We start from the raw sequence: 57,671 nt of genomic DNA, 5'->3' as shown, positions 1-57,671 counted from the left end.
AGTTCCTGCTGCGCCTGTCGCATGAACGGCTCGAACAGGACGTGCTCGCGCGCCCGGCCACGCTGCGCGATTCGCTCGCCCGCCTGCGCACGCTCGCGCTCAACGACGAGGACGACGGCCCGCTCATCGGCGCGGCGCGCTTTCTGAAGACGGCCGCGCAGGCGTGTCAGCTGGAAACCGCGAGCCTCTTCGTGTGGAACGGCAACACGGTGCAGACGACGCCGGTCGCGAGCGTCGGCGAACCGTTCACGCTCGATCTCGCCGATCCGCTCGTCGCCGAGGCGCGCGAAACGCTCGCGCTCACGCATCCGGAGTCGCGCGGGATATCGGGTGCCGCGGGCGCGGAAGCGAACACGCGCTACCGCGCCGTCGCGCCGCTCCTCGATGCAGGCGGCCGGCATGTCGCGCTGCTCGTCGTCGAGCGCATGCCGTTCCTCGCGATGACCCGCGACAACCTTCAGTTCCTGCTCGTGCTCGGCGGCTATTACGCGGACAGCGTGCGCCACGCCGAGATCAGCCGTTCGGTGTTGCAGGCGTTCCCGCGCTGTCCGTACGACTTCGCGCTGGACTACGCGCGCCTCGTGCGCCTCTTGCGCGATACGGGCGTGGAGTCGTCGCTCGTCGCGCTCGTCTTCGACGCGAGCGAGCTCGGCGTCTCGCTGCACGAACACGTGCTGCGGCTGCGGCGCTCGCTGGATGCGCAATGGCCCATCTTCACGGCGACACAGCGCGTCGTGCTTACGCTGATGCCGCTCTCCGGCGAAAGCGCGGTCGCGGGTTATCTGCTGCGCATCGAAGAAAACCTGCGCGCGCAGTTCGGCACGGACTTCGAATCGGCCGGCGTCGCGACGCATTCGATGCGTCTTTCCGCCGATTCGCCGATCGACGCGCTGCATCAGTTCCTGAGGCTGTGTCATGCCGACGCGTGAACGCCCGGTCCATCGCGTGACGGCGTGGCTCGCGTGGCTCGCCGCGCTGTTCGGCGTCGCCGTGCAAATCGGCATGTTCGTGCTGGCCTCGCGCGCCGGGCCGCCGACGCGCGTACTGCTCACCTGTCTTGCCGCGCAGGCCGTAGCGGCCACGCTCCTCGCGTTCGCGTGCTGGCGGACGCTGCCCGCGCGCTATCGCTCGAAGGGCACGTGGTGCTATCTGTGGCTCTTCGTGTTCGCGGTGCCGGTGGGCGGCGCGCTGGTCTCGGTCGGCGCGATGGTGCTCGCACTAGCGTTGCCGCGCCGCGTGGCCGCGAAGGGCATCGCGTACGTCGAGGAGCCGGAGTTCGCGACGCATCTGATTCCGCATGTGTCGTACGGACGCGGCGCGCGCCTCAAGGCCGAGTTGCAAAACGCGGAAGCGGCGACGTCCCTGCGCATGACGGCGCTGCTCGCCATGCAGTCGATGCCCGCGCACACCATCAGTCCGCTGTTGCGCGGCATGCTCGCCGATCCGCTCGACGATATTCGCCTGCTCGCCTACGGCATGCTCGACAGCCAGGAGAAGCGCCTCACGCAGCGCATCCTCGCCCAACGCCCTCGCCTGGCCGAGCCGCTCACGCCGCGCGAGCGTTACGAAGTGAACAAGACGCTCGCCGAACTGTACGGCGAACTGATCTACGCGCATCTCGTGCAGGGCGACGTGTATCGCAACGCGGCGGAGCAGGCCGATGCCTACGCCGCCGCCGCGCTCGATATCGAACCGGCGGACGCGGCGCTGTGGCGCATGCGCGGGCGGCTCGCGCTCGATCGCGGCGATCTCGACGCCGCCGACATGCTGCTCGAACGCGCGATTCAACACGGCTTCGCGCGCGACCGCATGCTGCCTTATCTGGCCGAAGCCGCGTATCTGCGCGGCGACTTCGCCCGCGTCAAGACGCTTCTCGGACAGATGAGCCCGTCCGCGGTCCTGCCCGTCATGAAGCCCGTACTCGACTACTGGCGCGGCTCGCTCGCCACGCTGCGCAAAGGCGCCTCATGAACGCAAACATCGCCGATATTCCGCCAACATCGTGGCCCGCGTTGACGACGACGCTGCCAAAGGCCCCGCGCGCCGACGTCGTGCTGCTGCTCGAAGGCACGTTCCCGTATGTGAGCGGTGGGGTGTCGAGCTGGGTCAATCAGATGATCCGCGCGTTTCCGGACCTGAGCTTTGCGCTGTGCTTTCTCGGCAGCCGTCCGCAGGATTATCCGAAGGCTTCGTATGCGCTGCCGGAGAACGTCGTGCATCAGGAGAATCACTTTCTCTATGACTTCGCCGCCAACCCCGAAGTGGCGAAGCGCCGCGGCGATCGGGCGGCCTTCGCGCAATCGGCGGAACTGCACGAAGCCATGCGCAATCCCGCGATGCGCGCCGCGGCCGGCTCCATGCTGCGCGACATGCTCAAAGACCTCGCGCCGGACGGCCGTCTCTCCGAGAGCGAGTTCCTCTACTCACGCGAGGCGTGGAACTACGTGACGGAGCAGTATCGCGAGCGATGCACCGACCCTTCGTTCGTCGATTATTTCTGGACCGTGCGCGTGATGCACAAGCCGCTCTGGCTGCTCGCGCGCATCGCCGACGGTCTGCCGGATGCCGGCGTCTATCACACCGTATCCACCGGCTATGCGGGCTTCCTCGGCGCGCTCGCGCACTATCGCACGGGCCGGCCGTTGCTCGTGTCGGAGCACGGCATCTATACGAAGGAACGCAAGATCGACCTGTTCCAGAGCCAGTGGATACGCGACAACCGCAGCATCTTCGAGCGCGACGTGTCGCAAGTCGGCTACTTCCGCGATCTGTGGGTGCGCTTCTTCGAAACGCTCGGGCGCGTGTGCTACGACGCGGCCGACGACATCATCGCGCTCTACGAAGGCAATCGCCAGCGGCAAGTGGCCGACGGCGCGCCCGCGCAACGGACGGCGAGCATTCCGAACGGCGTCAACCTGCCGCGACTCGCGCCGCTGCGCGAAAAGCGCGCGCCGGGCGTGCCGAAGACGCTGTGCCTGATCGGGCGCGTGGTGCCGATCAAGGACATCAAGACCTTCATTCGCGCGATGCTGACCGTGGTGCGCAAGGAACCGCTCGCGGAGGCGTGGATCGCCGGACCTGAAGACGAAGACGTCGAATACGCGAAGGAATGCCGCAGTCTCGTCGAAAGTCTCGGGCTCGAAGGCAAGGTGAAGTTTCTCGGCTTCCAGAAAATCGAAGAACTGCTCCCGAAATGCGGCGTGCTGGTGCTCAGTTCCATCTCCGAAGCGCTGCCGCTCGTGGTGCTCGAAGGCTTCGCGGCGGGCGTGCCTTCGGTGACGACCGATGTCGGCTCCTGCCGACAACTGATCTACGGCCTGCCCGGCGAAGACGCGGCGCTCGGCGCGGCGGGCCGCGTCGTGCAGATTGCCGATCCGCGCGCGCTCGCCGACGCCGCGCTCGATCTGCTCGACGAGAACAACTGGCGCGCGGCGCAGGCGGCAGGCATCGCGCGAGTGGAACGCTTCTACACGCAGGAGCGGATGGTCGGCGCGTATCGCGTGCTGTACGAGCGGCTCATCGGCGACGAAACGCGCGCGAAACAATAAAGGATACCTAAACGTCATGGCGGGAATCGGCTTCGAACTGCGCAAGATGCTTCGGCGCGACACGCTCGTCGGGCTGATGCAGGCGTATGCCTACGCGGGCCTCATCAGCGCGGGACCGTGGATTCTGTCGATCATCGGCATGCTGCTGATCGGCATTCTGAGCCTGCCGTTCGTGCTGCCGACCGGACTCATCACGCAGTTCCAGGTCTCGGTGACGTACCTCATTTCGCTGTCGCTCGTGCTGACCGGGCCGCTGCAACTCGGCTTCACGCGCTTCACCTCCGACCGCCTCTTCGAGAAGCGCGCCGACATGGTGTTGCCGAACTATCACGGCGCGGCGCTCGTTTCGACCGTCGCCGCGACGCTGCTCGGCGGCATCGCGGTCGTCTTCCTGTTTCGCGATCAGTCAGCGGCGTACCGTCTGCTGATGCTCGCCGGCTTCGTCGTGATGAGCAACATCTGGCTCGCGACCATCTTTCTGTCCGGCATGAAGCAGTACATGTCGATTCTGTGGGTGTTTTTCATCGGCTATACGCTGACGGCGGGCGCGGCGATCACGCTGAACGTGTTCGGCCTGACAGGGCTGCTCGGCGGCTTCGTGTTCGGGCAGACGGTGCTGCTCGCGGGCTTGCTCACGCTCATTTATCGCGATTACACGAGCGACCGCTTCATCGCGTATGACTTCTTCTCGCGGCGTTACCGCTATCCGACGCTGATGGCGACGGGCTTTCTCTACAACCTCGGCATCTGGGTCGACAAGTACATGTTCTGGTACGCGCCGGGCACGGGCCAGACGGTCATCGGGCCGTTGCGCGCGTCGATCATCTACGACATTCCCGTGTTCCTCGCCTACCTCGCGATCATTCCCGGCATGGCCGTGTTTCTGATGCGCATCGAGACGGACTTCGTCGAGTACTACGACGCGTTCTATGGCGCGGTGCGCGAAGGCGCGTCGTTGCAACACATCGAGCGCATGCGCAATGCAATGGTCGAGGCGCTGCGCAATGGGCTCTACGAGATTGTCAAGGTGCAGGCGACGGCCGCCCTGCTGCTTTTCGCGATCAGCGCGACGCTGCTCAGCTGGCTGCGCATTTCGACGCTCTATTCGCCGCTGCTTTATGTCGATGTGATCGCCGCGAGCCTGCAAGTGCTCTTCATGGGCGTCATCAACGTGTTCTTCTATCTGGACAAGCGGCGCGTGGTGCTGGCGCTCGTCGCACTGTTCGTCGCGTCGAACGTGGTGCTGACGGGACTGACGCTCATGGCGAATCCCGGCTGGTACGGCTTCGGATTCGCGGGATCGCTGCTCGTCGTGGTGCTCGCGAGTCTCGTCTGGCTGGATCGAAAGCTCGATTCGCTTGAATACGAGACCTTCATGATCCAGTGAGCGCGGCTAGCGCGAGTCGAGGCGCGCGTTGATCCGCCCGGAGCGGAAAGCGTCCACCACGAAATCGACAAACACGCGCGTTTTCGGCGGCAAGAGCTTCTTGCTCGGATAGTACAGACTGATCGCGCCGAGCTCGGCGAACCAGCCCGGCAACAGGCGCATGAGGCTGCCTTGCTGGAGCCAGCGCGCGGCGTGCGGCATGGGAATCAGCGCGATGCCGAGCCCTTGCATGGCGGCGGCGGCCATCGCTTCGGGGTCGTCGAAGATCAGGCGCGTGCGATGCCGGACGAGACACTGCTCGCCCACGGCGTTGCGCAGCTTCCACGCGAAGACGCGCCCCGACGACACCGAACGGCGCGCGATGCCGTCGAACGCTTCGAGCTCGGACGGATGCGCGGGCATCGGCTTGTCCGCCATGTACGCGGGCGACGCCACCACGATCACATGCGCCGGCGCGAGCTCGCGCGCCACGACGCCTTCGTTCAGTTCGATGCCGCCGCCGATCGCCGCGTCGTAGCCCTCGCCGATGAGATCGACAGGCCGGTTGTCGAAATGCACGTCCGGGACGATGGCCGGGTAACGGTCCAGAAATTCGCCGAGGATCGGCACCAGATACTCGCGCCCGAAACCGACGCCGACGCTCACTTTCAGCGTGCCGGACGGCGCGCCGTTTTGCTCCGCCGCGTGCGAGACGGCATCGCGCAGCGCGTCGAACGGCGCGCGCACTTCCTGATAGAAGCTCTCGCCGCTGTCCGTCAGCGTCAGGCTGCGCGTGCTTCGATGAAAGAGCCGCAGCCCGAGTTGCTGCTCCAGCCGCGCGACGTTCTTGCTGACGCCGGCCGGCGTCATCCCGAGCCTGCGGGCCGCCGCCGAGAAACTGCCGGTCTGCGCCGTGACGACGAACGACTCCAGAAAGTTGAACGATTCCACGGCGCCCTCGCCTGATACTGCCGGTTGAAACTGCTTGCCCGCATTATGCGCTACCGGGCGATGAATCCGACGGCCATACTGGCTTCACTTTCAACCAACCAGCAGGAGCAGATCATGGCAAACAGTCTCAGCGGCAAGATTGCTTTCGTCACGGGCGGCGCGCGCGGCATCGGCGCGGCGGTCGTCAGCCGGCTCGCGGCCGAAGGCGCGGCAGTCGCGTTCACCTATCGCGGATCGACGGCGCAAGCTTCGGCGCTCGCCGCGAAGATCGAGGAAACCGGTGGCCGCGTGCTCGCGATCCAGTCCGACGCCGCCGACGCCGACGCGCTGACTCGCGCGATCGATCAGGCCGCGCGCCACTTCGGCAAGATCGACGTTCTGGTCAACAACGCAGGCGTGCTGTATCTCGGCCCGGTCGATGCCTTCTCGCTCGACGACTTCGACAAGACCGTGGCCGTGAACGTGCGCGCCGTGTTCGTCGCGACGAAAGCGGTGCTGCCGTACATGCCGGCTGGCGGACGAATCGTGAATATCGGCAGCACGAACGCGGATCGCATGCCGTTCCCGGGCGGCGCGGCCTACGCGATGAGCAAAGCGGCGCTGCAAGGTCTCGTCAAGGGTCTCGCGCGCGATCTCGGCCCGAAAGGCATCACGGTGAACAACGTGCAGCCCGGCCCGGTCGACACCGACATGAACCCGGAGCAAGGCGAGTTCGGCTCCGCGCTGCACGCGCTGATGGCCGTGCAACGGCACGCCAAGGCCGACGAAATCGCCGCAATGGTGGCGTACGTCGCGGGTCCGGAAGCGTCGTTCGTGACGGGCGCGAGTTTGATGATCGACGGAGGCTTCAGCGCGTGACGGTGAGCTTCGCTGGCATCGAAACGTAAGGGCTGCGTAGCTAATCGTCGGCGTTGCGTCGGCGTTGCGTCGGGCGGACGGAATCTTCGCGTAAGCCTCGCGCGAAGCGGTGGTTGGACGGAACGGGAATGGCAGCTTACGGGCACGCGTCATGCGTCGCGGCATGGCGCTTCTCGCCCGTTCCGTTCAACCACGAAGAGGCTCGTTCATGAAACCGATTCGCCCGCGCTACCGCTCGCGCCTGGCCACGGCGCTTTTCGAGTGGCTCAATCCGATTCCATATGGTCTCTTCGTCGGCACGCTGATCTTCGACATCATCTATGCGATCAACGCCGTCATCTTCTGGGCGAAGGGCGCGGCGTGGCTCGTTACGGTGGGCCTGCTCTTCGCGATCATTCCGCGGTTCATCAATCTCGGTCACGTCTGGTTCGGCGGGCGAGGCACGGTCACGAGCCTCGAACGCACCGACTTCTGGCTGAATCTGCTCGGCATCATCGCGGCGGTGGTGAACGCGTTCGTTCACTCGCGCGACGCCTACGCGATGGTCCCGCTCAGCGTCATCCTCTCGGTCGTCACGGTCGTCCTGCTGAGCGCCGGGCAAGTGATGCTGGCCTTCGACAAGTTCAACCGCTTCAATCTGCCGGAGGCCGTCCGTGAATAACATCATGCGCACAAGCCTCGTTTCGATGGCCGTTGCGACCTGCCTCGCCGGATGCGACGAGCACGCGTCCTACGAATCGCAGCAGCAGGCCGGCGCGAATCCGCCGCTGCCGAACGCGCGCAACTTCCTCGCCCCGCCGATGCAGGTGCCGAAGCACGTCGGCTGGAAAAGCGGCGAGACGCCCAAGGTTGCGGACGGGCTGAAGATAGAAGGCATCGCGTCGGGGCTGGAGCATCCGCGTCAGGTGTACGCGCTGCCGAACGGCGATATCCTCGTGGCGGAATCCAGCAGTCCTGACGAAGAGCCGGTCACGACGCCCAAGCAGCTCATCGCGGGCATGGTGCAGACGCGCTCGGGCAAGGAAGCGAAAGGCGGCAACCGCATCACGCTGTTGCGCAAGCCCGCAAACGGCAGCGGCGAATGGGAGAAGCACGTCTTCATCGACCATCTGCATTCGCCGTTCGGCATGCAATTGGTCGGCAATACGCTTTTCGTCGCCGATACCGACGCGATTCTCGCGTTCCCGTATCAGACCGGCGCGACGCATATCGACGGCACGGGCGTCGAGCTTACCGATCTGCCGAGCACCATCAACCATCACTGGACGAAGGCGCTGCTCGCGAGCCCCGATGGCAAGAAGCTGTACGTGGGCGTCGGCTCGAACAGCAACGTCGGCGAGAACGGGCTCGAAGTGGAATACCGCCGCGCGGCCGTGCTGGAAGTCGACATTGCGACGGGCGGCAGCCGCGTGTACGCCTCCGGCATCCGCAATCCGACCTCGCTCCAATGGGAGCCGAAGACGGGCAAACTCTGGGCGGTGGCGAACGAACGCGACGAGATCGGCGCGGATCTCGTTCCTGACTATCTGACTTCGGTGAAGGAGCACGCTTTCTACGGCTGGCCCTATAGCTACTATGGACAGCACGTCGATGAGCGCGTGCATCAGCAAAGACCTGATCTCGTGCAGAAAGCCATCAAGCCGGACTACGCCATCGGCTCGCACGTCGCGCCGCTCGGGCTGCTGTTCTATACCGGCAACAACCTTCCCGAGCAGTATCGCGGCGGCGCGTTTATCGGCGAGCACGGCAGCTGGGACCGTTCGCCGCTCGCGGGCTATGCGGTCGCGTATGTCGCGTTCCAGGACGGCCAGCCGGTCGGCGCGCCGAAGCCCGTCGTCACCGGTTTCGTGTCGGCCGACGAGAAGCAGTTGCGCGGCGCGCCGGTCGGACTGGCCGAGGACAAGGACGGCGCGCTCCTCGTCGCCGACGACGCCGGGAACGCGGTCTGGCGCGTGAGCAAGGCAGGCGGCTAGCGCGTCCTTCGTGCGGAAACGAACACGGCGGGCCTTCGTTTCGAGGGCCCGCTGTCTTTTTTGCGGTCGTTGTCGCCGGTTATTGCGTCAGGTTCTGTTCGGGTACGCGATATCGCGATCACGCGACACCGCGCCCGGATGCTCTCGATCGCGACCAGCGGCCATGCGGTGTTGAAGCCAGTCGCGCGCGAGCACGATGCGCAAGGTACTCATTGCGACCAGCCAGATGAAGCCCGATGCGAGCGCATCGAACAGGCGTATCAGCGTCGTCCTTTTCATTCACGATCCCCGAGAAACGTGCGGTCTTTCGCATCTTTGCCGGCGTGCTTCGTTTTTGTATGGCATGTATCGCGCGGCTGTGCGTTTGCGCTGACGAGTCTAGCCCGGTTGTGGTGTTCGCCGTTATCTCTTTGTCAAGTTGTGAGCGGTCGCGAACGATTCGGCGCCGGGCGCGGGACGGCGGCGCATCTGTATGGCGAATGCGGGTTTCTCCTCACGGCGCATGGGCGCCAAGTGACGCGCGTCGCTTCGCCGTCTATCGGCAGCTCCGACTTCGCCTTCAACAGCGGCCGCTTCTCGTTCCTCCCCATTCTCTCGATCTGCGTTGCATGTACCGTCTTCGCCGCATCTTTCGGACGACGAACCTTAAATATGCGACGCCGATGCGAAATCTCCTACTCCGCTCCGAATTCACGTTAAGATAAATCCGACATTTCTTGTCGAGCTAACGCTTGCTTTTGAGCAGCTTTATCGATCACAAGATCGACACTTCGGATTGCTTGCTAGCCAGCAGTAACGGCGTTCGACTCGCAACCACGCTCGGATATTCAATAGCTCGTTGCTGTTGCGATCGCAAGGAGACCTTGCAGCACGACTTCACAGATGCATAAGAAAACGAGGGGAAGAATGAACAATAAAACCGCATCCGCCACGGCCTATTCCAGATTGATCCGCCCGCTGCGAACCTGCGCCCACGCGATCGTTTGTTGCAGCCTCCTGCCCGGATGCAGCGGGAGCAGTAGCAGCAGCTATGCGACCGTTCCCGCAACGACGGCAGCGCCCGTTGCATCGTCCGCGCCTGCTTCACAGGCCACCGCCGCTGCCACCGGCTACTTGCCGATTTCGATCGAAAGCCTCAGCTATCCGATCAACTTCCTGCAAGCCTTCGGCCCGACGACGCAAGCGGCGCAACAGCGTCTCGTCGGCCGGGTCGGCGCGATGTGGTCGTCGGGTTACAGCGCGCAACCCGGCATTTACTCGATGTCCTACGCCCCCGCGTACCGCCTTTATTTCATGCCCGCCGGATGGACGGGGGCCGGCGCCGACTATCCCGCGACGCAACTCGGCTGGCTGTACTACCACCACCCGGACTGGATCGAATACGGCTCGGATGGCAACGTGCTGTACGAATTCGGCGACACGCGCTATCCGGTCGTGGACATCGCGAATCCCGCCGTCCGGCAGCACCTGTTTCAGTCGATGGCGGATAACGCGAGCGGTTATCAGGCGCTTTCTCTCGACAACGTTAGTGCTGCTAACGTCAGGAACGGAGCCGTGTATCAAGCCGGGCACTATAGCGACACCGTTTCCCCGTGTCCGGCTTCGTTGCGTCCTGCATGTGGCGGAACGTTCGTCACGCAGTACGCATCCGCCGACGATGCAACCTGGAGCGCGGCCAACCTCGACTACATCAAGTATCTCAGCGCGCAAGCGAAAACAGTGGGCCTCGCGACCGTGGCCAACGTGAGCTATCAAGGCGGCGTCATGTGGACGCAGATCGCCGATGCAGTGAGCGGCGTGATCGAAGAAAACGTTCCGCAGCATCAAGGCACGACCTTGGCGAACCGGTGGTACAACGGCTTTATGATCGACGATCTCTTCGCCGCGCATCTCTACAACGCCGAACGCGCGAACCAGAAGTTTTATGGCGCGATCAGTTACCTCGACGGGCACGACACCGGCGGCATGACGCGCGCCGAAGAGACGTGGGCGACCGCATGGCTGCTGCTCATCACGCAGAGCGCGCAGAACTACCTTTCTGCCGGGCAAATCTCTTCGCGCGCGGCGCAAACGTATCCACCGTCGATGGGCGGCTATGTCGACCTTGCGCTGACCGGGACATTGACGCGCGGCAGCGCGACTGTCACGGGCCTCGCCAGCACGCGCGCCCTCGCGGCGGGACTTCACGTGAACGGTGCGGGCATCGCGCCGGGTGCGACCATCGCGACCGTGGACTCATCGACGAGCGTCACGCTAGACACCGCCGCAACCGCAAGCGCAGCGAGCGCAAGCCTCGCGTTCAGCGGTTTCCCGCCGCTGCCGGTCGGCCGGCCGGTTGCGCCGCCGCCGTCGGTCGATCCGTACGCGTCGCCGCCTGCGGGCGCATGCGGCTGGGTGAACGGCGCCAATGCCGGCGTCTGCGCGCGGCAATATGCGAACGGATGGGTCTACATGAATCCGGTCTGCCAATACGACGGCAGCGCGTGCGCGGTTGCATCGACTGCAATCACGATACCGCCTGCCACATCGGGAAGCCGCTGGTACGACCCATACTGCAACGTGGTGGCTGACGGACATTACATGCTCGCGGCGGCAACGGCGCTTGTGATCGCGCGAGGTTCCATAAGCGTGTGTCCCTGGCCGCAATGACGCGTGCGCGACGCATCGCACTACCGTATTCGTATGCCAAAAGACGTCTTATTGTCTGATCAGGCCGCCCGCCAAAACTAAGCCGTTTCGCGCCACGATGCCTTTCCTTAAGGGTTTCGTCAGTTACGACCGGTAGGCTCTATCGCTCAATAAGGTCAAACAAACAAAGCTCAACCCGAGCGGAACCACCATGCCCGCACCCTACGTCGAAAGCCTCGTCAAAATCTCGTGGAAGAACCTATCGCAGCATCGCTTTCATCGGAAGCATGCGCGGGAAGCGCGCGAGGTGCTGCGTAGCATCGAGAGCAGACAGGGCAAAACGAATGCCGGACAACTGCGGCTCGCGGATGCGTACGCGCGCGACGTGCTCGGCGACGCGTGCTATGCACCGTGGCTGCACGTCTACACCGCATTGAACGGCACGTTCAAGGAAGGCTGGATTCCGGACAACTATTACGGCTGGATCGTGGTTCCGAAGATGAAGGGCCTATACGGACAGATGTCGCACTTGAAGCCCGTGTCGCGGCTGCTCTTTCAGGACGACGCGTTCCCCGATCTCGGCTACTACGTGAACGGCATCTTCTACACGGCCGATCACACCGCCATTCACAAGTCGCAAGTCGCGAACTTCGTTTTCAGCACGACGGACAGGATCGCGTTCAAGCTCGATCACTCGATGCAGGGCAAGGGCGTCTTTCTGATGGACCGCAAGGACTTCGATGCCGAGCGCATCAGCCAGCTCGGCAACGGCGTGCTGCAACGCTTCATCGTCCAGCACGCGACATTCGACCAGTTCGCGTCGAAGGCGGTCGCGACGGTGCGCCTGACCACCGTCGTCGACGATGCGGGCCATATCTCGCTGCGCGCCTGTTTTCTCCGCCTCGGCCGGTCCGCGGACACGTACATCCGCCCCGACAGCGAAGTGTGCGTGCCGGTGCATCTGGAGAGCGGGCGGCTCTTCAGCACGGGCTATCTGAGCGACTGGACCCGCGTCGACGCGCACCCCGATTCGAAAATCCGCTTCGACGGCGTGACCTTGCCCGCGTTTTCCAAGTGCGTCGAAAAAGTCATCGCGCTGCATGCAAAGGCGCCGTTCGCGCGCTGCGTCGGCTGGGATCTGACCGTCGATATCGACGAAAACGTGCTCGTGATGGAGTGGAATGCCGAGCACAACGACGTGAAGTTCAGCGAGGCCACGCAAGGGCCATGCTTTACCGATCTGAAGTGGGAAACGTTGCGGCCGATGGCGTAAGCGTCTTTGCGTTATGGGCTGAGCGAATACGTGGTTCATAGTGCATTGCGTCACCGCTTTCGCACCGATCGCCCGTACAATCGTCGCAACGGAGGTCGCACATGCACACATCCACCCGGCATCCCGTCCTGGGATGCATCGCCGACGACTTCACCGGCGCCACCGATCTCGCGAGCATGCTCGTGCGCGGCGGCATGCGCACGGTTCAGACCATCGGCGTGCCCGCCTCGGACACGCGCCTCGACGCGGACGCCGTGGTCGTCGCGCTCAAATCGCGCACGATCGAAGCGGCCGATGCTGTCGCCCAATCGCTCGCGGCGCTCGACTGGCTGCGCGCGCAGGGTTGCCGCCAGTTCTTCTTCAAATACTGTTCGACGTTCGATTCCACCGATGCGGGCAACATCGGCCCGGTCGCCGAGGCGCTGCTCGATGCGCTCGCCGGGCAAAGCGGCGCGGACTTCACGATAGCCTGCCCTGCGTTCCCCGAGAACAAGCGCACGGTCTATCGCGGGCACCTTTTCGTCGGTGACGCGCTGCTCAGCGAATCGGGCATGGAGCACCATCCGCTCACGCCGATGCGCGACCCCAACCTCGTTCGCGTGCTGCAACGGCAAAGCAAATCGAAAGTCGGTCTGATCGCGAGCGATACGGTCGCCGCGGGCGCCGATGCCGTGCGCGGCGCGATTGCCGCCCTGCGGGCCGACGGCGTGCGCCTCGCCATTGCCGACGCGCTGACCGATGCCGACCTGCGCACGCTCGGCGCGGCCTGCGCCGATCTAGCGCTCATCACGGGCGGCTCGGGCGTCGCCATCGGCTTGCCGGAGAACTTCCGGCGCGCCGGACTGATCGAGCCGAACGACAAGGCAGCGGACCTGCCCGCCGTGGAAGGCGCGGCGCTTGTCTTGGCGGGCAGCGCATCGAAGGCGACGAACGCGCAAGTAGCCGAGTGGATCGCGACGCGGCCGGCGTTTCGCGTCGATCCGCGCGCGCTCGCACGACGCGAGCCCGTCGTCGACGAGGCGCTCGCCTTCATCGACGCACACGCGCCGCAGCCGGTGCTGGTGTACGCCACGGCTTCACCCGACGAAGTCAAAGCGGTGCAGCAGGAACTCGGCAGCGCGGCGGCGGGCCAGCTCGTCGAAGATGCGCTCGCCGCCGTCGCCCGCGAAGCCCGCGCGCGCGGCGTGCGCAAGTTCGTGGTCGCGGGCGGCGAGACATCGGGCGCGGTGGTGCAGGCGCTCGGCGTGCAGATGTTGCAGATCGGGCCGCCCATCGATCCGGGCGTGCCCGTGACCGTCAGTGTCGGCGACACACCGCTGGCGCTCGCGTTGAAATCCGGCAACTTCGGCGCGCGTGATTTCTTCGACAAGGCGTTGCGTTACATCGAGGGAGAGCGCGCGTGAGCGACACCGTCATCGCAGCGGCCAGCGACGCGAAGCTGCGCGAGGAAATCTGCACCGTCGGCGCAAGTCTCTACGCGCGCGGCTACACCGTGGGCACGGCGGGCAACATCAGCGCGCGCTGCGAGGACGGCTGGCTCATCACGCCGACGGATGCCTGTCTCGGCCGGCTCGATCCCGCGCAGATCGCGAAAGTGGATGCGCAGGGACGGCACGTTTCCGGCGCGCGGCCTTCGAAGACGCTGGAGTTGCATCGGCGCATCTACGAGAGCAACGTGGACACGCGCGGCATCGTGCATACGCATTCGACGTCGCTGGTTGCGCTGACGCTCGCGGGCGTCTGGAGCGACGAGGACGTGCTGCCGCCGATCACGCCTTACTACGTGATGAAGGTCGGCCACGTACCGCTCGTGCGCTACCGCCGCCCCGGCGACCCGCAGGCGGCGGCCGAGATCGCGGCGCGCGCGGCCGACGTACGCGCCGTGCTGCTGGAGCGGCTCGGGCCCGTGGTGTGGGAGCGCAGCGTCTCGCATGCGTCGTATGCGCTCGAGGAACTCGAAGAAACCGCGCGCCTCTGGCTGATGACCACGCCGCGGCCCGCGCCGCTCGACGATGCCGCCATCGACGAACTGCGGCAGACCTTCGGCGCGCGCTGGTAGCGCTGGTCCTGGAAAGCGCCTATTCCAGGCGCTTGCCGGCGGCGCGCCCGTCCGACGCCGCATCGGAAAACTGCGCGAGCACCGCATTCAGGCTCGCGAGCGTATAAGGCTTCGCCAACACCGTGCCGATGCTGTCGGCGCCCGCTTCGATCGCCTCGCCATAGCCTGTCGCATAGATGACGCGCAGGCCGGGCTGCTCTGCCTTGAGCCTTCGCGACAGCGCGACGCCGTCCATGCCGGGCAACCCGACATCGGTGAAGAGAATGTCGAAGTCGTCCTTGGCGAACGACGCGAGCGCTTCCTCCGCGCTGGCGGCCGCCGTCACCCGATGCCCCAGCGCCCGAATGAGTTCGACCGCCATCTCGCGCAACTCGGGGTGATCCTCGACGACGAGCACGCCCGAGCGCTGCGGCAACGGCGCGGCCGCAGCCACCGTCTCCTTTGCCGGCTGCGAACGCGCGAGCGCGACCTGCTTCCGGTTCGACAGCATGTGCCGGATCTTGCGCGCAAGCTGTTCGCGCCGATAAGGCTTCGTCAGCAGTTGCACGCCGGCGTCGAGCCGTCCGCCGTGCACGATCGCGTTTTGCGTGTACCCGGAGGTGAACAGCACTTCGATGTTCGGCAAGAGCGCCTTCGCGCCTCTCGCGAGCTCGGGACTGCGCAGCTTGCCCGGCATCACGACATCGGTGAACAACAGGTCGATGGCCAAGCCGCTCTGCAAGATGCCAAGCGCGCTCTCGGCGTTGTCGGCCTTGAGCACCTGATACCCGAGCTCGCGCAGCATCTCGACGACGGTGGTCTGCACGGCCCGATCGTCCTCCACGACGAGAATCGTCTCCGTGCCGCCGACGACCGGCGCCGCCGCGAGCGACGTGGTCTGCACCACCGCTTCATGCGAGCGCGGAAGATAGATTTTGATCGTGGTGCCGTGCCCTATCTCGCTGTAGATCTTGAAGTGCCCGCCGCTTTGCTTGACGAAACCATACGCCATCGAGAGGCCGAGCCCGGTGCCGACGCCTTCCGGCTTCGTCGTGAAGAACGGATCGCATGCGCGTTCCATCACTTCGCGCGTCATGCCGGTGCCGGTATCGGAGATGGCGAGCATCACGTACTGGCCCGGTTCGAGATCGGCGTCCGATGCGACGTAGTCGTCGTCCAGCATCGAATTGCTCAGTTCGATGGTGAGCTTGCCGCCGTCGGGCATGGCGTCGCGGGCGTTGATCGCGAGATTCAGCACGACGTTTTCGAGCTGATGCGGGTCGACCTGCACGTTCCATAGCCCGCCCGCCAGGACCGTCTCCATGACGACCGACTCGCCCAGCGCGCGCCGGAGCATGTCGTCCATGCCCGCGACCACGGGCGCGAGGTTCGTGACGACCGGCTGCAACGGCTGACGCCGCGCGAACGCCAGCAGTTGCGAAGACAGTTTCGCGCCGCGCTCCACGGCGCTCGCCGCGGTGTCCACGCGCTTGATCGCCGTCTCGTTGCCGGCAACGGAAGCGGACAGCAGTTGCAGATTGCCGCCGATCACTTGCAGGATGTTGTTGAAGTCATGCGCGATGCCGCCGGTGAGCTTGCCGATCGCCTCCAGCTTCTGCGAACGCTGCAATGCGGCTTGCGTCTGTTCGAGTTCTCGCGTGCGCTCTTCGACCAGCACTTCGAGGCTCGTCTGATATCGCTCGACTTCGTCCTGCGCGAGCTTTTGCACCGTGACGTCCTGGCCCTGAACGAAGATACCGACCACTTCGCCGTCGTTGCCTGCAATGGGCTGATACACGAAGTCGAGAAAGCGCGTTTCGAGCGGCGCGCCGTCGCGCGGGCGGATCATGACCGGCACGGCCTTGCCGACGTAAGGCTCGCCCGTGTCGAAGACGCCCGACAGCACTTCGATGAAGCCTTGTTCGACCACTTCGGGCAACGCATCCCGCACGCGCTTTCCGACGAGATCGCGATCGCCCGTCAGGCTGCGATACGCCGCGTTCGCCAGTTCGAATATGTGCTCGCGCGTGCGCAACACGCAGACGAAACCCGGCGCCTGCTCGAAAAGCCGCAGAAGGCGCGCGTTATCGACGTGCAGTTCCTTCGCCAGTTCCAGCGCCCGGCTCGTGCTTTCCAGTGCCTCGGTGCGCTCGACGATGACCTGTTCCAGTTCGCCTTGCTTGCGCCTGAGCGCCTCTTGCGCCGCGACCTGATCGGTGACGTCGTTGCCCTGCGAGAAGATACCGACGACCACGCCCGCGTCATCAACGATAGGCTGGTACACGAAGTCGATGAAGCGCACTTCGCTCTCGCCGCCCGCGAGGGGGTCGACACGCAACGGCACAGCGCGGCCGACGTACGGGCAGCCTGTTTGATACACCTCGTCGAGCAACTCGAAGAAACCTTGCCCCGCGAGCTCGGGCAACGCCTCTCTTACAGGCTTGCCGATGATCGGCCTGAATCCCGCGAGCCGATGGTGTGCGCCGTTCTGGAGTTGATACACATGGTTCGGACCCCGAAAGAAACACACGAAGCCCGGCGCCTGCTCGAAGAGCCGCAACAACTCTTGATATTCGCGCGTGCGCGCATCGAGCGCCAGGGCTTTCTGACGCTCGGCGATCTGCCTCGCTTCGTGCTGCACGGTAATGTCGCGCGTGATCTTGGCGTAGCCGACATGGTCCCCTGAATCATCAAACAGAGAATCGAGCACCACGTGCGCCCAGAAACGGGAACCGTCCTTGCGCACGCGCCAGCCTTCCGATTCGAACTTGCCTTCGCGAACCGCCGTGTCGAGCGCGCGCGAAGGTAAGCCGGTCGCGCGGTCCTCTTCGGTGTAGAACCGTGAGAAGTGCTGACCAATGATTTCCTCGGGTGCATAGCCTTTGATGCGCTCCGCACCGACGTTCCAGCTCGTGACCAGACCGGTCGGAGAAAGAAGATAGATCGCGTAGTCCCTGACCCCCGCGATCATGCGCTCGAAGTGTCCGCTGCCCGAACCGGCAGAACCGACGAGACCTTGATCCTTAACATCCATTTGGCGATACCCTGGCACTTCGGCGTTTTTCGAGTGCTGCATTTTACTGCGCCTGGGGAGCGATCGCGCATGGCTGACGGCGTTGCGCGAGACGATGGCGTTCTCGCATTGCGGGTCGAGTAGTTCTTACGTCGCCGATGGAGCAAAGGGGACGGTTTTGCCACTCGCGTGCGTGATCACCGCTGAAAAGCGCGGCTCTCAGCAAGGATCATCGCATTCGGTCACACTGGCGCATCGATCAATCCACCAGCAAGGCTGCAATGAACAGACAAGCCCTCATCATCGGCGCCACCGGCGTCATCGGACGCAATCTGGCCGAACACCTTCAAACGCGTGGCGACTGGTCCATCACCGGCGTGTCGCGCGGCCGCACGCCTGCGCCCGCCGGCGTCGAATCGATCGTCGCGGATCTCACGTCGGCTTCGTCGGTCGCGCAGGCATTGAGCGGACGCGACTTCACTCACGTCTTCTTTACCGCATGGTCGCGGCAAGCAACCGAAGCCGAAAACATCCGCGTCAACGGCTCAATGGTCGCCAATGTCCTCGCGGCATTGGGGCCGTCGGGCGCGCTCGAACATGCGGCGCTCGTCACGGGCCTCAAGCACTATCTCGGGCCTTTCGAGGCCTACGCCAAAGGCGAGATTCCGGCCACGCCGTTCCTCGAGGAACAAGGCCGGCAGCCCGTCGACAACTTCTACTACGAGCAGGAAGACCGCTTGTTCGATGCAGCGCGCCAGTTCGGCTTCGGATGGAGCGTGCATCGGCCGCATAGCATCATCGGGTTCGCCATCGGCAACGCAATGAACATGGGCGTCACGCTCGCCGTCTATGCCAACTTGTGCAAGGCGACCGGCGAACCGTTCGTGTTTCCCGGTTCTGCCGCGCAATGGAACGGCCTGACCGACATGACGGACGCGCGTCTTCTCGCGCGCCATCTGGAATGGGCCGCGACGTGGCCTGAAGCGCGCAACGAAGACTTCAACGTCGTGAATGGCGACGTGTTCCGCTGGAAGTGGATGTGGGAACGCATCGCCAATTACTTCGGTATCGAACCCGCGCCTTTCGACGGCGAAACGAGACCGCTGGAAGGCCGCATGCAGCATGCCGGCAAGACGTGGGCCGAGATTGCGGCACGGCACTCACTGGCAGAGCCGAACGTAGACAAACTCGTCTCCTGGTGGCATACGGATGCGGACCTCGGACGTCCGATGGAAGTCCTCACGGACATGACGAAGAGCCGCAAGGCCGGCTTCCTCGATTATCAGAGCACGCCGGATGCGTTCTTCGCGCTGTTCGACCGTCTGAAGCGCGAGCGCATCATCCCCGAGTGAGTTCGTCACGCTGGCTTCTCAGCGACGCCTTCTTAGTCGATCACATCGCGCATGGTGCGCGTTTTCTTCCGAGGAAAGCACATGGCCAAGCATTCAATCGCGGACTATCTGGCAAAGACACTCGCCGCAGCAGGCGTCGAGCGCATCTGGGGCGTGACGGGCGATAGCCTCAACGGTCTTGCGCACAGCCTCGACGAGTTGGGCAGTATCCGCTGGATGCATACGCGGCATGAGGAAGCGGCTGCGTTCGCGGCAGGCGCGGATGCCGCGACCACGGGTCGGCTTGCCGTGTGCGCGGGCAGTTGCGGACCCGGCAATCTGCATCTCATCAACGGGCTTTACGACTGTCATCGCAATCGTCAGCCGGTGCTTGCCATCGCGGCGCATATTCCGTCGACAGAGATCGGGCTCGGGTACTTTCAGGAAACGCACCCGCAGACCTACTTCAGCGAATGCAGTCACTTCGTCGAGCTGGTATCGAACGCTTCGCAGTTTCCGCGCGTGCTGGAGCGCGCCATGCGTACCGCGCTGGAAGAGCGCGGGGTCGCAGTGATAGTGCTGCCGGGCGATGTCGCCTTGTCCGAGGGCCCCGACGCGCCCGCGCATTGGACACCGACCGCGCCGCATACCATCGTGCCCGCCGACTCAGAACTCGACAAACTCGCGCACATGTTGAACGGCTGCGATGCGGTGACCATCATGTGCGGCAGCGGCGTTGCGGGCGCGCATGACGAGGTGGTCGCGCTCGCGGATACGCTCGGCGCGCCGATTGTTCACGCGTTGCGCGGCAAACCGTTCATCGAATACGACAATCCTTTCGATGTCGGCATGACAGGTCTCATCGGCTTCAGCTCGGGCTATCACGCGATGATGTCGTGCGACACGCTGCTGCTGCTCGGCTGTGACTTCCCCTATCGTCCGTTTTATCCGCCGAACGCGCAGGTCGTGCAGGTCGACAACCGCGGTTCGCAACTGGGCCGGCGCGCGCCGCTCGCGCTTGGCCTCATCGGCACGGTGAAGGAAACCGTCACGGCGCTCATGCCGCGGCTGCAACGCAAGACGGAGCGGCGCTTTCTGGAAAACGCGCTGAAACACTATGCCGATGCGCGCAAGGAGCTCGACCATCTCGCCACGCCGTCCGCGCCTGATCGCCCCATCCATCCGCAATATTTGACCAAGCTCGTCGACGAGGCCGCAACGGACGACGCCATCTTCACCGTCGATGTCGGCACGCCCACGCTATGGGCCGCGCGATATCTGTCGATGAACGGCAAGCGTCAGTTGCACGGATCGTTCAATCACGGCTCGATGGCGAACGCCATGCCGCAGGCGCTCGGCGCGCAGGCGGCGAATCCGGGGCGGCAGGTGGTGTCGCTCTCAGGGGACGGCGGCCTGTCCATGCTGCTCGGCGATCTGCTCACGGCCGTGCAGCATGAGTTGCCGATCAAGGTCATCGTCTACAACAACAGCCTGCTCGGTTTCGTCTCGATGGAGTTGAAGGCTGCGGGGTATCTCGACACCAACGTCGATCTATCCAAGACGGACTTCTCACAGATCGCGAAGGGCGCGGGCATCTGGTCGGTGCGCGTGGAGCAATCGGAACAACTGGAAGGCGCGCTCAACGATGCGTTCGCGCATCCGGGTCCCGCAGTCGTGGACGTGGTGACCGCCAAGCACGAACTCGCGATTCCGCCGTCCATCAACTTCGCGCAGATGAAAGGCTTCAGCCTGTACATGTTGCGCGCGGTGTTCAGCGGTCGCGGTGACGAACTGATCGAACTAGCGCGGACTAATCTGCGCTGAAACGCCGAGGGATGCATCGCAACGCGGCGAGCGGTTCGCCGCGTTGCGATCGTCTCCGACTACGGCGCATCCGTGCCGAGTTCAATGCGCGCCTCGTTGATCGAGACGGCCATGCCCTTCGGCGAGTTCGCCCCGCTTACACGCACGAATGAAAGCACCACATCGCTCACATTGGAAATGCCGAGACGCGCGAGCACGTCAGTGACGTCATAGTCGATCTCGCTCATTCCGTGGTGCGCAGCAGTGGCAACCTGAAACGCGCCTAAGGTGCCGATGAAGTGCTGCGACTTCACCGCGTCGACGTCGCCGCTCGCAGGAAGATTCAGATAGACGTTATAGAAGAAGCCGCCTTTTCGGGCCGCCGCGGGCATCTTGACCCCATCGAGCACGACCTTCACGTATTGGAACCCGCTAGTTGCCTGCGGCGCGGCCTGCGCTGCATCCGAGGATTGACTCAGTCCGACAGCCGGCGAATTCGCCAGCACATCCTTCAATGCGGTGGCGTTTGCGGCCTGAAGCGGGATGCTGGCGCTGATAGAGAACTCGTTCAATTCGACGCCTTTCACGCCTCCCAGGGAACGGCGAGTCGATGACACTGTGCGCCCGGGACTCGCCGTGAATGCGCCGGTCTTCGGCCGCGCCTGAATGGCGCCGATCTGTGCTTGCACGCGAATAATCCTCCCTTGCTGCGCCTGGGGCGGCAGCACAGCGGGCATGGTGTCGTTGGCGTAGTCATAACTCATCCCCGTGGTGGTGCGCGTTTTCGACTTCGAGATCGTCAGGCCTCGCGCATACGTGAAGCTGCCGTTCCAGTAGCTGCTCGTGGCCGACGGCACGCGGCTCGTCGAGCGCATCGACCATGCGTTCCAGAGACGGTCGATATTGCAGTGATGCAGGTAGAAGATCGGATCGATGGGCGCCGTGGCGATATCGGCCATGTTGTTGCCGATGATGTCATGAACCGGATTGTGCGGCGCGTTCTCGAGCTTGGGCTCGAATGCGTTGTTGGTGCCGCGCTGGAAGTTGTACACGCCCGACCCGAAAGGACCGAGATCGAGCGCCTGATAGACATTGGTATTGATTCGCGAGACGTAGAGCGGGTTGCCACGCGCGGTATCCGTGAACTCGGATGGAATGACCGGGTACGAGTAATAGTCCCAGTACGGCAACGTGAACGTTGCATCGCCGGATACGGTGCGCAACTGTTGCTCGAAGTAGTAAAGGTAGCCGCGATGCCAGGTCAGAAAGTAGGCCGCGCTGTGCGGGCAATAGTTGTTGTGAACATCGACCCAATACTGCCACGATGCGGGGCTCGTTCTATCGGTGGTGGCTTTCATCGTGCGCACAGCGTTCAAATACGACGCGTAGTGCGGCGTGGTTTTGAACACCTGCCATTCGAGCCTGATGAATGGAACAGTGGCGGCAATGCCCCACCGAGGAAGCGATGCAACAGCGAGTGCGGACGCCGTTCCTTTCAGAAACGCGCGTCGCTTAGTGGAATTGGAGACCATACACCCCCCAGGGAGCGCATAAAGAGGACCTGCAAAGCGGCCCGAAGCGGGTGCGTTGCAGCAGAACGGACGGCCGGTTTCTACGCTGCCCCGGCGCTTAGAGTATGGACCACTAGAAGCAACGTTCAATGCGTTATTTGCATTCCGAACTATGAAGTGTGCGGTAGGCCACAGAACCGCCTACGCATGTGTGCACGCGCTCCACGATTGAAGCGCACGGCGCTCGAACGCGATCGTTCGAAGCTGCGCCCGCCTTTGCTTGTAGCATTTAAGTAGCTTGCGCGGTTTCGCCTCATGACGAGAACGGCCGGCTGACTTTGCGCAAGCACTGAGGCTGCGGCCCGCCTCGGGGCTCTAATTTCTTAGGACGCATTTCGTTGTACGAACGATGTGCCGTCGCCTCGCTCGTCGATGCGCCGATGGTTCGGACGCTCACTCCGACGCGCTGCCTGTCGCGGTCTCGAACATATGAATCCGGAGCAGCGCCGTGGTATCGACGGACCGGTTGCTGAACTCCGCCCCGACAAGCACGGCGCCCGCCGCTTGCCGCAGATTGCGCACGATGCAGTTGAACACTACCGCATGAACCTTGCCGTCTGCGCGCAGGCGCAACGCGAGTTTGAAGTGCTCGCCGACATTGACGAGCGCGTCCGCCAGACGCAAGGCCACACCGCCAAGGCTGACGTTGACCACTGCGACGTCGAAGCCCGCCGCGACACAATCGTTTCTGATGAGACGGCCTGCCAGTTCGGTCGAGACTCGAACGTCTTTGCGCACGACATGCGTCTGCACGGCCTGCGGATACGCGAGATAGACGACTTTCACAGGCGACTCACTCCGTCCGATCACCGTGCTTGCGAAGCGGTAGATCTTTCGCCCGAGAAGCCCCTTGCATTCGACGGACACGCCCGCGTCTAACAACTCGTGCATGCTCCCTGCGGTGACGACCAGCGCGCTGCCCGCCACGGAACCGACGAATTCGGCTTGCACCGGCGGGTGATCGCAGCCGACCAACGTCAGCTGCATGCTTTCCAGCGTTTTCGGCAAGGTGCCGGTGACGGCGGCCACACGATCGACCTTGGGACGGTGGATAGGCGCATCATGCTTCGCGGTCGATATCAACAGTTCGCCCGGCATGACGCCTTCCCCATGCGGCCGCTCGGTCGGCGCGTCTTCGTCGCGGAACCCGCCCGCTGCGAGAATCCGGTCGCGCTGGCCTTCCGATCTCACGCAGTAACCTCTCGTCAGGAGAAGTTTGCCGCTTGCTGAGTAGACGGCGAACGGAAGGGGCGTGCCGACTTGCAGTTCCTGTGCGCTTAGTTTGACCAATACCATGTTCGTATCTCGATGTGGCAGATGCCATCCCTCTACGCGGGGATGATTCGTATCTCCACGCGTACGTTAGCGCGCGGGCCACAGCGCTTAAGTACGGTAACGCGCATTCATCAGACTATATGCAGCACGACATGCCGCTTCGCTGTGACAGACAAAACAATCCTTTGTCCCGGCGCTCGGTCGGCTCCAGAGCAAACGTTCAACTTTCCGGGAAAACAGCCGATATCAACCCTGTCGGCAAAAATTTCACGTTGAACGCAAGGGCGAGACAAATGCAGAGAATGAGTTTGAAGGCAACACTGTGGAGCACCGTGGGATTCGTGTGGCTGAGTTTGATCGTGCTCTCGCTGTTGAGCGCGACCATGACGCGCACGTTGATGATGCAGGACCGGCAGCAGTCGCTGGCCGAGCAGGTCCAGTCCGCGGTAAGCGTGGTGAACTTCTACGTGCAGCAAGCGCAAAGCGGCGCGATGCCAGTTGACGAGGCCAAGCGCGCGGCCATCGCGCATCTGCGGCCGGTGCGCTATGGGCAAAGCGGCTATCTGCTCGTCGTCGACTCGACGATGCTGCAATTGCTCAACCCGATTCGTCCCGAGACCGAGAACAAGATCAACGATCTGGTCGACAAGACGGGGAAGCACTTTACGGCGGCGATCGTCAAGCACGGGCTCGACGGCACGCACGTGACCGATTATCTCTATCCGAAGCCGGGACAAACGGAGGCGCTGCCGAAGATCGCTTACGGCGAGTATGTTCGCGCGTGGGACTGGCACGTCTATACCGGCGCTTACGTCGACGACATCAATCGTGAATTCGGCCGGCGTCTCATCGCGATGCTTGCGATCGTCTGCATGGTCGGTCTTGCGTTGACCGTGGCGATGGGCTGGATCATCCGCAATGTACTGCGCAAGCTCGGCGGCGATCCTAAGGACGTCGCCGACGCATGCAAACGCATCGCTGCGGGCGATCTTACGCAGGCTGTGCCTGTCGCGGCGGGCGACGATGCGAGTCTGATGGCATCGGTGCGGGCCATGCAGGACCGGCTGCTGCAAACGATGGGTGCTGTGACTTCGTCTGCCAACGCCATTGCGGGCGCGACGAAGGAAATCGCGGCCGGCAACACGGATCTTTCGTCGCGCACGGAGGAACAGGCGGCGTCGCTACAGGAGACTGCGGCGAGCATGGAAGAACTGACCTCGACGGTCAAGCAGAACGCCGACAACGCGCGTCAGGCCAGCGATCTCGCCGAGAACGCGAGCGCCGTCGCCAACGAAGGCACGGCGATCGTCGGACAGGTCGTGGAAACGATGGCGGGCATCGAAGAAAGCTCGGGGAAGATCGCGGAGATCATCGGCATGATCGAAGGCATCGCGTTCCAGACGAACATTCTCGCGCTCAATGCCGCAGTCGAAGCGGCGCGCGCAGGCGAACAAGGCCGTGGCTTCGCGGTGGTGGCAGGCGAAGTGCGCAGCCTCGCGCAGCGTTCGTCGAGCGCGGCGAGGGAAATCAAGGCGCTGATCGAGACGTCGGGCAGCCGCGTCGGGGCGGGCACGGAGCTCGTCGCGAAAGCAGGGGAAACCATGCGCAGCGTGCAGTCCGCGATTCAGCGCGTGACGGACATCATGGGCGAGATCGCGTCCGCATCGCACGAGCAGAGCCGCGGCATCGAGCAGGTTAATCAGGCCATCTCGCAGATGGACGAAGTCACGCAGCAGAACGCCGCGCTCGTCGAAGAAGCGGCTGCAGCGGCCGGCTCGCTCGAAGACCAGGCCGAAGCGCTTCGCAAAGCCGTCGGCGTCTTCCGTACGAGCCCGAGCGCAGCCGTGGTCCACGCCCTCGCGGCGAAGCCTCTGCCGGGAGAAAGCCGCCCGCGCCCGGCAACGGCTGCGACAGTGCAACGCCCTGCCGCGCAGGCATTGCCGCGAACGAAGCCGACGCCGACGGCAAAGCGCGTCGAACCCACGGTGCCTAAGTCCATGGCGACTTCGACGGATAGCGGCGACTGGGAGACCTTCTAACGTTCTCGTTAGTCATCCTATTGAGCTGGACGGATCACGCACTTGTGATCCGGACCCGATACCACGCGCGCCTGCGTCGTTGAGCCACGACGGAGAGTTGGCTTGCCGCTTGCTACCACTCTGACGTGTCTAATTGACCGAATCGGAGGATACGATGACGACGCATGCCGGACGATCGCAGGAAGACCGCATTCAGGCAGAAACAGGGGAAAAACTGCCCGCACAGGAGCAGGCAGGCGGAAAGATGGCCGTGGAAGGCACCGAAGCGGGCAAGGACTCGAGCAGCGGCAAGCTCTCGGAGGCAGGAAAGGACGTCTGGCGTCAGGGCAGCACGATCGACCAGGAAGGGCCTTTGCCGCCGGACGAAAAGTCCGGCGCTTGAGACGCAAACTCAGTGCAAGACCGACACGGGGGAACCGATGTACATCGTCTGTCACATGATGTCTTCACTGGATGGCCGAAGCCTGACGGACGGCTGGCATCTCGACTTCGCCAGCCCTTGTTATGAGGAGACGGCCGCCAGCTTCAACGCGAATGCCTGGGTCTGCGGCCGCGTCACGATGCAGGAGATATCGCACGCAAAAGACCGGGAGTATCCACGCGGTCTCGCCAAGAGCGCGTTGCCACGCACCGATCATTTCGCCAAGCGCGACGCGAGCCAATACGCCGTGTCGATCGACCCCAAGGGCCGCGTCGGCTGGAAAACCAACACCGCGCTCGACTCGCATATCGTCGAAGTTCTGGCGGAGAGCGTGGAAGACGACTATCTCGCGTACCTTCAGTCGATCGGCGCGTCGTTTCTTTTCGGCGGCAAGGACGACATCGATCTTCACCGCGTCGTCGAGACGCTCGGCCGCGAACTGAAGATCGAGAAGCTGATCGTCGAGGGAGGCGGTCACGTGTCCGGGGCATTCGTCAACGCGCAACTGGCAGATGAAGTCAGCGTGTTACTGATGCCGCTCGTCGATGGACGTGAAGCGCATCCATCGTCTTTCGAAGTGGCAATGGATAAGTGGCAGAAGCCGGCTTATCTGAAGCTGGAGTCAGTCGAGAAGCTGGACAACGATGTCGTTTGGGTCCGGTACAAGCGCAAGGCTTGAGACTCGCTTATCGCGCGATAAGTGCCTTTCAAGAGGCGCGCTCCGACGCGCGCCGCTTGACTTCTTCCAACGGCGCTTCCGCAAGCCAGTGGCAATAGCCGCCGATTTTGCGGATATCGATATCTTCCAGCGCCATATGCGCGTACTCGCCGTTGCGAAAACGATGCTTCGACCAATACGTGTCCGTATGCCATGCATGGATGTGCAAGACGTCGTTGCCTAGCGCGCGATCCGCAAAGGAGAAGTGGTCCAGCAATCCGAGGGAACAGGCTTGCGGATAAGTTAATCGCAACGCAAGCTCGCCCGCATACATGGTCAGGACCTGCTTGCACCAGCCGGGCCACGCGCCTTCGAAATCGCGGAATTCTTCATCGAGCAGCCGGTTGCACGCTTCGCTCTGCGCGGCCAGATAGTTTCGCAGCCATTCTGAAGGCCCGAGCAGCGAAGCCCCGACGTTGTGAAGTCCGGTGTGCGGATAACCCCAACGTGCGGAGATTTCCGAAAGGCGTGCGCGAACCGAAGCATCGTAGGCATACGCGCCGAATCCTGCGCAAAGACCGGACGGGCGAAAGTCTTTCAGCGCCGGCGTAACGAACGTATCGCAGTCCGTCTTCAGAATGTAGTCAAAGCGGGCGCATGCCTCGCTCACCGCAGAGTCCGCGAGATTAGCGACGGAGTTGATGTAGCCGTATCCGTGCCACTGCGGATTGCGCTGCGCATAAGGTACGCTAGGTATGACTTCGATGCGAGCGTCCTCGGGCAACCGGTCTGCAAGCGCCGGGTGAGACACCGCAACGATTCCCCCAATTTCGAGTACGCCCGAATAGACGAGGCTCTTATAAAGCCAGCCGAATTCCTCGAGCATCTGCTCGCTGTTGTCGATATAGACGAGTATTCCAAGTTGCATCATGTTCTTCTCTCGGGCTTGCCGCGCCGTCACCGAAGCGGAGAGTCGAGAAAGCGGAGCGGCGACAGCAGCACGCAATGCTTTAGAAAAACGTTGAATTGCTGCCGCCGTAGCGCATAAAAGCACAACTATGCCGGCTTTTATAGCGCAAGAACGTTCACGGCAACGTCGACATGATGCGATCCGCCGCCGAGTATCATGCCGCGCAACAAGGACACGTCGCTGTAATCGCGGCCCGTCGCAAGCGTCACGTGATCGAGATCGGCGAGCACGTCGTTGGTCGGATCGAGGTCGATCCACCCGCTTTGCGGGCAATGCACCGACACCCACGCGTGCGACGCATCGGCGCCGATCAGTCTCGGTTGACCGGGCGGCGGGTCGTTGCGCAGATAGCCGCTCACATAACGCGCCGGCAAGCCTAACGTGCGCAGACAGCCGATCATCACTTGCGCGAAATCCTGACAGACGCCGTGGCGCAATTCGAAAGCGCGCGTGGCGGGCGTATCGAATGCGGTGGATGAAGGCCGGTATGTGAAGTCGGCATGAATGCGGTGCATGAGATCGATTGCGCCCGCGATCAGCGCCGTGCCCCGCTTGAAGCTCGGAAACGCGTATCTACGCAACGCCTGAGTCAACTCGATGTTGGGCGACGCGTAACAGTATTCCGATTCACGGACGAACGCCGCGCCGGCTCTATAGCGCAGCCGTTGCGCGACATCTTCCCAGGGCGGCGTCGCGTGCGGATCCAGCTTCGTCCAGCGTGGGCTGAGACGCACCGTGGTTTCGCTCGTCATCGAAAGACGCTCATGCGGCGCGTCCAGCGAGAAATAGAGCAAATCATTGCCGAATGCATCGACGCGGCTATGCACGTATGACGGCGCCGGTTCGATGCGTTCCGTATGAGCGATGACCTGCTGCCACGGAGTATGCAGGGGACGAATGGTGGCAAGGTGCTGCGCAATCTCGACCGGCGTGGAATAGCGATACGTCGTGCGATGCGTGACTGCGAGCGTCGTCGAGCTTGTCGCCTTTCCGGTCGTTGCGATCATTAGGACACCTGCGCAGCGATGGAATTCGCGTGACTGAAATAATGGGCGCTGACTTCATTCGATGCCGCGCTCACCGACGCAAGCAGCCGATCGCACAACAGGACGAGCGCGCCGAACCGCCCGTTCTCGTCTGCCTCGCACAAGGCATCGAGGGGTGGCAAGGTATCGATATCGAGCGAAATGCCCGTGAAATGCGCGCGACGGGCTGCGCCCGCGGTCTTCACCATCTCATCCAGCTTCGCGCGCAAGCGGGCCAGCACGCCATACAGTCCGCGCGGATTCGTCGGGTCCACGACGATCAGGTCGATCAACGCGGCCGCTTCGAGCCGTCCCGGATAAAGTGAGCGATAGGTGAGCGTGGTGTCGAAGAGTTGCAGGAGCAGATCGAAGCCAGCTGGGTGCGTCAACGTGCCTTGCGCCGCGAACACGCGCAGAAACGTCGCCATCGTCGACACGCGCTCGATCATCCTGCCGATGAAAATCATGCGCCACGCTTCATCGCGTGTCATGCGATCGCCTTGCGCGCCGCTAATCGCGAGCAGTTGAGTCGCGAGATGTTCCAGCGCGCCGCTCAGCATTACGCGGTCATAGTCTCGCGGCATGTCGGGCGTGATGAGGCCGATGCGCGCCAGTGCATCGCGAAAGTCATTGCGCGCCGCGAGAATCGTGCGCCAGTGATCGGTGGAAAGCCGGTCGCGAATCTCGCCGCATGCATGCGCCTGATTCGCGAGATTGCCGCCGACGCTCGTGGCCGATGCCGCTTCCGCCAGTCCAGCGACGAGCACGCGCTCGAATGCGTGTGGCGAGCTTCGCGCAAGCGTATCGATGGACGGAATGAGGCCGCATTGCGCGGCCAGTTCGACGAGCGTGGGGAACATCTCATCGGCATCACTGACTTCGAGCGTGCCGAGCAACAGACGGCAAAGACGCACGTTGTTCTCGGCGCGTTCGCCATAACGTCCGGCCCAGAACAGATTCTCGGCCGCGCGGCTCGACACCACGCGATGCTTGCGCAACTCACCGGGCGGCACGGGCGATGGACGCAGCGGCACCGCAGGACCCGGATGGCTGCACATCACCCATGTATCCACGCTGCTGCCGCCGAATTGCATAGATACTGTGGCTCGCTTGTCCGCTGCGAGGCGCGTGAAGCCGCCGGGCATCACGCTAAAGCTTCCGTCGGGACGCGCTATCGCATAGGCGCGCAGGACACACGAGCGCGAGCCGAGCGCGCCATCGTGGAAGCGCGGCGCGCTGGAAAACGGCAGATCCTCCTGCACGGTGAACATGTCGGGCGCGCGCTCGATGCGCTCACGCCATCCAGCAAGCGCCTGCGATCCTGCTTCGATGCCAGGTGCGCCATCCTCGTGCGAGCCGCCCCAGGTGGGCACCACGAAAGCGCGATCGAGCTTTTCGAAGGCTTCTTGTCGCGCGGCGTCTTCGCCGCACCACCACGTCGGCACGGTCGGCAGATGCAAATCCTCGTTCAGCAGCGCACGCGCAATGCCTGGCAGAAACGCATGAAGAGCAGGCGATTCCGTGAAGCCCGCGCCGGGCACATTAGAGACCGCTACGTTGCCCGCGCGCATGACCTGCAACAGTCCCGGAACCCCGATGGTCGAATCCGCGCGCAACTCGACAGGATCGCAGAACGCATCATCCAGACGCCTCAGCACGGCATGCACGCGGGAGAGGCCCGCCAGCGTTTTCAGGTACAGCTTGTCGTGGCGTACTGTCAGGTCCTTGCCTTCCACGAGCGTCACACCCAGATAACGCGCAAGAAAGATGTGCTCGAAGTACGTTTCGCTGAACGGCCCCGGACTCAACAGCGCAATGTGAGGCGCGTCGCCACGGGCGCTTTCGTCATCGCGCATGATGGCTCGGGCAGCCTGTGCCAGCGTCGCGACAAGTTGCGAATAAGTCGATGCAAGCCCGTTGATGCGCAGCGTCCGAAAGGCATCGCTGAAAAGACTCGCCACGATCATGCGGTTCTCGAGCGCGTAGCCCAATCCCGACGGCGCCTCCGTGCGATGCGCGATGACGGTCCATTCGCCCGAGGGCGCACGCGCGAGATCGATCGCGACGATCTGCAAATAGCCCCCGTTTGCAGGCACAAAACCTCTCACGGGGCGCAGATAACCCGGATGCCCAAAGACGAGCGCAGCAGGCAAGAGTCCTCGTTGCAGAAGCGTTTGCGCACCGTACACGTCGGCAACGATGGCCTCCATCAGGCGGGCGCGCTGCGCAACGCCCCGTTCGATGACCGCCCATTCGCGCTCGTCGATCAATAGCGGCAAGAGATCGAGCGACCATGCGCGCGGCTCGCCGTTATCGGCATAGACGTTGTAGGTGATGTCGTTATCGCGCACCTGCCGCGCGACGGCTGCCACGCCGTCGTCGAGACGCGCGATGCCCTGCTCGCCGAGCAATTCGAAGAACCGGCGCCACGGCTCGCGCATGTGCCCCGACGCGTCGCGCAATTCGTCCCAATGCCCTTCCCGCACAGGCAACGCGCGCAGGCGCGCCAAAGCGTCGGTGCGCGCGGCCGTGGTATCGAAAGGCAATGTCGATTGAAACGCCAAGATGGCCTCACTTGTCATGCCTGCGCGTTTTCATTGGCTTTCATGTGCGGCGCAAGTCGAGCGTGAACGGAAATTCGAGGCTGGGCTCGCGTGTTCCCACATGCATCGCGCCCGGTGTATGACCGCTCGCGAAGAAGCGCGCGCGCCGACGACTCTCGGCCTCGTACGCGTTTACAGGGAACGTCTGGTAGTTGCGGCCGCCCGGATGCGCGACATGATACTGGCAGCCGCCGATCGCGCGACCGGTCCATGTATCCACGATATCGAAAGTCAGCGGCGCATGCACGCCGATGGTCGGATGCAATGACGTGGCTTGCGCCCACGCGCGAAAGCGCACGCCCGCGACGAACTCGCTGACGCGCCCGGTGGGTTGCAGCGGTAAACGTTCACCGTTCACAGTCACGACATGACGGTTGCCATTGAGCCCAAGCACGCGCACTTCGAGCCTTTCGACAGACGAATCGACATAGCGCACGGTGCCGCCGATCATGCCCTCCTCGCCCATTACGTGCCACGGTTCCAGCGCGTGGCGGATGGTCATCGCGATGCCGCCTGTTTCGTATGCGCCGACGACCGGAAAACGGAATTCAAAATGCGGTGCGAACCAGTCCTTCTCGAAGGCGAAGCCCGCGTCACGCAGCTCCGCGATGACATCGTCGAAGTCCATCTGCACGAAGGTGCCGAGCATGAAGCGATCATGCAGCTCCGTGCCCCAGCGCGTGAGCCGCGCCGTATAAGGCTTCTGCCAGAACCGCGCGACGAGCGCGCGCAGCAACAGTTGCTGCACGAGACTCATGCGCGCGTGCGGCGGCATTTCGAATCCACGCAGTTCGAGCAGACCGAGGCGGCCGGTGGGACCGTCGGGTGAATACAATTTGTCGATGCAGAATTCCGCCCGATGCGTATTGCCGGTCACGTCGATCAGGATGTTGCGCAGTATCCGGTCGATGAGCCACGGCGGCACTTTGGCACTGCCGCGCCCGCCGAGCAGATCGACTTGCCGCTGCAATTCGGCGAACGCGATCTCGAGCTCGTACACCTGATCGTTGCGCGCTTCGTCGATGCGCGGGGCCTGGCTCGTCGGTCCAATGAATAGCCCTGAAAACAGCATCGATAGCGACGGATGATTGTGCCAGTACGCGATCAGGCTCGCGAGCAGATCCGGGCGCCGCAGAAACGGGCTGTCGGGCGGCGTCGCTCCGCCTAGTACGAAGTGATTGCCGCCGCCCGTGCCGGTATGCCGGCCATCGAGCATGAACTTCTCCGGACTCAGATACGACTCGTGCGCGGCGTCATAGAGGTATTCGGTGTGCTCGACGAGCTCCGCCCAGTTCGACGCCGGATGAATGTTCACTTCGATGACGCCGGGATCGGGCGTCACCTGGAGCACCTTCAGGCGCGCGTCCCGCGGCGGCGGGTAGCCCTCGATGATGACCGGAATGCCGAGATCGGCGGCGGTCGCTTCCACCGCCGCGAGCATGTCGAGATAGTCGTCGAGCGCAACGAGCGGCGGCATGAACACATGCATCAGCTTGTTGCCCTTGCCTGACTCCTCGAGCGCTGCCGCTTCGACTTTCGGACCGGCCGCGCGCGCCGGGTCGCGTGCTTCGACGCAGATCGCGGTACGCGCGATCCAGCCGGCAGACTCGCCGCGCTCGGGCATGCGGCTCTTCGCGGCGGCGATAGCGGCTTGCGTTGCTTCGCCGGTGGAGTCTTGAATGGCGTCGTTCGGAATTTTGCGTTCTGCATGCTGCATGCCGAATGCGTCATTATGGTCGGCGTACTGCATGCGCAGTTCTGCGGCGCGACGCAGCGGCACGGAAGGCGCGAACGGATCGTGTTCGTGCTGCCACGGATAGTCGGCTTCGGCAACCCATGGCAGCGAGTCCAGCGGCAAGCGATAGCCCATCGGCGAGTCGCCCGGAACCAAGTACATCCGCTCATCGCGGAAGAACCACGGGCCGGTTGTCCAGCGGCCCGGCCGGTCACCCGCGCCTTCTTCGCGGGCAATCGGCAACGCGTAGCCCGTGACCGACGGCAGCCCTGCATCGAATACCCGGCGCAAGCGCACGCGCTCGAGTTCGTCGTCCAGGCGCGAGTCGAACGGGTCGACATTGACAGGCAGACGGCGTTCGCGCCACAAGTAGTACCACGTGTCCTCGTAACCAGGCTGAATGTATTCTGCATTCAAAGACAGCTTGCCCGCGAGGTGACGGATGAAGCGGGCGGCGTCGTCCGCGGTGTAATTCGCGGGCTGCCTTTCGTCGGCGAACAGCGCGGGATCGTGCCAGCAAGGCTCGCCGTCTGCGCGCCAGAAGAGCGACAGCGCCCAGCGCGGCAGTTGCTCTCCCGGATACCACTTGCCCTGCCCGATATGCAGGAAACCGCCTGCGCCATATTGCGCGCGCAGCTTGTCCATCAGCGATACCGCGTACGCGCGCTTCGTCGGGCCGAGCGCGTCCGTGTTCCACTCCGGTGCATCGCGGTCACGCACGCAGACGTAGGTCGGCTCGCCGCCCATCGTGAGACGCACGTCCGATGCGTTGAGCTGCGCATCGACCTGTTCGCCCATGCGCAGCACGGCCTGCCAGTCCTCCTCGCTATAAGGCTTCGTCACCCGCGGCGTTTCACGCACGCGCGCGATCGACATGGAATGCCCGAACTCGACTTCGCATTCATCCACTGCGCCGGTGACAGGCGCCGCGCTATCCGGCTCGGGCGTGCACGCGACCGGTATGTGACCTTCGCCCGCGAGCAGGCCGGAGGTCGGATCAAACCCGATCCAGCCGGCGCCCGGCAAGAACACTTCGCACCACGCATGAAGATCGGTGAAATCGACGTCGGTGCCACTGGGGCCTTCGAGCGACTTGACATCCGGTGCAAGCTGCAGCAGATAGCCCGAGACGAAGCGCGCTGCGAGCCCGAGATGCCGCAACGTCTCGACAAGCAGCCAGCCCGAATCGCGGCAAGAGCCCGCCGCGCTCACAAGCGTTTCTTCCGGCGTTTGCACGCCCGGCTCCATTCGGATGAGATAACGGATCTCACGCGAGAGGCGCTGATTCAGTCCGACGAGAAAGTCGACTGTGGGTTGCGCCGAACGGTCGATGCTCTCCACAAACGCGGCAAATCGCGGCGTCAGTTCGCGCTTGATCATGTAAGGCGCGAGGTCGTGCAGCAACTCGGGCGCATAGCTGAAGGGAAACGATTCAGCAGACGGTTCGAGGAAAAAGTCGAACGGGTTGTAGACCGCCATCTCGGCCACGAGATCGACCGTTACCTTAAATTCACGCGTTTTCTCGGGAAAAACGAGGCGCGCCTGGTAATTGGCGAATGCGTCCTGCTGCCAGTTGATGAAGTGATCCACCGGTTCGACACGCATCGAGTAAGACAGAATCGGCGTGCGGCAATGCGGAGCGGGCCGCAAGCGAACGACTTGCGGCGAGAGACCGACGAGCCGGTCGTAGCGATAATGCGTAACATGGTTCAACGCGACACGTATGGACACACCGACTCCTTTTTCGATTTGCAGCTAACGACTGAACCCTGAACCTTTGCAAGAGGCACGTTGTTTGCAGCATGGCGCTGACTTCCGGGCAGCACCCGGACCCATCCCTCCTTCCGGCTCACACAATGAAGACCTTTCACTGCAACCGCTGCGATCAGCTTGTGTTCTTCGAAAACACCCATTGCGAGAACTGCGGCGCGAAGCTCGGCTATGTTCCCGAACTCAGTCAGATCAGTGCATTCGACGAGACGGAGGACGGCACGTGGAAGAGCCTGCATCCGCTCGCCAAAGATCAGCTCTATCGCCCGTGCCACAACTATGCGGTCGAGAATGTCTGCAACTGGATGGTCCCTGCGGATTCCGAAGAGCCGCTTTGTTCGTCGTGCCAGTTGACGAGCACCATCCCTAACCTTGAGACGCCCGGCAACCGCCTTTACTGGTATCGGCTGGAGACAGCCAAACGCCGCCTGCTCTTCACGCTCTCGGATCTCGGCCTGACCGTGCAGTCGCGTCAGCAAGACCCGGAACATGGCCTCGAATTCCAGTTCCTCGAAGGAGACGAGGAAGGACGCGGCGTCATGACAGGACACAACAACGGAATCATCACGCTCAACATCGCCGAAGCGGATGACGCGCATCGCGAGAAAGTGCGCTCCGCGATGCATGAGCCGTACCGCACGTTGCTCGGCCATTTCCGCCATGAAACAGGGCACTATTTCTTCGATCGCCTCATCGCGGACACGCCGCGCGTCGCGCCGTTCAGAACCGCATTCGGCGATGAACAGCAGGACTATGCGGCCGCGCTGGATCGCCATTACAAGGAAGGCCCGCCCGCGAACTGGGCAGAGAACTACATCAGCGCGTATGCAACGATGCATCCGTGGGAGGACTGGGCCGAGACGTGGGCGCATTACCTGCATATCGTCGATACGATGGATACGGCCGTATCGTGCGGCCTCGTTCTCGTGCCCGACAGCCCACATGAACCGACGCTCACGGACACCACGCCTATCGAGGAAAGCACGTTCGACGACCTGATGAAACGCTGGTTTCCGCTCACGTATGCACTGAACAGCCTGAACCGGAGTCTCGGCATGCCGGATGGTTACCCGTTCACGCTGGCCCCGCCCGTTATCGACAAGCTGCGTTTTGTTCATCGTGTCGTCGCTGCCGCGGCCAAGCGTTGAACGCACGGTTCAACTCGACGAACTCTGTGACTGCACCGGCGATTCCGCTTGCGATCCGCCGTTCGTCTGAGTCTGAGTCTGGGTCTGGGTCTGGCCTTGGCTCTGACTCTGAGTGGGCGGCGGCAACTCAGCCGCTATTGGCAAGAGAAACTCGCGGCTGATGCTGCTCGCAAGCTCATTCACGCGTGCCAGAAAACTCACGAGGTACGCGTGCAAGCCCCCTTGCAGAATCTCGCCGATATCGCCGTTTCTCAGTTCCGCACTGAGTTGCGCCGCAAGCCGCACGGCTTCGGCATCGCGTCCCTTCGTCACGTGAATGATGTGCTGCTCGACTTCCGCAAGACTCGCTGCGAGCGAACGCGGCCAGTCGCGATAGAGAATGAGCAGATCGGCAACGCGCTCGGGTGTGATGACATCGCGATAGACCTTGCGATACACCTCGAACCCCGAAACGGACCCGAGTACCGCTGTCCAATGGTGATAGTCGAACGGCTGCGCGGACGTGTCGGCGCGCTGCTCCATCATTTCGAACTTAACGTCGAGAATGCGCGCCGTGTTATCGGCACGCTCGACGAAAGTGCCGAGACGCATGAAGTAAAACGCGTCGTCCTTGACCAAAGTGCCGAGTTGAACGCCGCGCGATAAGTGCGAGCGGAACTTGACCCACTCGAAGAATTCGTACGGCTCGCGCTCCAGAATGCCGTCATCGAGCATGCGCTGACAGTCGAGCCATGTCGTATTGAGTGTTTCCCATAGCTCGCTGTTAGTGGAACTGCGCACGGCGCGCGCGTTCTCGCGCGCCGCACGCAGGCAACTGACGATGGACGACGGATTCGAGATATCGCGCGCCATGAAGTCGATCACGTCGCGGCTTTTCATGCTGCGATGCGCGGCGGAATAGATGCCGCTCAACTCGGAGATCGAGAGCATCGCCCGCCAGCCGAGTTCTGCGTATTCGTCGGACTGAGGCAAGAGCGACAGTTGATAATTCGCGTCGAGCATCCGCGCGGTGTTTTCGGCACGCTCGGTATAGCGCGCCATCCAGAAGAGATGATCCGCGGTACGGCTCAGCATGGGTAGTCTCGCGTATGTATTGTGATGGTCTCGAGTGCGTGTTCTAGCGTTCCAATACCCACGTATCCTTGGTTCCGCCGCCTTGTGACGAATTCACGACCAATGAACCTTCGCGCAATGCAACGCGCGTCAGTCCGCCCGGCACCATGCGCACGTCCGTGCCCGACAGGACGAACGGACGCAGGTCGATATGACGCGGCGCGATGCCCGCTTCCACGTAAGTCGGACAGGTGGACAACGCGAGTGTCGGCTGCGCGATGTACTTCTCGGGATTCGCTTCGAGCACCGCCCGAAACTCGGCAATCTGCGCGACCGTGGACGACGGCCCGACCAGCATCCCGTAGCCGCCCGCGCCATGCGTTTCCTTGACGACTAGTTCTGGCAAATGATCGAGCACGTACTTCAAGTCATCGGGCTTGCGGCACATCCACGTCGGCACATTGTTGAGTATCGGCTCCTGACCAAGATAGAAGCGCACCATGTCCGGCACATACGGATAAATGGACTTGTCGTCAGCGATACCCGTGCCCACCGCATTGCACAATGAAACGCGCCCATCGCGATAAGCCGATATCAGCCCGGCTACGCCCAAAGCCGAATCCGGGCGAAAGACGAGCGGGTCGAGAAAGTCGTCATCGACGCGCCGGTATATGACGTCCACTCGCTGCGGACCTTGCGTCGTCCGCATATAAACATAGCCGCCGTCGACGAAGAGGTCTTGCCCTTCCACCAGTTCCACGCCCATTTGCTGGGCCAGAAACGCATGCTCGAAATAGGCCGAGTTGTACATGCCGGGGGTCATCACGACGATCGTCGGATTGTCCACGCCGGCGGGCGCAGCCGCGCGCAACGTATCGAGCAGCAAGTCGGGATAATGCGCGATCGGCGCGACGCGATTGCGGGCGAAGAGATCGGGAAAGAGCCGCATCATCATCTTGCGGTTTTCCAGCATGTACGACACGCCAGACGGCACGCGCAAGTTATCCTCGAGGACGTAGAACTCGCCCTGACCGGCACGCACGATATCGATGCCGGCAATATGCGCGTAGATATTGCGCGTCACATCGACACCGCGCATCTGCGGCCGATACTGCGCATTGCCCACGATCTGCGCTTCCGGAATGATGCCCGCGCGAATGATGTCCTGATCGTGATAGATGTCGTGTATAAAGCGGTTGAGCGCGTTCACGCGCTGCCTGAGACCGCGTTCGAGCGCCTTCCACTCATCCGCGGGAAAAATGCGCGGAATGACGTCGAACGGAATGGTGCGTTCGGGAATGATGCCCGGTACGTCGCTCTTGCCGTAGACCGCGAACGTAATGCCGACGCGGCGAAAATTCAGGTCCGCCTCCGCGCGCTTGAGATCGATCTGTCTTTCGCTTTGCGCGCTCAACCACTCCATGAATTCACGGTAGTGCGTGCGGGGTGCGCCCGCGGCAGGAAATGCCGACGCCGGTACTCCCCGCGCTTCGAGCTGGCTTTGCTCGAACATCTCGTTGAAGAATGCTTGCGTCATGGCGGGTCTTTCCTATCAAGTGCGTGCCGGGAACGGATCCCCTTGTGGTTGGTGTTCTGGTTGCACTCGCAATGACTTGAAGAGCCTGACGACGCGGCGCACCGAATGACCGTGCGGCGCATTCGGCTTGCGGGTTTCATAGGCGACCTCGAAGCGCGATGCCTTCGGTCCTTGCATCCATTGCGCGGGCGGCCCAGTGCCGAGAACGGAACGAGCAACTTCGATGCCAAGTCGTAAGCAGATGTCCAATTCGTTGAACGCATGGAAGAAGCATCGAGCAATGAGTCATCGCTGCACCAAAAGAGCGCGGCCCCGCGCCTCGTGCACACTGCCATAGCCAATGTCGTGCCGCACGACGGTGCGCTTCGTTGGCACGCGGCGGGCGCCGGTATCATAGGGATCTTGGCGAATCACTCTGACCGTTCATGAACACACCTTCTCAAAGCGCCCCTCGTTCCTGCTTGCGCGAACTCACTCCGCTCGAGGCGCGCGTGCTGGGCGTGCTCGTCGAAAAGCAGCAGACGGTGCCCGACACCTACCCTCTATCGCTGAATTCACTCACTGCGGGTTGCAATCAGAAGACCGCGCGTTCGCCGGTGATGAGCGTGACCGAAGACGAAGTGCTGACGACCATCGACGGCCTGAAGCGCCTTTCGCTTGTCATCGAGGGCAGCAGCAGCCGCGTGCCGCGTTTCGAACACAACATCAATCGGGTGATGGGCATTCCCAGCCAGTCCGTCGCGTTGCTGGCGACGCTCTTCTTGCGCGGCCCCCAAACAGCGGCCGAACTGCGCGCGAACAGCGCGCGCTTGCATAGCTTCGCCGATATATCGTCAGTCGAAAGCTTTCTCGAAGAGCTCGCCGAAAGCGACCCGCCCCGCGTGGTGAAGCTTCCGCGTACGCCCGGCGAGCGCGAGAGCCGCTGGATGCACCTGCTATGCGGAGAAGTGAGTCTGAGCGATGCGCCTTCTCAGGACGCGTCGGCGGGCGCGTCGCATTCGTTGTCGGAATTCGAGGCGCTGAAGGCGGACCACAGGCGGCTTGCTCAAGAAGTGACGGAATTGCGCGCGATGGTCGAGCACATGGCGAGTGAATTGGGCATTGCACTGGACAAGCCATCGCAGACATGACGACGCCGATCTTGCCCGCGTCGCTGGCGTTTCGCGCCGACGGCACGCCGTTTTGTCCGAGGCACGACGATATTTATCACAGTGCGTCGGGGGCGCTCGCGCAAGCACGCTATGTCTTTCTGGAAGGAAATGGTCTGCCTGAACGTTGGCGCGGACAAACGTCCTTCAACGTCATCGAAACCGGCTTCGGCATGGGAATCAATTTCCTGGCGACGTGGTCGATGTGGCGCACACATCCACATCGCCCGGAAAGGCTCGAATTCGTGTCGATCGAAAAGCATCCGTTCAGCGCAGACGATTTGAGGCGCGCGCATGCGGCCATCATCGACGATGCGTCCATCAGCCCGCTCGCGGATGAGTTGGCTTGCGCATGGCCGCCGCTCAGGCCGGGCGTGCATCGACTGATGTTTGCGTCCGGCGCACTGGCATTGACGCTGATTTTCTCCGATATCGCCGATGCGTGGCCTTTGGCTCTGGCACTCGGCTTCACCGCGGATGCCATCTATCTCGACGGCTTCGCGCCGAAGAAGAACCCGGATATGTGGACGCCCGACACCTTCGCCATGCTCTCGCGCCTCGCGAAAACCGATGCAACCTTTGCCACTTACACGAGCGCCGGACTCGTGAAGCGGGCGCTGCTCGAACATGGTTTCGTGTATCGCAAGACGCCGGGCTTTGCAGGCAAGCGCGCCATGCTCACCGGCCAGCGCGCGACATCGTAAGCACGCTGGTGTCCGCTAATGCTTCAGCTAAAAGGAATGACGCGATGCCCACAACGCACTTTGATTCGCATGCGCGAAACGATATCGTGTCGCTCGATGCCTGCGCGCTTTCCCGAGCCATTCACGCCCGCGACGTCTCATGCGCGGAAGTGATGCAGGCGTATCTCGCGCAAGTGGACCGCCTGAATCCGCGAGTCAATGCAATCGTCGCTATGCAAGATCGCGATGCGCTTCTCGCTCTCGCGCAGGCGCGCGACGCGCAGTTATCGCGCGGTGAAAGTCTCGGCCCGTTGCACGGACTTCCTCAAGCACCTAAGGACATCCTGCCTGTCGCAGACATGGTGACGACCAAGGGATCACACATTTTTGCAGGCGAAGTCAGTCAGGCGGATGCCATCGTGTTCGAGCGTATGCGGCGTGCTGGCGCGATCTTTATCGGGCGAACCAACTCGCCTGAGTTCGGCCTCGGCGGTCATACCTATAACCCTGTGTATGGCACCACGCGCAATGCGTTCGATCTATCGCGGTCGGCGGGCGGGAGCAGTGGCGGTGCGGCCGTTGCAGTCGCGCTTCACATGCTACCTTTCGCCGATGGCACCGACATGATGGGCTCGCTGCGAACACCCGCCGCATTCAACAACGTATTCGGATTTCGCAGTTCGCCCGGATGCGTGCCTTACGGTCCCAGCGATGATGTCTTCTTCCAGCAATTCAGCGTCGTAGGCCCTATTGCGCGCTCAGTGGAAGACCTCGGCTTGCTGCTGTCCGTTCAGGCGGGCTTCGACGCGCGCGCGCCGCTCTCTCGTCGGAGCGACGCGCCTTCCGACTTCTCGTCCACGCTTGAACGCGATATGCGCGGCACGCGCATCGGTTGGCTGGCAGACCTCGACGGTCATCTGCCGATGGAAGCCGGCGTGCTCGACACGTGCGCGTCCGCGTTGTGCCATTTCGAAGCGGCTGGGTGCTCGGTAGAAGCGGCGCGCGTGGACTTCGATATGGAGCGCTTATGGCAAGCGTGGCTCGACTTGCGCAGCTTTGCGTTCGCCGGTGCCAATGCGCCGCTTTACCGCGACGAAACGCGCCGCGCGATGCTCAAACCCGAAGCCGTGTGGGAAATCGAGCGGGGGCTGCGGCTTTCGGGAGAACAGGTGTATGACGCCGTGCGCGACCGCTCGGCGTGGTATCGGGCGATCAACGCGCTCTTCGCACGCTTCGACTTTCTGGTGATGCCGGCCGCGCAGGTCTTCCCCTTCGATGCGGAGATGCACTGGCCGTCTTCAATCGGCCAGCGCAACATGGACACCTATCACCGCTGGATGGAAGCGGTCGTGCCGGCAACAATGGCTTCGTTACCGGCGCTATGCGCGCCGGCCGGCTTCGGTTCCAACGGCCTGCCGATGGGCCTTCAGATCATCGGCGCGGCGCAGATGGACCTTGCCGTGCTGCAAATGGGACTTGCGTATGACCGTGCCAGCGGCTATTCGAAAACGCGCAGCCCTTTGCTCAGTTAAGTTGGGTGACAGGTTGAGCCCGACGTCATTCCGTCGACTCGTGAACGGCGGGCGTAAGCGCGAGTGCGAGAATCATCGCGCCGCTATTCAACGGCACTGAACTGCCGACGCGCCGCGGCCGATAGACGGGTTGTCCACGGCGAATGGCCTGACCGCTCAGCGCGCAGACGCCGCCCTTGCGCGCAGTGCAGAGCGCCCACACCTGCTCGGAATAATTAAACGATGTCGGGTCGTGCCATGAAAGCGCGAGCGTGGATTCGCTTAGGCGCTCGAGTAACCGAATGTTGGCCGCAGGCACGTGACCGTTCGAGGTAGTCACGTTGCCGCGCCCGCGGCTTTCGACAGAGCGCGACACCGGCGCTGTCGCTTGCGCGGAATGAGCGCAGCGGCCCGAACGATTGTCGAGCATGGCGAGGGTACGGCTCCACGGATCCAATAGCGAGGGATGCTTCATGCTCCGCTCCGGCTTGTCGCAATGCGCGCCTGTCTCGCATTACGTGTTGACGTTGTAGGAAACACTGCGAGCGCGATGGATCGACTCTGCGCTCACTCATACGAAGACGGTTCTAAGGGTAGTACAACTGAGCAAGCGTCGTTTCATTTTCTTGCCCGGCTTTTGTCAAGCGGCAATTGCGCAATTTGTGCGAACGGCCGTTCGATAAACGCGCTGCCCGCGTGTGGCGGCTGGCGCACGTTGCAACGGAACGAGGATGCGCACCCTCTTCGATTTCTGACAAAATAAAAGCAGCGAACGCAAACCTCCTGTCGAATCATGACAAGCAAGCTCTGCATTAATGCGACCATTTCGGCGGACCGTGCCACGGTCAGCTTCGTCGCGTTTTCCCGCGAGCGGGAAATTCACTGCAACATCACGCGCAAGGCGCTGGAACAATGTTTCTGGGCGCCCGTCGGCGCGAGCGACGAGCGCCTGCTGAAAGCCTTGAACGACGGCTACGAACGCATTAGCGCGCGCGTGCATCGGAAGTTTTTGGCGCATCCGTCCAATTCCATTCATTTGGACGTGATCGATTTTTCCTCCTGACGCCGCGCGCCCCTAAACACGCGGCTAGCGCGCGGCCTCTGTTGCCTTGCGCATCTTCGCCACGTCCTCGGGCTGCACAGCCGGCATGTTGTTGTTCCATGCGCCACGGATAAAAGTCACCACATCCGCTATCTGCTGATCATTCAGAACGGGTGCGTATCGCGGCATCGGATACGGCGCGGGCACGCCTTGAATCACGAGATTCTCAGTGCCGTTCAGCGTCACATTAATCAGCGAAGAGGGATCTTTCTCCAGCAGATTCGGATTGCCGGCAAGCGGCGAAAGCATGGGCGCGAAACCCCGCCCGTCGATGCCGTGGCAATGCATGCAGAAGGCCGCATACACCCGCGCGCCGGAATCCGATGCCGGACGCGTCAACGACACTTTCGTCGCCTTCGAATCGTATGAATAAGGCGCGTTGCCGTTGCCGCCCGCGGCCGGCAATGACTTCAGATAATGCGCCATCGCGGTCACGTCCTGATCGGTGAGCATCTGCGTGCTGTTGTTGACCACGCTCGTCATCGAACCGAACGCAGTCGCGTGCGCGTTGGCGCCCGTCTTCAGGAATGCGACAAGGTCCTGCTCCGACCAGCGCCCGAGCCCGGTGTTGTGCTCTCCAGTCAAGTTGGAACCGAACCAGTTGTCGAGCACGCCGCCCGTCAGATACGCCGTGCTGCTCTCGTCGAGCCCCTTCTCCTGAAACGCGATGCCGCGCGGCGTGTGGCACGCGCCGCAGTGCCCGAGACCTTGCGTCAGATACGCGCCGCGGTTCCATGCCACGTCCTTACCGGCCTTGTCCTTATAGACGCCTTTGTCGAGAAAGACCGCGTTCCAGAGCTTGAGCGGCCAGCGCATGTTGAGCGGCCATTTGATATCCGCTGCGCGGTTGGCCTGCTTGACTGGCGTCACGCCATGCATGAAGTAAGCGTAGAGCGCATGCATGTCCTCGTCGTTGATCTTCGCGTACGAGGGGTAAGGCATGGCCGGATAAAGATTGTGGCCATCCTTCGCGACGCCTTCGCGCAGTGCGCGCGCGAAGTCTTGTTCGGTATAGCGGCCGATGCCCGTATCCGGGTCCGGCGTGATGTTCGTCGTGTAGATGGCGCCAAGCGGGGTCGTCATGGGCAAGCCTCCTGCCATGGGCTTGCCGCGTGGCGCGGAGTGACATGCGATGCAATCACCCGCCTTCGCGAGGTAAGCACCGCGAGCAACGAGCGCGTCGCTCGACGCATCCGCGCGCGCCGTCAAAGGCGCTGCCACGAGCGCGACAGTCGCCGCAAGAAACGCGGCCGTGAAGGGCCTGAGGGCAAATTTCATGGCGGGTCTCCTTAGGCGCTGCGCAACTGGTTGCCGACCGGTAGCTGCCTGAGGCGCTTGCCCGTCGCGGCATAGATCGCATTGGTGATGGCGGGCGCGAGCGCCGCCGTCCCAGGCTCGCCGATTCCCCCCGGCGCTTCGGTGCTCTTCACGATATGCACTTCGATAGGCGGCGTTTCGTCGATGCGCAACATCCGGTAATCGGTGAAGTTGCTCTGCTGCACGCGGCCGTTTTCAATGGTGATCTCGCTATAGAGCGCAGCCGTGATGCCGAAGATGATGCCGCCCTGCACTTGCGCTTCCACCGTATTGGGATTGACGACCATGCCGCAGTCCACCGCGCACACGATGCGATTGACCCGCACCTCGCCGTCCTTGTTGACGGTGACGTCGGCGACCATCGAAAAGAAACTGCCGAACGCATGCATGACCGATACGCCGCGTCCCTGGCCCTGCGGCAAGGATGTCTTGCCCCAGCCGGCCGCCTGCGTCGCTACATCGAGCACATTGCGCGCGCGCGGTGTCTTGCTGAGCAGGTTTCGCCGGTATTGCACGGGATCGATCTTGGCTTGCACAGCGAGTTCGTCGATAAAGCTCTCCACGACGAACGTGCCGCGCGTCGGGCCCACGCCGCGCCAGAAAGCAGTCGGCACATGCCGCGGCTCCTGACGCACGTATTCGATCACCTGATTCGGGAAGTCATACGGAAGGTCGGCCGCGACTTCGATAGCGTCCGGATCGATACCGTTCTTGTATGCGGGCGGCGCGAACCGCGCCATGATGGACGAACCCACGATGCGATGCGTCCACGCAATGGGCTTGCCATTCGCATCGAGGCCGGCCGAGAGCTTGTCGTAGTAGTACGGCCGGTACATGTCGTGCTGAATGTCTTCTTCGCGCGACCATGTGACCTTCACCGGCGTGCCCAGTTGCTTGCCGATCTTGAGCGCCTGCGTCGCCATGTCGACTTCGAGCCGTCTGCCGAAACCACCGCCCAGCAGATGGTTATGCAGCACGATCTTCTCGCGCGGCAATCCGGTGATGGCCACGCCCGCGTCGACGATGCGCGTCGGCACTTGCGAGCCGAGCCAGATGTCGCAGCCATCGGGGCGCACATGCACCGTGCAGTTGACCGGCTCCATCGTGGCGTGCGCGAGAAACGGCTGTTGATAGACGGCATCGACGCGTGTCTTCGCGTCATTGAATCCCTTGCCTACGTCGCCGTCCTTTCGCGCGACGGCGCCTGACTTCTGCGATGCAACCGCCAGTTCATCGATGATCTGCTTCGTGGACACGTTGCCGTCCGCGCCTTCGTCCCAGTGAATGGACAATGCCGCGGCGCCTCGCTTGGCAGCCCACGTGTGATCGCCGACGACCGCAACGCCGTTGTCGAACTTGATCACTTGCCGCACGCCGGGAATCTTTCGCGCGTTGGTATCGTCGACGGAAGCGAGCTTGCCGCCGAATACCGGGCAATTGACGATGGCCGCATAGACCATGTCAGGCAAACGCACGTCCAGCCCGAACATTGCAGTGCCATCCACCTTTTCCGGCGAATCCAGGCGCCTGACCTTCGTGCCGATGATCTTGAAGTCTTTCGGGTCTTTGAGCTTGATATCTTTGTCTTGCGGAACCGGCATGCTTGCCGCCGCTTGCACGAGCTCGCCATAGCTCGCCGTGCGATCTCCCGATGCATGCACGACCTTGCCGCCTTGTGCATGACATGTCGATGCATCGCATTGCCACTGCTGCGCGGCCGCCGCGACCAGCATCATGCGCGCTGCCGCGCCGGCCTTGCGCATGGGCTCCCACGCATAGCGCACGGACGTGGAGCCGCCTGTCAGCTGACCGCCCAGTAGCGGATCCATGAAGAGCTTCTCGTCGGGCGGCGCATGGTCGATGGTGACGCTATCGATCGGCACTTCGAGTTCTTCTGCAATGAGCATGGGCAACGACGTATAGACGCCCTGCCCCATCTCCACCTTCGGAATGATGAGCACGACCTTGCTGGCCTTGTCGATCTGCACGAATGCGTTGGGCGCGAAGACGCCCGCCTGAGCCGGCTCCACGCCATCTCCACCGATGACCGACTTGCCTTTGCTCTGGTCCTGACTTGCGGCGGGCAAGCTGAAGCCGATGAGAAAGCCGCCACTCGCGGTCACGCTGGCGGTCAGGCCGAGCTTCAGAAACGAACGGCGCGAAAATCCGGCGGAAGCCGCATGACGTCCCGCTTCGAGTAGTCCTCGCGACATGTCACGCTCCCTTCGCTGCTTGCTTGATGGCCGCGCGGATGCGGTTGTACGTGCCGCAGCGGCAGATGTTGCCGGTCATGGCGGCGTCGATATCGGCATCGGTCGGATTGGGCACTGCTGCAATCAACGCGGCAGCGGACATCACTTGTCCGGACTGGCAGTAGCCACATTGGACGACATCGAGTTGATTCCATGCGTCCTGCACTTTCTTGCCGGCAGGCGTTGCGCCGACTGCTTCTATCGTCGTGACCTTCTTGTCGCCGATGGCCGCGACGGGCAGCACGCAGGAGCGCACCGCGACGCCGTCGAGATGCACGGTGCACGCGCCGCATTGGGCGATGCCACAGCCGAACTTGGTGCCGGTCAAGCCGACCAGGTCGCGCAACACCCAGAGAAGCGGCATGTCTGGGGGCGCGTCGACAGTGTGTGACTGACCATTGATGGAAAGCGTAGTCATGAGCGGCTCCGGCTTATGCGTTGGTTTTAGCGAATGGCGCGATCGCGGGGCTGCATGCGACGGCAGTGGCGCCGGACGGTGCTGTACGTTGACGCCGCTATAGGGCGCCATAAGACGCAAGGACGCGTGCGGCTGGCTGTATAGGGACGAGAGATTGTAGCGCTGCTTTAAGAAATGAGCGTGAATGAAAAAAACGGCCTTGCTTTACGAAATTGCAATGTGGACCGATACGCTGTCTGAATTGAGTGGCGCGGACGGCAAAGACCGTTAGTTGCTTTCGAAAGAGAGAGTTCGAATCGCTCCATCAGTGAGTTTGGGTTCGTGCGTCTCATCTGAATCAGACGATCTCTATGAGTCCCTTGCGCGCGAGTTCTTCGGGAAAGACGGTGGTCTCCAGATATTCGTGTAGATCCACCGAGACCGCACCGCGCATGCGCGGGTCGGCATCGACGAACACGAGCGTGTCGTCCTCTTGATGCGCTTCGTAGACGCCGGGCGCAATGTGAATCCTGATGCCGTCTTCGGCACACCCGGAGAGTGCGTCTGTCAGCACCCGAATATGGAAGAGCGCGTTCACTGCCGTGTCCTGAGGGAGCGGTTCAGCGGTTGGTGGTTTGCTGACAAGAGCAAACCGCGCGCCAAATCGAAGCGTCGTTGCCGTTCTCTCCCGGATCGGGCATGTGAGTAGGTCTTTCGAAGACCCACTCACTCGTCCTTGCACGGCGATTACTTGGGCCGCAAGAGCACCTTGATCGAATCGAGTGAATTGGCGACCTCGATAGCCGAATCCCATTCTTCGAGCGTGAAGCCGTGCGTGACGATGCCCTTCGACGTCACGAGTCCGCGCGCCAGAAGGTCGATGGCGATCGGATAGCAATACGGCCCGAGATGCGCGCCGCGCACGTCGAGCTCTTTGCGATCGCCGATGATCGACCAGTCGACGGTCGTATCGCTTCCGAACACCGAGAACTCGACGAAACGCCCCAGCTTTCGAATCAGTTCGAGACCCTGCGACACGCCCGAAGGCGATCCGGTAGTCTCGATATACACGTCACAACCATATTGATCCGTGATCGAGCGGATCATTTCAAGCGCGTTGTCGTTCTTCGGGTTGATCGTGACATCCGCGCCGTATTCGCGCGCGAGCGCGAGGCGCTCGTCGACGAGATCGATGACGACGAGTTTCTTCGGCGTCTTGAGATGCGCCACCTGCACCATCATGAGTCCGAGCGGGCCTGCGCCCGCGATCACGACGACATCGCTCAATTGAATATCACCGCGGTTCACCGTATGAATCGCACAAGCGAGCGGTTCGATGATGGCCGCGTCTTCAATCGAGATACCGTCCGGTATCTTGTGGACGATGGCGGTCGGCGGAAAGCGCATGTATTCGGCCATGCCGCCGTCCGCGACTTCGCGCTGAAAGCCGAAGATGTTGTGCACTTCGCACATCCAGTACTGACCCGACTTGCAATAGCGGCACTTCGCGCAAGGCACGATCTGCTCGGCGATCACTCTGTCGCCCACTTGCAGGCCGAAGTGCTCGGCCGCGCCGTCCCCGAGTTCTTCCACATAGCCGAAGAATTCATGGCCGGGTATAACCGGCGCTTTGACCCACGGATTCGGGCCGCCCCAGAACATCTTGGCGCCCGACCAGCACTTGCAGTCGCTCGCGCATATGCCACACGCAGCAATGCGGATCACCAACTCATTGCGTCCGGCGCGCGGGCGCTTCACGCGTTCGACGCGATAATCCTTCGGTGCGCGGCATACGATCGCCGTCATTTCGTCACTGCTGTCAGCCGATGCCGTGCTCATGATCGCGTCTCCGGTCATTTATCGTTAGCGCTTGTTCATTCCATCACGATCTGCACTTTCACATCGGTCGGCACGCCGCTCGCCGCTTCTTCGAAAGCCTTGATGCCTTCCGCGAACGGGAACGTGCGCGAGATGAAAGGCTTCACATCCAGCTTGCCCGATGCGATCAACTGAATGGCGCGCGGGAAGATATTCGCGTAACGGAATACGGATTCGATACGCGCTTCCTTGATCTGCACCGCGACCACATCCAGAGGAATAGCGCGCTGCGGCATGCCGACGAGCACGAGACAGCCACCTGGGCAGAGCAGATCGACAATGCCTTCGAACGCTTTCTCATTGCCGCTTGCCTCGAACACGATATCCGCGCCCCAGCCGTCGGTCAGCCGCGACACGACGTCCTGCACGCGCTCGTCGCGAATGTTGACCGCCGTTACGCCCTGCACGCCGCCGATCAGGTCGAGCTTCTCCTGCACGAGATCGCACACGATCGCGCGGCTGCAACCACCGGCCAGCGCGGCCAGCGCGCACATCATGCCGATGGTCCCCGCGCCGAGCACCACGGCGACATCCCCGGGCTTGATCGCGGCCTTCTTCGCGGCCTGCAAGCCGATGGAAAGCGGCTCGACGATCGCGCCTTCGGCGAAGCTCACGTTGTCCGGCAGCTTGTAGGTGAACGCGGCGGGATGCACCACGTAGGGGGCGAGACAACCGTGCACCGGCGGCGTGGCCCAGAAGCGCACTTTGGGGTCGAGGTTGTACATGCCTTCGCGCGATGCACGCGATTCCATGTCGGGCACGCCCGGCTCCATGCATACGCGGTCGCCCGCTTTCAGATTCGTCACTTCCTCGCCGACTTCGACCACCGTGCCGGATGCCTCGTGCCCGAGAACCATCGGCTCATTGACGACGAACGGACCGATGCGGCCGTGCTGGTAGTAATGAACATCGCTGCCGCAAATGCCGACCGTGTGAATGCGTATGCGCACATCGCGCGGCCCGACGACCTGCGGCAAGCTGAACGGGCGCAGGCTGATGCGGCGTGCTTCTTCTAGAACCAGTGCTTCCATTGTCGTTCCTTCGTGCTGTTCGTTTGAGTCGATTGAGTCGGATTGAATCTGTTCAATGCGTCGTGAGCTATCCCGCCTGAAAGCCGCCGTCGATCGCGAGGCTCACGCCGCTCACCATGCTGGAATCGTCGCCGAGCAGATACGCGATGGTGCGCGCCACTTCCACCGGCTGCACGAAACGATTGAGCGGAATGCGCGCGAGCATGGGGCCGGATTTCGCGGGATCGCTCCAGGCTTTCTCGGCCATCGGCGTCATGGTCACGACGGGATTGACCGCGTTCACGCGGATGCCGTGCGGTCCCAATTCGACCGCCATCACGCGCGTCATGGCATCCAGCGCGCCCTTCGATGCGCAATACGATGCGTGCAGCGGCAAGCCGACATTTGCCGACAGACTCGACACGTTCACTATCGCGCCGCCCGCCTGGCGCGCGATCATGCTCTTCGCGCACTCCTGCGCCACGATCATCGCAGCGCGAACGTTGACGTGCATCGTGAGATCGAAGGCATCGACGGTGGTATCGAGAAAAGGCTGCAATTCGACGAGGCCCGCGCAGTTCACGAGCAGGTCCACCGGCTGCGCGGCGCGCGCGGCCTCGCGGGCTGCATTGGCATCGGCCAGATCGACGGCGAAGGTCTCGCAACCGGTCTCGCTCGCCAGCGCGGCGAGATCCGTCGCGCTGCGGCTCAGCGCAATCACGCGCGCGCCGCGCTCGGTCAGCAGATGCACCGTCGCATGGCCGATGCCCTTTCCGGCGCCGGTCACGAGCACCGTCTTGCCGGCGAATTCGCGGTTTCTGTCGATGGTTGTCATGGACTCTTCAAGGTTCATCGCACAGACGTCGCGCGGTGTCTTCATCGGTGACGAGCACCGACGGATAGCGCCCGCGCAATGCCGCACGCGTGACATGAAACTTCTTCGCACCGCCGCTCACGAGGACCACGCGGCGAATCTTGCGCAAGTCTTCGAGCGTGATCGCCACGGTGCGGCGATTCAGCGGATGGTCGATCAACTCGCCGTCTTCATCCATGAAGTGACCGAGCATGTCGCCCACTGCGCCCGCTTTTTCCAGCGTGCGCAACTGGTCGGGATTGTCGATACCATAGGTCACGACGAGCGATTCCGTGAGGTCTCCGCACGTTAGCAGCGCCAGGTCCGCAGAACGCGCGAGTTCATAGGTTTCGCGCACCGTGCCTTCCTGCAAGATCACGTCGCGCGCTTTCTGGCTGCTGACATAGATAGGCGCGGCAAAGAGATACCCGTCCGCCCGGCAGATGTTCGCGAAGTCCGAGACGATGTCGAACGTGTTGATGCTCGGGCAATGCGACAAGCCTCCTTGCAGCGACACCGCCGACACCGCGCCATAACTGCGTTGCGGCATGGCACGCAGGACCGCGCGAATCGTGCGGCCCCAGCCGAGTCCGATGGTCTGCCCCGCGACGATCTGCTTCGCGAAGTACGAAGCCGCGCCGATGCCTAAAGCCGTGTTATTCGCCTCGGTATTCGCGCCCGTCGGCACGACCACCGCGCATTCCAGCCCGAACCGCCGTTCGAGCGCGCTTTCCAGCGCCACGCACGGCGCGATCTTGCTGTTGATGGTGATCTGCACCAGTCCCGATTCGCGGCTCGCCGCGAGCAGCCGGTTCACGCGCACGCGATTGCTGCCGATACGCTGAGCGATTTCCTGCTGCGTCAGATTGCCGACGTAGTAGTGCCAGGCGACGCGCGCCTGCAGTTCTTCCTCCGAGTCGATGGACTCGTCTGTCTCTGCTAGGGCGATGGACGGCGCTGTCTTGCTCATGTTCTCACTGTGGTCATGCTGTAGAAGGCGCGAGTCTACTTCACCGCGCCCATCGTGAGCCCTTGTACGAGCCGGCCCGACACGAGCAACGCGAACACCACCATCGGCAGCACGATCAGCGTGCCGGTCGCCATGATTTCGCCCCACGGCAACTCATAGCCGCTCATATAGCTCGTCGCTGCGACCGGCGACGTGATCGCATCGGTACGCGTCAGCACCAGCGCATAGAGCAGATCGTTCCACGAGAAGATGAACGCGAAGATCGCGGAGACCACGATGCCCGGCATCGCGAGCGGAAGATTGATGCGCCAGAACACACGCCACGGCGACGCGCCATCGAGCCGCGCGGCTTCGTCCAGTTCGACAGGAATGTTGCGGAACTGGTCGGTGCAGATCCACACGACGATCGGCAACGAGAACGTCAGATAGAGCAGTATCAACACGATATGCGTATCGACGAGATCGAGCTTCGTCGCGATCAGAAAGAACGGCACTGCGAGCACCACCGGACTCACCATCCGGTTCGAGATGAACCAGAACCACAGGTCTTCCTTGCCGCGAAACTCATAGCGCGCGAGTGCGTAGGCGGCAGGCGTTCCCAGCAGAATGGCGAGCACCGTCGTGCAGCTCGCAATGATGAATGAGTTGAGCAAGCTGCCTGCTACGTCGTGCTCGAAAAGCGCAGCGGAATAGTGATGCAAGGTCGGACTGAACAGCCACTTCGGCGGATACGCGAGCGCATCGGCCTGGCTCTTCAGGCTCGTCGTCACCATCCAGTAGAACGGAAACACAGACGACAGGAACACGACCACGAGCCCGAGAAAGTGCCATACGGTCGCGCGCCTGCGTGCGGCGCGCGCGCGTCTCGCGCGCTGACTCGTGCCATTGTTCGACGTTTGCAGAGCCGATGTACTCACGCGGCCTCCCGATAAACAAAACGAATGTAGAGACGCGAAAGCACGATGGTCAGAATGAGCAGAATGATGGCCTGCGCCGACGCCATGCCTTGATCGAAGAGCCGAAAGCCCACGCGCTGGATATAGACGCTGATGAATTCAGTGGCGGTGCCGGGGCCGCCGCGGGTCATCGTGAAGACGGCGTCGAACATCTTGAGCATGTCAGCCGAGCGAAGAATGAGAATGGCGGTCAAGCCCGGCAATAGATACGGCCGCTGCAAGTGCCACAGAATCATGCTCCATTTCGGCGTTTCGAGGCGGGCGGCCTCTTCGGCTTCCTTGGGCACCATCGAAAGCCCTGCCAACATGATGAGCGCGCAAAAGGGCGTCCATTGCCACACATCCATGATCATCACGGACACGAACGCGAGCGTCGGATCGGCGAGCCAGTCCTGCGGCGGAATGCCGAAGAGGCTCGTCAGATAGTTCGCCACGCCGAATTGCCGGTTGAAGATGAGCCGCCCGATCAGACCGACGACCGCGTACGTGGTCGCCATCGGAATGACGAGACTCACGCGCGCCGCCGCTCGCATGAAGCGCAGGTCCGTGCGATGCAGCATCAGCGCCGCGAACAGACCGAGCGCCACTTCGATCGGCAACGTCAGGCAAAGGAATAACGCCGTGCGTCCGAGCGCGCCCCAGAACGAAGGGTCCGAGAGCGTCGCCATGTAGTTGTCGAAGCCGACGAACGGCGTGCCCGATGCGAGATCCGCGAGCTTGTACTGGTGAAACGAGTTGTAGAGCGCAAGCAATAGCGGATAGATGCCGATGACCGCCAGCGCGAAAATAGCGGGAATCAGGAACCAGAATGCAGGCGAGCGCGGCAATACCGCGAAGCGGCGCGCGCCGTTGCGCGGACCGCGGGCGTGCGTCGCGGGAGTTGCAGTGCTGTTCGCCATCCGTCGTCTCCGGTTCCTGATCGTCGTGCTTACTTCAAGAGCGGCTTCTTGCCGTCGTAATAGCCCGCTTTCTTCAGGATGTCTTCGGTCTTTTGGCCGATGGTCTGCGCGCCTTCTTTCACCGTCACCTGTCCGAGCATCATCTTGCTGCCCCATTCGCCGATCACTTCCGACACAGCAGGCCATTCCGGGAAGCGCGGCCGGTAATCAGGCACGCCGCCTTGCCACGATTCCACCATCGGCTTCACGAACGGATACTTGTCCTGCACGGCCTTGTCCTGATAGACCGCCATGCGCGCCGGCACGCCGCCCGCGTCGAGATAGGGCTTCGCCATTGCCTCGGACGTGATCCATTGGATAAAGAGCCACGAAGCCGCCTGCTTCTTCGCGTTCGACTTGGCGTTGACCGCAAGCGAGAAGCCGCCGAGCGCCGGCTTGAGACCCGCCGGACCTTTAGGCTCCGTCGTGATGGCAAGACAGTTGCCGAGCTTCGACTTGCTCGGATCGGTCAGCGTCGGATAGAACGCGGACCATTCGGTGATCATCGCCACCTGCCCTTGCGCGAGCGCATTGACCGCTTCGGCGTGATCGAAGTCGACGATGCCCGGCGGCATGTACTTCATCAGCTTCTGCCGATATTCCAGGCCCGCCTGCGATTGCGGCGACATGAGATTCGACTTGAACTTCGCATCGAGCAGCGAGCCGCCGTTGGGCCATAGCACGCGCATGAAGCTATCCGCCGATTGCGTTTCGCCACGGCGCGACTGCAACGCGAAGGCGAACTTGTCGCCCTTCGTGAGCTTCGGCGCATACGTGTTCAACAATTCGTCCCACGTCTTCGGCGGCTCGTCGAAGCCTGCGTCCTTCAACATGCACTTGTTGTAGAACATGAGGCCGGAATAGTTATCGAACGGCAGGCCGTAGGTGACCTTGTCCCACGTCCCGAACGAATCGAGCAGGATCGGGAAAAAGCCCTTCAGATTCAGGCTCGGGTCGGCGAGCTTCGCATCGTCCGTGAACTTCTTGATCGGCACGAGCCACTTGTTGCTCGCGAACTCGCCGATCCACACGACGTCGACGAGCACCACGTCCTGGTCCCCGCCGCCGACGAAGTTCAGCACTTCCTTCTCGCGCGTGTTCTCGTACGGAATGACTTCCCAGCGCACCTTGATGCCGGTTTCCTTCTCGAACTGCGGTATCAGGGTTTGTGCGGCCTTGTATCCCGGGCGATCCAGGAATATGGCTTTGATCGTGGTGCCCGAGTACGGCTGCGCCGCTTCCTTCAGTGTCCAGGCATGAGCGTTCGATGCGGCGAACGCGGCGCTTGCGGCAAGCAGCGCAATAGCCGCGACGTGTTTGAGCGGGCCAACGTGCTTGGCCGGGATGAAGCGATTGTTCATGCCTGTCTCCTGTTTTTCTTGAGCTAATGGCTTGCGGATTCTTCGTCTGATTCTTCGTCTCTGTTCTTGCGACCCACCGTGACCGAGTGAAGTTGAAAGCGCGTCACGCTGCGCCGTTTCACTTGTAATTTGCTTTTTACAATTGTATATTTGGGCCCGAACAGCTTGTCAAGAACTAAATCGACGGAAGCAATCCGATGCTGCACTGCGCGCGACCGAGCAGTTCAGCCTTGCACTCGTTCCGGTAGGAGACACGCATGAGCGCAGTCCATTTGCAGCAGATTCGCAAGTCCTTTGCGGGCGCCGATGTGCTGAAGGGCATCGACATCGAAGTAGCCGACCGTGAGTTCATGGTCTTCGTGGGTCCGTCGGGGTGCGGCAAGTCCACCTTGCTGCGCACCATCGCGGGACTCGAGCGAAGCGACTCGGGACAGGTGTTGATCGGTGGCGAAGACGTGACCGACCTCGAACCCTCGCAACGCGGCGTGGCGATGGTCTTTCAGTCGTATGCGCTCTATCCCCACATGACGGTCTACGAGAACATCGCGTTCGGACTGCGCATGCTGAAGCTCCCCGAAGCGCAGATCAAAGAGCGAGTGCAGCGCGCAGCGGAGATTCTGCAAATCGGACAATTGCTGGAGCGTCGTCCGCGGGCGCTCTCGGGCGGCCAGCGTCAGCGCGTCGCCATTGGGCGCTCTATCGTTCGCGAGCCGAAAGTCTTTCTCTTCGACGAGCCGCTTTCCAATCTCGACGCCGCGCTGCGCGTGCAGATGCGGCTCGAACTCATCAAGCTCCACAAGCAGTTGAACGCAACGATGATCTACGTCACGCACGATCAGACCGAAGCCATGACCATGGCCGATCGTATCGTCGTGCTTAATCATGGCCGCGTGGAGCAGATCGGTTCGCCGCTCGAGTTGTATCGCACCCCGCACAATCGCTTCGTCGCGGGATTCATCGGTTCGCCTAAGATGAACTTCATCGACGTGCGCGTGCTGCGCGTGGATCACGCCGGCGTGACCATCGAGCTGCCGGGTGGCGAGCCGTTGACGCTGCCTTTCGATGCGTCGTCGGTCAAGGTGGGAGAAACACTCACGCTCGGCATACGGCCCGAGCATTTCATCGAAGAGCGAGGCGGCGATATCGACAGCGGTCTCGTCGGCGATGTCATGGTGATCGAGCACCTTGGCGGCGAGACGCTGCTGCACGTTAGATTACCGAACGATCTCGTGATTCAGGTGAAGGGTTCGGGTGAATCCACGGCTGTCGATGGTCAGCGGCTGAACGTCGGCTTCAGCATACGGCACGTGCATCTCTTCGGCGAAGACGGCAAGGCGCTCGCGCGGGTTCGCTCGGTTGCGCAAGCCGCGACCATCTAATTGCGCAAGTCGTTGCACTAGTGCGGATTACAAACAATTGCCGAAACGTCAGCAGAAACTGCAAAGTCCGCCGCTGCCGATGAAGCGGCGCGAGGATAGTTATTACCTCTGCCGGTTGCAGCGCCGTCATTTTTATACGGCGCCCCGCTGTCTGTGTCGCCTTTGAAACGTTAACGGGTCCGAACCGTGCACTGCCTTGAGGCATAGGTCAGGGTTTGCCCTCGTCGCTGCCGATTTGCCCGACAAATGACGCTTTCGGGCATGACTCGTGCATTTAAGCGCGTGGTCCACTGGCAAGGCGGCATAGCATGAAGACAACTCCACTCCGCTCGCACGCATCGAATGTCGCGCTGAAGTCTGGTCACGCATTGAAAGCGCGGGTGTTGCAAGGGCTGGAAGCCGGCGAATTCTGCATGGCTTATCAGGGAATCTACCGCGTCGATAGCGGCGAGCTCGCGCAGATGGAGGCTCTGATTCGCTGGCGACATCCGGAGTTTGGCTTGCTGCTGCCGGGCGCGTTTCACGAAGCGCTCGATGACGAAGAAGTGATGATCGAACTGACCGACTTCGTGATGGACGCGGTCGCGCTCGACATCTCGACGTGGCAGGCTAATGGCGGCGGCACGTATCCCGTCGCGATCAATGTCCCGCCGTCGGTTGCCGCGCGGGTGGGCTTTGCCGAGCGGCTCGAAGCAGTATGCCGCGATCACGGTATCGCGCCTTCGTCTATCGAAGTCGAGCTGTCCGAAAGTCAGGACCTGGCCCGCTTCCCGTCGATCGCCAAGGTTGTGGAACGTTTGCGCGCGCGCGGCATCAACGTCGCAATGGACGACTTCGGCACCGGCTTCGCGTGCCTGGCCGCGCTGGGTCCAATCAGCTTCGGGACGGTGAAGATTGCAAAGGAACTGCTGGCGGAAGCGCCGCGCAATGCCGATGCGCGCACTGTCTTCTCTTCGGTGCTCTCGCTCATGACGCGACTGAAGCTCTCGGTCGTGATCGAAGGCGTGGAGACGGCCGCGCAGGCGCAATGGCTCGCACAGTGGCCGCATGTTCTCGCGCAAGGCTTCTATCTTGCGCGGCCGGTGTTCGGCATTGGCAGCGTGCCCGGGGCTCGTATTGCACGGCCCATCGAGGCGAAGCATCGCGCGATGCCGTTCGCGGACGCCGCCTGAATCACGCGCCGCTCGCAGGCGCGCGCGTGAACATGGCCCGTCCTCAGGGCGCCGATGCGGGCGCCGGCTGCCCGGCCTTCTCGGCGTTCACGCGCCGCTGCGCATTCTGCAGATTCTGCGGATAGTCGGTCTGCTCGCCCGCCGGGTTGTAGCCGTT

General features: G+C 62.6%; 46 protein-coding genes and 1 pseudogene (2 of these 47 only partly in view). 23 read left to right on the top strand and 24 right to left on the bottom strand.

The window, feature by feature from the left end:
* The 4 genes in view from JYK05_RS24345 to pelG are tightly spaced (at most 16 nt apart) and all read left to right on the top strand, a layout consistent with a single transcriptional unit that may run on beyond the window.
* A protein-coding gene (locus tag JYK05_RS24345) for a PelD GGDEF domain-containing protein (protein WP_206470832.1) crosses the window boundary here: on the top strand, positions 1-929 show its 3' portion. 529 nt of this gene lie to the left of the window's left edge; the window shows 929 of its 1,458 coding nt (coding positions 530-1,458); its start codon lies off the left edge, out of view; it ends in the stop codon at positions 927-929.
* Positions 916-1,971, top strand: coding sequence for a hypothetical protein (locus JYK05_RS24340; RefSeq protein WP_241270135.1), 1,056 nt, complete (start codon positions 916-918; stop codon positions 1,969-1,971). The genes JYK05_RS24345 and JYK05_RS24340 overlap by 14 nt, the downstream gene beginning before the upstream one ends.
* Positions 1,968-3,548, top strand: coding sequence for a GT4 family glycosyltransferase PelF (gene pelF / locus JYK05_RS24335; protein WP_206470831.1), 1,581 nt, complete (start codon positions 1,968-1,970; stop codon positions 3,546-3,548). The genes JYK05_RS24340 and pelF overlap by 4 nt, the downstream gene beginning before the upstream one ends.
* A 16-nt stretch (positions 3,549-3,564) precedes the next feature.
* A complete protein-coding gene (gene pelG / locus JYK05_RS24330; protein WP_206470830.1) occupies positions 3,565-4,935 on the top strand; it encodes an exopolysaccharide Pel transporter PelG in 1,371 nt (456 codons plus the stop codon).
* Positions 4,936-4,941: 6 nt separating this feature from the next.
* Here the strand turns inward: pelG and JYK05_RS24325 are convergent, their stop codons facing one another.
* Positions 4,942-5,865 (bottom strand): LysR family transcriptional regulator, encoded by a 924-nt coding sequence (locus JYK05_RS24325; protein WP_206470829.1) that lies wholly within the window; start codon positions 5,863-5,865, stop codon positions 4,942-4,944.
* Between the two features lie 114 nt (positions 5,866-5,979).
* Here JYK05_RS24325 and JYK05_RS24320 point away from each other — a divergent pair, with 114 nt between their 5' ends.
* The 3 genes from JYK05_RS24320 to JYK05_RS24310 all read left to right on the top strand — a co-directional run bounded on the left by JYK05_RS24320 (position 5,980) and on the right by JYK05_RS24310 (position 8,696).
* A complete protein-coding gene (locus JYK05_RS24320) occupies positions 5,980-6,723 on the top strand; it encodes an SDR family oxidoreductase (RefSeq protein ID WP_206470828.1) in 744 nt (247 codons plus the stop codon).
* A gap of 208 nt (positions 6,724-6,931) precedes the next feature.
* Positions 6,932-7,384 carry a DUF2231 domain-containing protein gene (locus tag JYK05_RS24315; protein WP_175945446.1) on the top strand — a complete coding sequence of 151 codons (453 nt, stop codon included), beginning with the start codon at positions 6,932-6,934 and terminating at the stop codon, positions 7,382-7,384.
* Between the two features lie 25 nt (positions 7,385-7,409).
* Positions 7,410-8,696, top strand: coding sequence for a sorbosone dehydrogenase family protein (locus JYK05_RS24310; protein ID WP_371826491.1), 1,287 nt, complete (start codon positions 7,410-7,412; stop codon positions 8,694-8,696).
* Positions 8,697-8,783: 87 nt separating this feature from the next.
* On the opposite strand, the gene JYK05_RS24305 is transcribed toward JYK05_RS24310, so the two are convergent.
* On the bottom strand, positions 8,784-8,975 hold the full coding sequence (locus JYK05_RS24305) for a hypothetical protein (RefSeq protein ID WP_175945448.1): 192 nt from the start codon (positions 8,973-8,975) through the stop codon (positions 8,784-8,786).
* A gap of 627 nt (positions 8,976-9,602) precedes the next feature.
* Here JYK05_RS24305 and JYK05_RS24300 point away from each other — a divergent pair.
* From JYK05_RS24300 to JYK05_RS24285, 4 genes are all read left to right on the top strand, one after another.
* Positions 9,603-11,345 carry a hypothetical protein gene (locus JYK05_RS24300; RefSeq protein ID WP_206470827.1) on the top strand — a complete coding sequence of 581 codons (1,743 nt, stop codon included), beginning with the start codon at positions 9,603-9,605 and terminating at the stop codon, positions 11,343-11,345.
* Positions 11,346-11,535: 190 nt separating this feature from the next.
* Complete coding sequence (locus JYK05_RS24295; RefSeq protein ID WP_175945452.1) at positions 11,536-12,597, top strand: sugar-transfer associated ATP-grasp domain-containing protein; 1,062 nt, start codon at positions 11,536-11,538, stop codon at positions 12,595-12,597.
* A 101-nt stretch (positions 12,598-12,698) separates the two neighbouring features.
* Positions 12,699-14,000 carry a 3-oxo-tetronate kinase gene (gene otnK / locus JYK05_RS24290; RefSeq protein WP_206470826.1) on the top strand — a complete coding sequence of 434 codons (1,302 nt, stop codon included), beginning with the start codon at positions 12,699-12,701 and terminating at the stop codon, positions 13,998-14,000.
* The gene (locus tag JYK05_RS24285) at positions 13,997-14,656 is read left to right on the top strand and encodes an aldolase (RefSeq protein ID WP_206470825.1); all 660 of its coding nucleotides are present in this window, start codon (positions 13,997-13,999) and stop codon (positions 14,654-14,656) included. Before otnK ends, JYK05_RS24285 begins: the two co-directional genes overlap by 4 nt.
* Before the next feature lie 19 nt (positions 14,657-14,675).
* Here the strand turns inward: JYK05_RS24285 and JYK05_RS24280 are convergent, their stop codons facing one another.
* Complete coding sequence (locus JYK05_RS24280; protein ID WP_241270134.1) at positions 14,676-17,669, bottom strand: response regulator; 2,994 nt, start codon at positions 17,667-17,669, stop codon at positions 14,676-14,678.
* Positions 17,670-17,929: 260 nt separating this feature from the next.
* Here JYK05_RS24280 and JYK05_RS24275 point away from each other — a divergent pair, with 260 nt between their 5' ends.
* Both JYK05_RS24275 and poxB read left to right on the top strand, forming a co-directional pair.
* The gene (locus JYK05_RS24275) at positions 17,930-19,000 is read left to right on the top strand and encodes an SDR family oxidoreductase (protein WP_206470823.1); all 1,071 of its coding nucleotides are present in this window, start codon (positions 17,930-17,932) and stop codon (positions 18,998-19,000) included.
* A gap of 81 nt (positions 19,001-19,081) precedes the next feature.
* Positions 19,082-20,803: a ubiquinone-dependent pyruvate dehydrogenase gene (poxB, locus tag JYK05_RS24270; RefSeq protein WP_175945461.1), complete on the top strand. Its 1,722-nt coding sequence runs from the start codon at positions 19,082-19,084 to the stop codon at positions 20,801-20,803.
* Between the two features lie 59 nt (positions 20,804-20,862).
* Here poxB and JYK05_RS24265 read toward each other — a convergent pair whose 3' ends face one another.
* Together JYK05_RS24265 and JYK05_RS24260 are read right to left on the bottom strand one after the other, a co-directional pair.
* Positions 20,863-22,140 carry a tyrosinase family protein gene (locus JYK05_RS24265; protein WP_175945463.1) on the bottom strand — a complete coding sequence of 426 codons (1,278 nt, stop codon included), beginning with the start codon at positions 22,138-22,140 and terminating at the stop codon, positions 20,863-20,865.
* A 606-nt stretch (positions 22,141-22,746) separates the two neighbouring features.
* On the bottom strand, positions 22,747-23,544 hold the full coding sequence (locus JYK05_RS24260) for a PilZ domain-containing protein (RefSeq protein ID WP_175945464.1): 798 nt from the start codon (positions 23,542-23,544) through the stop codon (positions 22,747-22,749).
* A 386-nt stretch (positions 23,545-23,930) separates the two neighbouring features.
* Between JYK05_RS24260 and JYK05_RS26610 the strand changes: the two genes are divergently transcribed.
* The 3 genes from JYK05_RS26610 to JYK05_RS24245 all read left to right on the top strand — a co-directional run bounded on the left by JYK05_RS26610 (position 23,931) and on the right by JYK05_RS24245 (position 26,767).
* Positions 23,931-25,667, top strand: coding sequence for a methyl-accepting chemotaxis protein (locus JYK05_RS26610; RefSeq protein WP_305870782.1), 1,737 nt, complete (start codon positions 23,931-23,933; stop codon positions 25,665-25,667).
* 154 nt (positions 25,668-25,821) lie between these two features.
* A complete protein-coding gene (locus JYK05_RS24250) occupies positions 25,822-26,049 on the top strand; it encodes a hypothetical protein (protein ID WP_175945466.1) in 228 nt (75 codons plus the stop codon).
* A gap of 37 nt (positions 26,050-26,086) precedes the next feature.
* On the top strand, positions 26,087-26,767 hold the full coding sequence (locus tag JYK05_RS24245; protein ID WP_206470822.1) for a dihydrofolate reductase family protein: 681 nt from the start codon (positions 26,087-26,089) through the stop codon (positions 26,765-26,767).
* 28 nt (positions 26,768-26,795) lie between these two features.
* On the opposite strand, the gene JYK05_RS24240 is transcribed toward JYK05_RS24245, so the two are convergent.
* The 4 genes from JYK05_RS24240 to JYK05_RS24225 form a co-directional block, all read right to left on the bottom strand.
* Positions 26,796-27,677, bottom strand: coding sequence for a hypothetical protein (locus tag JYK05_RS24240; protein ID WP_241270133.1), 882 nt, complete (start codon positions 27,675-27,677; stop codon positions 26,796-26,798).
* A 137-nt stretch (positions 27,678-27,814) separates the two neighbouring features.
* The gene (locus tag JYK05_RS24235; protein ID WP_206470821.1) at positions 27,815-28,723 is read right to left on the bottom strand and encodes a transglutaminase family protein; all 909 of its coding nucleotides are present in this window, start codon (positions 28,721-28,723) and stop codon (positions 27,815-27,817) included.
* Positions 28,723-31,305, bottom strand: a complete 2,583-nt coding sequence (locus JYK05_RS24230; RefSeq protein ID WP_206470820.1) for a circularly permuted type 2 ATP-grasp protein — start codon at positions 31,303-31,305, stop codon at positions 28,723-28,725. The genes JYK05_RS24235 and JYK05_RS24230 overlap by 1 nt, the downstream gene beginning before the upstream one ends.
* Before the next feature lie 40 nt (positions 31,306-31,345).
* Entirely contained in the window at positions 31,346-34,810 is a 3,465-nt protein-coding gene (locus JYK05_RS24225) for a DUF2126 domain-containing protein (protein WP_206470819.1), read from the bottom strand.
* 125 nt (positions 34,811-34,935) lie between these two features.
* On the opposite strand from JYK05_RS24225, the gene JYK05_RS24220 reads away from it, so the two are divergent.
* Complete coding sequence (locus JYK05_RS24220) at positions 34,936-35,997, top strand: putative zinc-binding metallopeptidase (RefSeq protein ID WP_206470818.1); 1,062 nt, start codon at positions 34,936-34,938, stop codon at positions 35,995-35,997.
* 9 nt (positions 35,998-36,006) lie between these two features.
* On the opposite strand, the gene JYK05_RS24215 is transcribed toward JYK05_RS24220, so the two are convergent.
* Together JYK05_RS24215 and JYK05_RS24210 are read right to left on the bottom strand one after the other, a co-directional pair.
* Complete coding sequence (locus JYK05_RS24215) at positions 36,007-37,071, bottom strand: alpha-E domain-containing protein (protein WP_206470817.1); 1,065 nt, start codon at positions 37,069-37,071, stop codon at positions 36,007-36,009.
* 43 nt (positions 37,072-37,114) lie between these two features.
* On the bottom strand, positions 37,115-38,587 hold the full coding sequence (locus tag JYK05_RS24210) for a circularly permuted type 2 ATP-grasp protein (RefSeq protein ID WP_206470816.1): 1,473 nt from the start codon (positions 38,585-38,587) through the stop codon (positions 37,115-37,117).
* A gap of 425 nt (positions 38,588-39,012) precedes the next feature.
* On the opposite strand from JYK05_RS24210, the gene JYK05_RS24205 reads away from it, so the two are divergent.
* From JYK05_RS24205 to JYK05_RS24195, 3 genes and pseudogenes are all read left to right on the top strand, one after another.
* On the top strand, positions 39,013-39,717 hold the full coding sequence (locus JYK05_RS24205) for a YceH family protein (RefSeq protein ID WP_206470815.1): 705 nt from the start codon (positions 39,013-39,015) through the stop codon (positions 39,715-39,717).
* Positions 39,714-40,430 (top strand): annotated as a pseudogene (gene mnmD / locus JYK05_RS24200) (tRNA (5-methylaminomethyl-2-thiouridine)(34)-methyltransferase MnmD); the annotation flags it as partial. The gene JYK05_RS24205 and the pseudogene mnmD, both read left to right, overlap by 4 nt.
* A 53-nt stretch (positions 40,431-40,483) precedes the next feature.
* On the top strand, positions 40,484-41,950 hold the full coding sequence (locus JYK05_RS24195) for an amidase (protein WP_206470813.1): 1,467 nt from the start codon (positions 40,484-40,486) through the stop codon (positions 41,948-41,950).
* A gap of 25 nt (positions 41,951-41,975) precedes the next feature.
* On the opposite strand, the gene JYK05_RS24190 is transcribed toward JYK05_RS24195, so the two are convergent.
* A complete protein-coding gene (locus tag JYK05_RS24190) occupies positions 41,976-42,404 on the bottom strand; it encodes a DUF3331 domain-containing protein (protein ID WP_206470812.1) in 429 nt (142 codons plus the stop codon).
* Between the two features lie 318 nt (positions 42,405-42,722).
* Between JYK05_RS24190 and JYK05_RS24185 the strand changes: the two genes are divergently transcribed.
* Positions 42,723-42,992, top strand: coding sequence for a DUF1488 family protein (locus tag JYK05_RS24185; protein ID WP_175945490.1), 270 nt, complete (start codon positions 42,723-42,725; stop codon positions 42,990-42,992).
* Between the two features lie 24 nt (positions 42,993-43,016).
* Here JYK05_RS24185 and JYK05_RS24180 read toward each other — a convergent pair whose 3' ends face one another.
* The 11 genes from JYK05_RS24180 to JYK05_RS24130 all read right to left on the bottom strand — a co-directional run bounded on the left by JYK05_RS24180 (position 43,017) and on the right by JYK05_RS24130 (position 54,963).
* Complete coding sequence (locus tag JYK05_RS24180; RefSeq protein WP_206470811.1) at positions 43,017-44,309, bottom strand: cytochrome c; 1,293 nt, start codon at positions 44,307-44,309, stop codon at positions 43,017-43,019.
* A gap of 11 nt (positions 44,310-44,320) precedes the next feature.
* A complete protein-coding gene (locus JYK05_RS24175; protein WP_206470810.1) occupies positions 44,321-46,561 on the bottom strand; it encodes a xanthine dehydrogenase family protein molybdopterin-binding subunit in 2,241 nt (746 codons plus the stop codon).
* Position 46,562: 1 nt separating this feature from the next.
* Positions 46,563-47,018, bottom strand: coding sequence for a (2Fe-2S)-binding protein (locus JYK05_RS24170; RefSeq protein ID WP_206470809.1), 456 nt, complete (start codon positions 47,016-47,018; stop codon positions 46,563-46,565).
* A gap of 337 nt (positions 47,019-47,355) precedes the next feature.
* The gene (locus JYK05_RS24165) at positions 47,356-47,595 is read right to left on the bottom strand and encodes a hypothetical protein (RefSeq protein WP_206470808.1); all 240 of its coding nucleotides are present in this window, start codon (positions 47,593-47,595) and stop codon (positions 47,356-47,358) included.
* 149 nt (positions 47,596-47,744) lie between these two features.
* Entirely contained in the window at positions 47,745-48,836 is a 1,092-nt protein-coding gene (locus tag JYK05_RS24160) for an alcohol dehydrogenase catalytic domain-containing protein (protein ID WP_206470807.1), read from the bottom strand.
* Between the two features lie 35 nt (positions 48,837-48,871).
* Positions 48,872-49,906 carry an NAD(P)-dependent alcohol dehydrogenase gene (locus JYK05_RS24155; RefSeq protein ID WP_175945501.1) on the bottom strand — a complete coding sequence of 345 codons (1,035 nt, stop codon included), beginning with the start codon at positions 49,904-49,906 and terminating at the stop codon, positions 48,872-48,874.
* 67 nt (positions 49,907-49,973) lie between these two features.
* Positions 49,974-50,720 (bottom strand): SDR family oxidoreductase, encoded by a 747-nt coding sequence (locus JYK05_RS24150; RefSeq protein WP_175945503.1) that lies wholly within the window; start codon positions 50,718-50,720, stop codon positions 49,974-49,976.
* A 7-nt stretch (positions 50,721-50,727) separates the two neighbouring features.
* On the bottom strand, positions 50,728-51,708 hold the full coding sequence (locus tag JYK05_RS24145; RefSeq protein ID WP_175945505.1) for a sugar-binding transcriptional regulator: 981 nt from the start codon (positions 51,706-51,708) through the stop codon (positions 50,728-50,730).
* 35 nt (positions 51,709-51,743) lie between these two features.
* Positions 51,744-52,625 carry a carbohydrate ABC transporter permease gene (locus tag JYK05_RS24140; protein WP_241270132.1) on the bottom strand — a complete coding sequence of 294 codons (882 nt, stop codon included), beginning with the start codon at positions 52,623-52,625 and terminating at the stop codon, positions 51,744-51,746.
* Positions 52,622-53,563 carry a carbohydrate ABC transporter permease gene (locus JYK05_RS24135; protein WP_206470806.1) on the bottom strand — a complete coding sequence of 314 codons (942 nt, stop codon included), beginning with the start codon at positions 53,561-53,563 and terminating at the stop codon, positions 52,622-52,624. The genes JYK05_RS24140 and JYK05_RS24135 overlap by 4 nt, the downstream gene beginning before the upstream one ends.
* 29 nt (positions 53,564-53,592) lie before the next feature.
* Positions 53,593-54,963: a sugar ABC transporter substrate-binding protein gene (locus JYK05_RS24130; RefSeq protein WP_206470805.1), complete on the bottom strand. Its 1,371-nt coding sequence runs from the start codon at positions 54,961-54,963 to the stop codon at positions 53,593-53,595.
* Between the two features lie 257 nt (positions 54,964-55,220).
* On the opposite strand from JYK05_RS24130, the gene JYK05_RS24125 reads away from it, so the two are divergent.
* Positions 55,221-56,342, top strand: coding sequence for an ABC transporter ATP-binding protein (locus JYK05_RS24125; RefSeq protein ID WP_206470804.1), 1,122 nt, complete (start codon positions 55,221-55,223; stop codon positions 56,340-56,342).
* Between the two features lie 308 nt (positions 56,343-56,650).
* The gene (locus JYK05_RS24120) at positions 56,651-57,514 is read left to right on the top strand and encodes an EAL domain-containing protein (RefSeq protein WP_206470803.1); all 864 of its coding nucleotides are present in this window, start codon (positions 56,651-56,653) and stop codon (positions 57,512-57,514) included.
* Between the two features lie 43 nt (positions 57,515-57,557).
* Here the strand turns inward: JYK05_RS24120 and JYK05_RS24115 are convergent, their stop codons facing one another.
* A protein-coding gene (locus JYK05_RS24115; RefSeq protein ID WP_241270131.1) for a DUF4148 domain-containing protein crosses the window boundary here: on the bottom strand, positions 57,558-57,671 show its 3' portion. The gene runs 183 nt beyond the window's last position; the window shows 114 of its 297 coding nt (coding positions 184-297); its start codon lies beyond the right edge, outside the window — the gene reads right to left on this strand; the stop codon is at positions 57,558-57,560.

It is taken from the genome of Caballeronia sp. M1242, assembly GCF_017220215.1.
GTDB lineage: Bacteria > Pseudomonadota > Gammaproteobacteria > Burkholderiales > Burkholderiaceae > Caballeronia.
This window is presented reverse-complemented; position numbering and strand designations above follow the sequence as displayed.

Coding starts and splice junctions, on each gene's coding strand:
- JYK05_RS24185 (WP_175945490.1), top strand. CDS start 42,723: ATGACAAGCAAGCTCTGCATTAATGCGACCATTTCGGCGGACCGTGCC.
- JYK05_RS24245 (WP_206470822.1), top strand. CDS start 26,087: ATGTACATCGTCTGTCACATGATGTCTTCACTGGATGGCCGAAGCCTG.
- JYK05_RS24300 (WP_206470827.1), top strand. CDS start 9,603: ATGAACAATAAAACCGCATCCGCCACGGCCTATTCCAGATTGATCCGC.
- pelF (WP_206470831.1), top strand. CDS start 1,968: ATGAACGCAAACATCGCCGATATTCCGCCAACATCGTGGCCCGCGTTG.
- JYK05_RS24310 (WP_371826491.1), top strand. CDS start 7,410: ATGGCCGTTGCGACCTGCCTCGCCGGATGCGACGAGCACGCGTCCTAC.
- JYK05_RS24220 (WP_206470818.1), top strand. CDS start 34,936: ATGAAGACCTTTCACTGCAACCGCTGCGATCAGCTTGTGTTCTTCGAA.
- JYK05_RS24235 (WP_206470821.1), bottom strand. CDS start 28,723: ATGATCGCAACGACCGGAAAGGCGACAAGCTCGACGACGCTCGCAGTC.
- JYK05_RS24210 (WP_206470816.1), bottom strand. CDS start 38,587: ATGACGCAAGCATTCTTCAACGAGATGTTCGAGCAAAGCCAGCTCGAA.
- JYK05_RS24180 (WP_206470811.1), bottom strand. CDS start 44,309: ATGAAATTTGCCCTCAGGCCCTTCACGGCCGCGTTTCTTGCGGCGACT.
- JYK05_RS24280 (WP_241270134.1), bottom strand. CDS start 17,669: ATGGATGTTAAGGATCAAGGTCTCGTCGGTTCTGCCGGTTCGGGCAGC.
- JYK05_RS26610 (WP_305870782.1), top strand. CDS start 23,931: ATGAGTTTGAAGGCAACACTGTGGAGCACCGTGGGATTCGTGTGGCTG.
- JYK05_RS24295 (WP_175945452.1), top strand. CDS start 11,536: ATGCCCGCACCCTACGTCGAAAGCCTCGTCAAAATCTCGTGGAAGAAC.
- otnK (WP_206470826.1), top strand. CDS start 12,699: ATGCACACATCCACCCGGCATCCCGTCCTGGGATGCATCGCCGACGAC.
- JYK05_RS24125 (WP_206470804.1), top strand. CDS start 55,221: ATGAGCGCAGTCCATTTGCAGCAGATTCGCAAGTCCTTTGCGGGCGCC.
- JYK05_RS24120 (WP_206470803.1), top strand. CDS start 56,651: ATGAAGACAACTCCACTCCGCTCGCACGCATCGAATGTCGCGCTGAAG.
- JYK05_RS24320 (WP_206470828.1), top strand. CDS start 5,980: ATGGCAAACAGTCTCAGCGGCAAGATTGCTTTCGTCACGGGCGGCGCG.
- JYK05_RS24135 (WP_206470806.1), bottom strand. CDS start 53,563: ATGGCGAACAGCACTGCAACTCCCGCGACGCACGCCCGCGGTCCGCGC.
- JYK05_RS24160 (WP_206470807.1), bottom strand. CDS start 48,836: ATGAGCACGGCATCGGCTGACAGCAGTGACGAAATGACGGCGATCGTA.
- JYK05_RS24305 (WP_175945448.1), bottom strand. CDS start 8,975: ATGAAAAGGACGACGCTGATACGCCTGTTCGATGCGCTCGCATCGGGC.
- JYK05_RS24175 (WP_206470810.1), bottom strand. CDS start 46,561: ATGTCGCGAGGACTACTCGAAGCGGGACGTCATGCGGCTTCCGCCGGA.
- JYK05_RS24265 (WP_175945463.1), bottom strand. CDS start 22,140: ATGAAAGCCACCACCGATAGAACGAGCCCCGCATCGTGGCAGTATTGG.
- JYK05_RS24275 (WP_206470823.1), top strand. CDS start 17,930: ATGAACAGACAAGCCCTCATCATCGGCGCCACCGGCGTCATCGGACGC.
- JYK05_RS24170 (WP_206470809.1), bottom strand. CDS start 47,018: ATGACTACGCTTTCCATCAATGGTCAGTCACACACTGTCGACGCGCCC.
- JYK05_RS24215 (WP_206470817.1), bottom strand. CDS start 37,071: ATGCTGAGCCGTACCGCGGATCATCTCTTCTGGATGGCGCGCTATACC.
- pelG (WP_206470830.1), top strand. CDS start 3,565: ATGGCGGGAATCGGCTTCGAACTGCGCAAGATGCTTCGGCGCGACACG.
- JYK05_RS24190 (WP_206470812.1), bottom strand. CDS start 42,404: ATGAAGCATCCCTCGCTATTGGATCCGTGGAGCCGTACCCTCGCCATG.
- JYK05_RS24195 (WP_206470813.1), top strand. CDS start 40,484: ATGCCCACAACGCACTTTGATTCGCATGCGCGAAACGATATCGTGTCG.
- JYK05_RS24340 (WP_241270135.1), top strand. CDS start 916: ATGCCGACGCGTGAACGCCCGGTCCATCGCGTGACGGCGTGGCTCGCG.
- JYK05_RS24240 (WP_241270133.1), bottom strand. CDS start 27,677: ATGATGCAACTTGGAATACTCGTCTATATCGACAACAGCGAGCAGATG.
- JYK05_RS24315 (WP_175945446.1), top strand. CDS start 6,932: ATGAAACCGATTCGCCCGCGCTACCGCTCGCGCCTGGCCACGGCGCTT.
- JYK05_RS24145 (WP_175945505.1), bottom strand. CDS start 51,708: ATGAGCAAGACAGCGCCGTCCATCGCCCTAGCAGAGACAGACGAGTCC.
- JYK05_RS24150 (WP_175945503.1), bottom strand. CDS start 50,720: ATGACAACCATCGACAGAAACCGCGAATTCGCCGGCAAGACGGTGCTC.
- JYK05_RS24250 (WP_175945466.1), top strand. CDS start 25,822: ATGACGACGCATGCCGGACGATCGCAGGAAGACCGCATTCAGGCAGAA.
- JYK05_RS24205 (WP_206470815.1), top strand. CDS start 39,013: ATGAACACACCTTCTCAAAGCGCCCCTCGTTCCTGCTTGCGCGAACTC.
- JYK05_RS24155 (WP_175945501.1), bottom strand. CDS start 49,906: ATGGAAGCACTGGTTCTAGAAGAAGCACGCCGCATCAGCCTGCGCCCG.
- poxB (WP_175945461.1), top strand. CDS start 19,082: ATGGCCAAGCATTCAATCGCGGACTATCTGGCAAAGACACTCGCCGCA.
- JYK05_RS24130 (WP_206470805.1), bottom strand. CDS start 54,963: ATGAACAATCGCTTCATCCCGGCCAAGCACGTTGGCCCGCTCAAACAC.